This window comes from Escherichia sp. E4702, from assembly GCF_963883545.1.
In the GTDB taxonomy this organism is placed as follows: Bacteria; Pseudomonadota; Gammaproteobacteria; order Enterobacterales; family Enterobacteriaceae; genus Escherichia.
In genome coordinates this window covers 1-57,671 of the sequence record NZ_CAWORF010000028.1, presented here as the reverse complement: position 1 = coordinate 57,671, position 57,671 = coordinate 1, and the positions used below count along the sequence as shown (strand labels likewise).

Here is a 57,671-nt window from a genome sequence, read left to right as displayed (position 1 = left end):
AGCCTCCGCAATTCATAATTGTAGGCACTGCACCTTGCCAGAAGTTGATCTGATTATCGCGAATACAGGCGCCGCAGTGACCACGGCTGCGCGGCGCTACCCTGGGCAACCACGCGGCGAATCACCTTATGTTCGGCAATTAGCGGATATTGCGACAATCCCTATTCGTTATTGATTATCGACATGCTTTTGTCGTTCACTGGTGTTGCCCGGGAAGTGTAGAGAATGGCTGAGCGGGGCCTGGAGTGTGACAAAGGTTACATATCGCTGAAGACAACGCTGAAATTTTCAGCACTTAGCGAGGCTGGCACAAGCTGGCGCTTGCATGGTGGCGCGTGACAGGTATAATTCACAACGTTTTCCGCATACCTCTTCAGTGCCGAAGTGGCGAAATCGGTAGACGCAGTTGATTCAAAATCAACCGTAGAAATACGTGCCGGTTCGAGTCCGCCTTCGGCACCAAAAGTATGTAAATAGACCTCAACTGAGGTCTTTTTTTATGCCTGAAATCCGCGCTACACAAATCTTTTCCGCTGTTTTTTTCCACCTGGTTCAATCCATATTAATTCCCTTAAGAATACCGAACCAAGTATGTTTGCGCTTATCTATTAAGGATTCGGCTCTTTCAGAAAATCTAATCCATCCTCCAGGCACAATATTTATTGCGATCGTGCTCGCATCGTGGACAATGTTTAATCATAAGTAATATTTACATCAATGAAATCAATGATTTCTATTATGTCACGGAATGGAAAATGGACAGCAATACATTGGGATTCACTTCATACTGGCGCAACTCCTTAGCTGACGCCGAATCTGGTAAAGGAACGTTTTCACGTAAAGATACAGATTCATTCATTCGATGGATAAATATCACCGCAGGGCAGTTGGATGACGAGACTATTCGGGCATTTTTTGACGGTGAAGGGGAGTCGGTAAAAACCGTTGAAGTCGTGTTACGGCCCCAAGTGTGGAACCGCATAGTAAAGCATGGCAAAGAGCAAATGGCAGGTGCACCCGCAATTATCACGCCACTGGTTACCTCCGCTCTTCTGAATAGGGAAGGTTTTTTGTTTCCTGCCGCTTCAGCCACTATTCCCCGCGATCTGCTTGAACCTCTCCCTTCCGGTCATTTTTCTATTGGTGAGTTGGCGCAATATGACAAATACAAAACCACGCATAACACAGCCACCATTAATGAAGATGAACCAGAACATTACGAAGAAACTGACGAAGAGAAAGCGGAACGCCATGCCAGGTATCGTCAGCATTGGCAAAATTATCTACAACAGTCAGATAACCTTTTAAGAAACGTCGCTGGAAATTGGGTCGCTACATCTGAGCCATACGAACGGGCTGGATACGGTTATATTGTTAAAGCTAGCCAGCATGTAGGGGCCAGCGTTCATATCCTGCCTATGTATGACCATCTTCTGATGAGCCAGGTTAAGGTTCCGCTATTAACGCGTTTTGCCTCAAACGAAATGGCTCCAGTGGAGCCACTTCTCGCTAAGAATGCGATGTTCTGCGAACGTCTGGGGCATTCCGGCGATAAGTTTCCGCTGGCAGTGGCGCAGCGCGATGCCCTGAGCCATTATCTGACTCAACAGCAGGGTGATATGCTCGCTGTCAACGGTCCTCCGGGAACGGGTAAAACTACGCTGGTGCTTTCTATTATTGCCACCGAATGGACAAGAGCCGCACTTAATCAAACTGAACCTCCTGTAATTATTGCCACATCGACTAACAATCAGGCCGTCACCAATATTATTGAAGCCTTTGGAAAAGATTTCTCTACTGGTTTTGGCGTAATGTCTGGGCGTTGGTTGCCGGAGGTAATAAGCTATGGCGCTTATTTTCCGTCTAAAAGCCGTCAGGTTGAGGCAGCGAAGAAATACCAGACTGAAGATTTTTTTAACCGCGTTGAATCCCAGGAATATCTGGAAAAAGCCCGGGCCTTTTACCTTGAAAAAGCGGAGGCGGCGTTTGGAGCTGGAGAGTGCAATTCGCCAGAGCATGTAGTGACGCTTTTGCATGAACGTTTAACTTCACAGTTTATGCAACTTCAGCAAATCGAACCCGCATGGCGCAGACTCAATGATATCCGCCATGAACAGCGAGTCATCAGTGAGAATCTCGACCAGTATCTTCAGGACAAAAACACACTTCTTCTCAATATTGGCAATGAAATTTCACTTTTAGCCAGAGGTAAAAAGCAGTGGCAGCAATACCGTGCCGATGAGTCGCTTATGTATGCATTTTTGTCATGGCTCCCTGCTGTTCGTGCTAAACGCCATTACCAGATTAACCTCTTCCTGGACTCTACGTTCGGCGCAAGAATGACAGCGTTCCAGGGAAATTGTCCCGAAGATATTGATAAATTTATCGATAGTTTGATCGCTAAAGCGCAACAAGAGCAGGCGGCGTGCCAACAGAATATCAACTTTGCGCAGGACATAGCCCGAAGCGAAATGGAAGCAGCAAAACAATGGCGCGGGTTGACTTATGCTCTGGGCTACAGGGGAGACGATGAGCTGAACCTCGCCGGAGCGGACGAGCTTGCCGATACTCAGATTCGTTTTCCAGCGTTCTTGTTAGCGACTCATTATTGGGAAGGTCGCTGGCTGATGGATATGGCGGCAATTGATAACCTGCAAAAAGAAAAAGGAATTACCGGGACAACTATCGCCGAGGCTCGTTGGCTAAGAAGAATGAAACTTACTCCTTGTGTGGTAATGACCTGCTACATGTTGCCTTACCATATGAACAGGAGAAAATCTTTTGGTGGGGACAGAACATCGGATAATAATTATTTATATAACTTTGCCGATTTACTGATTGTCGATGAAGCAGGGCAGGTACTCCCGGAGGTTGCTGCGGCCTCTTTTGCATTGGCGAAGAAAGCACTGGTGATTGGCGATACGGAGCAAATAGCTCCAATCTGGAATTGTCTACCCGTTACTGATATGGGCAATATGCTTGAGGAGAATATTCTTTCTGGTGGCACTCAGGAAGAGTTAATAAATACATATTCCCATGTGTGTGGGTCTGGAAAAAGTGCAGCATCTGGTAGCGTAATGCAGGTTGCCCAGTTCAACTCCCGCTACCAGTATGATCTCAAGTTCGAGCGCGGAATGTATCTGTATGAGCATCGTCGCTGTTTCAATAACATCATCGGCTACTGTAACTCACTTTGCTATCACGGTAAGTTGCAGCCTAAAAGAGGGATGGAAAAAGGGACGATTTTTCCCGCAATGGGATATCTGCATATTGATGGCCGAGGCATGAAGCCAAATGGGGGGAGCCGTTATAACCCTCTTGAAGCTGAAACAATAGCAGCATGGCTGGCGACACATAAGGATGATATAGAGCGCCATTACGGGGAACCTCTGTACAAAGTTGTTGGTGTTGTGACGCCATTTTCGGCGCAGGTTAATGCCATCAAAACGTCATTGCGTAAGCTGGAGATTAATGACAAAGACGAAGAGGACTCACTGACAGTGGGGACTGTGCACTCCTTGCAGGGTGCGGAAAGGGCGATTGTTCTCTTTTCCCCAGTCTACTCAAAACATGAAGATGGCAGGTTTCTTGATAGCAACAGCAGTATCCTCAATGTTGCTGTCTCACGCGCTAAGGATAGTTTTCTGGTCTTTGGCGATATGGACCTTATTGAGATGCAGCCCGCATCTTCGCCGCGAGGGTTATTGGCAAAATTTCTGTTTGCTTCAGATAATAATGCGTTGCAATTTGAGTTTCAGAAACGACAGGATTTAATTTCCGCACAGACAAAAATTTCAACGTTGCATGGTGTGGAGCAGCATGATGAATTCTTGAATAATGCTCTGGCCGCAGCTCAACAGAAGATCACGATTATTTCCCCCTGGTTATCCTGGCAAAAAGTGGAGCAAACGGGGTTTCTGACGTCAATGGCTCTGGCCCGCTCCCGAGGTATTGATATTACCGTGGTAACGGATAAAAACTGCAATATTGCGCATATCGATGATGATAAGCGCCAGGAGAAACTGCATCTTCTAAATGATGCAGTCGAAAAGCTCAATAATATGGGCATTGCTACAAAATTGGTGAATCGCGTTCACAGCAAAATTGTGATTAGAGATGAGGAGTTGCTGTGCGTTGGATCTTTTAACTGGTTCAGTGCTGCGCGAGAAGATAAATATCAACGATACGATACGTCTTTGGTGTACCGTGGCGAAGGCGTAAAAAATGAAATAAAGGCGATATATAGCAGTCTGGATCAACGTCAGCTATAAGTGTGATGAACAGTTCACAACACAGGAGTGGTAAGGGATATATTTTAACAATGTGAAAGCGACTTTCAGATTTATTGCGAGTCGCCTTCCTGATTTTCAATCTTATTGTTTACTAATCATTCTCCTTTGCGTAATGCGTCTGGCATTAACGGCAGGGGCTTTTAGGAATGAAAGCGAATGCAAGTAATAACGGAAATCTAAACCGATCATAACGGTCTAATTTCTTCGCCCCGTATTAAGCATATCATGGCTGTTCATGATGCCGAATTGAATCAGATAGCGACGTTAAATCAGCAAAATAAGTATTACCTCACCCCCTAAAAACCTCTTTCCGATGCCACTCCACAAACCCCTCAAAAGGGTAATTTTTACGCACCTGTGGCAACGCAATAGTTTTCCCGTCAAAATCCCAGAATAGTTTCTCAACAATACCTCCGCCGTTTACCGCATCCGAGACAAGCACCCGCATATTTTCATCCAGGCCAATCGATCCTTTATCAAAGGCTTTATGGTGAATTGCGCAAAGCGCCAGGCCATTAGGAATTTCACAAGGACCGCCGTGCTGTTTCCATTTTATATGCGCTGCTTCCAGCGCGACGGTGGTGTCATCGTGGCGCATATTAAAGCCACATATCGCGCACTGGTAGTTATAGGCGCGTAATACATTTTTGCGAAATAACGGGTCGCGCTGTTTACGGATTTGCTGGAGATCAAAACCCAGCTCGTCAGCAATTTCTTCCTGAATACTCTCGGTGAAGTGCGCTTCGAGTATCTGTTGTGCCAGAGTATTGATGAGTTTTTTATTGCCGGTTACCAGGGCGTAGTGCTGTTCATCGAAACCGCCTGCAACGTGGTATTCGGTCAGTTCCTTCACTGGCGGTTGTCGGCTGCTCCCTGCTGTTGAGCAAAGCCCGGCATTGTGTAATTGCCAGAATCCGTCGCCTTGTAATCGCCAGAACGGCATATCAGGTCGGTACTGTGAACGCTGTGGCCCAAAACGTTCCAGTAAACTGTGCAGAGGTTCGTAGATTTCCGATCCATAATCGAAAAGGCGCGGATGTCCATTCAGGTATCCCGCTAATACGTATAGCAGTAACAATGGCTTATGAGGCGCGCGCTGTTCACCCTTGTGCCAGATTTTTATGTTGGCAATTGCCTGCTGTAGCGATTTACTGGAAGCCATTGATATCCTTGGCAGTGAAATAATTGCGATCATGCTCGCAAATTTTCTACTGTTCAAGCCTGCAAGCGAAGATATATTACATTGATCTCATTTGTTTTTTTGCTGCCCATTCATAGAACGTATAAGGACATCCCTCATGAATAAACTCCCTGACCATCTTCCGCGGCGTTATATCATCGAAGCTATTCATTTATGGGATGCAGGAGAAACGCATCAGTTCCAGCCAGCGCGGTTGTATGAGATTGAATATCATGGCCGACGTTACCCGTCGAAGGCAATTGCTGGCATCGCAGCAACGTTGATGACGGGGGCGCAATTTACGCCTGCGGATTTCACCGGCGGAATAAAATCTAAATGCGTCAAGCTACTTATAGATCAGGGATTTCATATTCATCAGGATAAAGTCGCTGCGGCTCCCATAGCCGATGTTCTGTTCCCGGATGAGTTGGCGTCGCAGGAGAGATACGTTGAAGGTGCGGCGATAAAAGTGACGGTAAACCGCTATGAACGCGATAAAAAGGCCCGCGACAAAGCAGTCGAACATCACGGATGCCAGTGCAACGTATGCGGAGTTGATCTGGTGAAGATCTATGGCGATATCGCTGAGGGCTTTATCCATATGCATCACCTTGTGCCGCTTTCAGCCATTAAAGAGGATTACCAGCTGGATCCGGTTAATGATTTGCTGCCTGTTTGCCCTAATTGCCATGCGATGCTGCACCGACGCAAACCACCGTTTACGCCGGAGGAGTTAAAAGCGTTGATGAATGCAAATAAATCAAATTAATGAACGCTCATCTTTCGCGCCAAAACTGCAAAATAGCGTCAACAAATTTGTCTACAATCATCCCCCGACTGAAATGACGGCTTCGTAGCGCCGTCGTCCAGTTCTCCAGCGTTCGGTACGCTGAACCGTAATATCCCTTGCTCAAATTATTTGGATTTTCATCAGGCGCGTTTGTCAGTTCTCTTTTAAAGTGATATGGCGGGCGCGGGATGTATCTGCGCAAACCGCGCCAGTTATTTTATTCCGGGATGAACAACATCTTTATTTTCAGGCAATGGATACCCTGAAAAGTTAGTTTTGCACAGTAACTTTATTATCTTTCACTGAGAGCAACACTGAATCCGCAACAGCTTTACCACCCGCAGTTTCACCGCCAATAATCAATAGACTATTATTCCAGGGCAATGATACTCCGTAGGCTCGACCTTGCGTCAGTTCGCCAGATTTCTCCCATTTCCCGTTATGCCAAAGATGAATATCAGCGCTATATGATTTTTTCAGGCCTTCATGCGCATAGTTCTTACCGTTCTGGTAATTTTTGCGCGAGCCTATAAATCCGGCTCCTCCGGCAAATATAAGAGAGTCATTGCTAATACCTGCAAAACCGCCAGCGACGCCATCTGGTGATGAGACGGGAGGAAACTTATTCCATTTTACGTTATTGCCGGTAAGATTAAGTTCAAATACGGCATCCGTTCGCAATCCTGGTTTAGCTTCACCATTAATAAGCCAGTTTTTATCACCTTTATTCACAACCGCCGCACCAGCCGTCCCGTACCAGGGCGATTCGCCAGCGTAACTCCATTGCTGTGTTGAGGGATCAAAAGACAACAGAAACTTATTGAAGAAATAATTTTCTGCTTTTTTGTCAAAATAGTGGCCGTTGATTTTATCTATAGTTGCTGAATCTTTTCCAGCCTCGTTGAGATCTTCAAAATAGCCATTGAAGATATTTTGGTTAACACCGCCAGTAACATAAGCCTTGCCGTTGTGTACAAAAGTCACATGACCCGCCATGCCCATCGGTGCGTGTGACATCAATTTAATCCAGGTATTAGTTGCTGGGCTATATTTGTACACATCGTTGAACACCCTGGTTAAACCTTGTTGGTTTTTGCCAATACCGCCAAATACATACAAATCACCATCAATAAATGCGGACGTTGCTTGATCTCTTGCGCCGCCGGGGAATTCAGCCAGAGCTGTCCATTTTTTATCTTTGGCTTGCGTATCCAGCTTGTACCATGCCGTACCAGCGCTACCTAAACCAATGTAGACAGTGTCGTTATCAATTGCACCAGTACCACTTTTAAATGGTACTGGAATTTCCGGTAATACAGACGCGTTCGCGGCAAATGAGGCCATCATGATAGCAAGCGCCGTTATTGTTCTCTTCATTGTGAATTACTCCTGCTCGCTGGAATTCAAATGTTGCACCATGTGCCTGTATACCTTTTATACCAAAACTAAGTAGCAATCTTTGCAACAACATCAGTTTTGTTGTGTCGGTCACAACTTATGCAATGGGGGAGTAGGTTAATCCATTGTTATGTTGGACGACACGTTATGTAAATTGGTCAACCATTATTGCGATGAATGTCACATCCCCCGATCACTAACCGCTGATCTCCCTGTGTTGTCATTTGCAGTAACCGACATGAGAGTAGATTTCTTGTGATGTGGTTAACCAATTTTAGATTTCAGGTTGACATGTATTACCAAAAGGTAGAACTTATACGCCATCTCATCCGATGCAACGCCACGGCTGCGGTCTGGTCGTTCATTCGGATACCTAAACAACTCCGGGGTTCCGCGTCTCTTCGCTGTTGAACCCACTACGTGAAAGAGGAATAAACATGGAACAGACCTGGCGCTGGTACGGCCCTAACGATCCGGTTTCTTTAGCTGATGTCCGTCAGGCGGGCGCAACTGGCGTGGTTACCGCGCTGCACCATATCCCGAACGGCGAAGTATGGTCCGTTGAAGAGATCCTCAAACGCAAGGCTATCGTTGAAGACGCAGGTCTGGTGTGGTCTGTCGTGGAAAGCGTGCCAATTCACGAAGATATCAAAACCCACACTGGCAACTATGAGCAGTGGATCGCTAACTATCAGCAGACCCTGCGCAACCTGGCGCAGTGCGGTATCCGCACCGTGTGCTATAACTTCATGCCGGTGCTCGACTGGACCCGTACTGACCTCGAATACGTGCTGCCAGACGGCTCCAAAGCTCTGCGCTTCGACCAGATCGAATTCGCTGCATTCGAAATGCACATCCTGAAACGTCCAGGCGCGGAAGCGGATTACACCGAAGAAGAAATTGCTCAGGCAGCTGAACGCTTCGCCACCATGAGCGACGAAGACAAAGCGCGTCTTACCCGTAACATCATCGCTGGTCTGCCGGGCGCGGAAGAAGGGTATACCCTCGACCAGTTCCGTAAGCACCTGGAGCTGTACAAAGATATCGATAAAGCGAAGCTGCGCGAAAACTTTGCCGTCTTCCTGAAAGCGATTATTCCAGTTGCCGAAGAAGTTGGCGTGCGTATGGCTGTTCACCCGGACGATCCGCCGCGCCCGATCCTCGGCCTGCCGCGTATCGTTTCCACCATTGAAGATATGCAGTGGATGGTTGATACCGTAAACAGCATGGCGAACGGTTTCACCATGTGCACCGGTTCCTACGGCGTGCGTGCTGACAACGATCTGGTTGATATGATCAAGCAGTTCGGTCCGCGTATTTACTTCACCCATCTGCGCTCCACCATGCGTGAAGATAACCCGAAAACCTTCCACGAAGCGGCGCACCTGCACGGCGACGTTGATATGTACGAAGTGGTGAAAGCGATTGTTGAAGAAGAGCACCGTCGTAAAGCGGAAGGCAAAGAAGACCTGATCCCGATGCGTCCGGACCACGGTCATCAGATGCTGGACGACCTGAAGAAGAAAACCAACCCTGGTTACTCCGCAATTGGTCGTCTGAAAGGCCTGGCCGAAGTTCGCGGTGTCGAACTGGCGATCCAGCGCGCTTTCTTTAGCCGTTAATATCCACCGGCATGGCTGCGCGCCGTGCCGGTTCCTTCTTCCTTGCCGTCACTCTCTGAAGACGGATTCTGGAGTTTACGATGACTACTATTGTTGACAGCAATCTGCCGGTTGCCCGCCCGTCATGGGATCATTCTCGTCTGGAATCACGCATTGTGCATCTCGGTTGCGGGGCGTTTCACCGCGCGCACCAGGCGCTGTACACCCATCATCTGCTGGAAAGTACCGACAGCGACTGGGGTATCTGCGAAGTTAACCTGATGCCAGGCAACGACCGCGTGCTGATCGAAAACCTGAAAAAACAGCAACTGCTGTACACCGTGGCGGAAAAAGGCGCGGAAAGCACCGAACTGAAAATTATCGGTTCGATGAAAGAAGCCCTGCATCCGGAAATCGACGGTTGCGAAGGTATTCTCAACGCGATGGCGCGTCCGCAGACGGCGATTGTCTCCCTGACGGTCACGGAAAAAGGCTACTGTGCCGATGCGGCAAGCGGTCAGCTGGATCTCAATAACCCGCTGATCAAGCACGATCTGGAAAATCCGACCGCGCCGAAGTCCGCAATTGGTTACATCGTAGAAGCCCTGCGCCTGCGTCGTGAAAAAGGGCTGAAAGCGTTCACGGTGATGTCCTGCGACAACGTACGTGAAAACGGTCATGTGGCGAAGGTTGCGGTTCTGGGGCTGGCTCAGGCGCGTGATCCGCAGCTGGCGGCATGGATTGAAGAGAACGTCACCTTTCCGTGCACCATGGTTGACCGCATCGTTCCGGCGGCGACGCCAGAAACCTTACAGGAAATTGCTGACCAGCTGGGCGTTTATGACCCGTGCGCCATTGCCTGCGAACCGTTCCGTCAGTGGGTAATTGAAGATAACTTTGTTAACGGTCGCCCGGACTGGGATAAAGTCGGCGCGCAGTTTGTTGCCGATGTTGTGCCGTTCGAAATGATGAAACTGCGTATGCTTAACGGCAGCCACTCTTTCCTGGCATACCTCGGTTACCTCGGCGGCTATGAAACCATTGCCGACACCATGACTAACCCGGATTATCGCAAAGCGGCCTTTGCCCTGATGATGCAGGAACAAGCACCAACGCTGTCGATGCCGGAAGGGACTGATCTGAACGCCTATGCGACGCTGCTGATCGAGCGTTTCAGCAACCCGTCTCTGCGTCACCGCACCTGGCAGATTGCGATGGACGGCAGCCAGAAGTTACCGCAGCGTCTGCTGGACCCGGTGCGTTTACACCTGCAAAACGGCGGTAGCTGGCGTCACCTGGCGCTTGGCGTAGCGGGCTGGATGCGTTACACCCAGGGCGTGGATGAGCAGGGTAATGCCATTGACGTGGTAGACCCGATGCAGGCCGAGTTCCAGAAGATCAATGCGCAGTATCAGGGCGCAGACCGCGTGAAAGCGTTGCTGGGCCTGAGCGGTATCTTTGCCGATGATCTGCCGCAAAATGCAGACTTTGTTGGCGCGGTGACTGCAGCATATCAGCAGCTGTGCGAGCGCGGCGCGCGTGAGTGTGTGGCTGCACTGTAACTGACTGATTACCCTACAGACTTACTGGTCAATCAAAATCATATTTGGTTGACCAGTTTTCGTTTTTTGCCCACCTGTACGTGCCAACTTCCAGTGCTAATGGTATAGTTTGAAATTAACGGTCAACGTAAAATTGCCCGGTAAGCAAGCCTGTCGGGCCTACGGATCAATCGCAATTTATTGAATACGCACTCTTTGTAGGCCGAATAAGGCGTTCACGCCGCATCCGGCAATAATTTGATTAATCGCATCTAACGGACACAACATCATGAAATCTGCCACCTCTGCGCAAAGACCTTACCAGGAAGTTGGGGCGATGATCCGCGATCTGATCCTTAAGACGCCGTACAATCCTGGCGAACGGCTACCGCCGGAGCGTGAAATCGCAGAAATGCTGGATGTCACCCGCACGGTGGTGCGTGAGGCACTGATCATGCTGGAGATCAAAGGGCTGGTAGAAGTACGACGTGGTGCCGGTATTTATGTTCTCGACAGTTTACCCAGCCACAATGCAGAGAGCGCAGAGGCCAACGTCTGCAATGACGCCGGTCCTTTTGAACTGTTACAGGCGCGCCAGTTGCTGGAAAGTAACATCGCCGAGTTTGCCGCTTTGCAGGCTACCCGCGAAGACATCGTTAAAATGCGTCAGGCATTGCAACTGGAAGAGCGTGAACTGGCCTCCAGTGCGCCGGGCAGTAGCGAAAGCGGCGACATGCAGTTCCACCTTGCTATTGCTGAAGCCACGCATAACAGCATGCTGGTGGAACTGTTCCGTCAGTCCTGGGAGTGGCGGGAAAATAATCCAATGTGGATCCAGTTACATAGCCATCTCGATGACAGCTTATACCGCAAAGAGTGGTTAGACGATCACAAACAGATCCTGGCTGCGTTAATCAAGAAAGATGCCCGCGCGGCAAAACTGGCGATGTGGCAGCATCTGGAGAATGTGAAGCAGCGCTTGCTGGAGTTCTCTAACGTCGATGACATCTATTTCGATGGTTATCTGTTTGATTCGTGGCCGTTGGATAAAGTGGACGCCTGATCCCTCATTTCTGGTGCAAAGTTGAACCGCTTTGCACTATGTATGTTCCCTGAATAATTAATTATGTTCTGCAGAATATATTATGCGTAATTTAATCATTACGTACGATATATTGTTTTGGAATAATTATATATCAGTTTAACGCTGAGAAATTATTCGGAATAATCAGAATATGTTAACGTATTTCCGTTATGTTTAATGACTTTTGTCAAATGATACCTTTTTAAATAAAAAGTCAGTGGATATTCTTTTCTGTACAGTGTTTTATCTTTGGCGGATCTTATAAATCCCTTATGAAAGTGCCAGGGACGCAATGAGCATAAAGGAATGATTATGGAATATGAGCATCAACCCAGTGGTGTCCAGCAGCCAGGGCAGGATACAGATGCCACTAAACGTCAGGAGTGCGCAAAATGATGCGCCAATCAGTTCAGACGGTATTACCTGAAAGTACAGGGAACAATACGTTATCGCTGCGTGATTCCGTATGCCGGGATCTCTTTCAACTTTTTAGTTCTCCCCATTCACCGCTACCAATATTACTTGTTTCAGGCATGCCTGAGTGGCAAGGGCATAATCAGAGCGACAAGCTTCTCCAGAGTTGGTATTGCCGCCAGTTACGTTCAGCGCTTTTATTTCATGAGCCACGTATTGCGGCATTGCAGGTCAATCTGAAAGCAGTCTATTGCCACGAGTTGGTCATTAGTCTGGAGATGATGCTGTACCACGATGATGAGCCGCTAACGTTTGACCTGGTCTGGCAGAAGGGGAGCTGGCATCGCACGATGCCGCAGTAAATGATGGGAAACGCGATACGCTCAAGACGTATCGCGTTAGGTCACAATTAGTGGGAGGTTCTGATTGCTGCTTTCAAGGCCGGAAGTCGGGATGGACTGGCATTGAGCTTATCAATCCCCATAGTGAGCAGTCGTGCTGTTTGCTGGGTATCTCCAGCCATTTCGCCGCACATACTGACCGGAATTTCATTATTACATCCGGCCTGACACACCATAGCAATAGTGTTAATCACCGCGTCATTACGATAATCGACCAGTTCCGCGACGGTACTATTTCCTCTGTCTGCCGCCATAATATATTGCGTCAGATCGTTGGTGCCGATGGAAAAGAAATCGACTTCACTGGCTAATTTGTCTGCAATCATGACTGCGGCAGGAACCTCAATCATAATTCCCAGCGCTGGAAGATTTTCTGCAGAAAACTTTCAGCCAGGTTCAATCTCCAGCTCGCGCAGTTCACGCCAGAAACGCTCTGCAACGGGATTCATCCGTGTGTTCATCCGGTATGCGTAGGCCTGAATCGGGATAACTAATTCGTCTCGATTCAGGACAATGAGCTGCCCGCTGCGAATTTCTTGTTGTATGGCGTACTCCGGTAGCCAGGCAATCCCACAGCCGTCGAGGGCAACCTGCTTTAATAACTCGCTCATTGAAGACACGAAAAAGGTGCTGAAACTTAACTCGCCGTGGCGCGTCAGGGTGCGGTTAATCAATCGCCCCATGTAGGAATTACGACTGTAGTTGAGTAGAGGAAAGTGCGGCTGCGCGAGGCTAAAAAGCGCTTCCCCCTGTTCGTTAACGGCGCAGACGGGGAACAGACGTGATTCAAACAACCGAATGTGGTCGAACGGCGCTTCCAGTAAGTCTTCGTCGTGAAACGAAAAAATACAATCACTTTGCCCTTCGCGCAGTTTATCGACCGCTTCATCGACATCAATAGCTTCAATCGCCCAGGTAAAGAGCGGTGGCATCTGGCTGATAATGGACGGTAACAGCCCGAGGGAAAGAGAGTGTGCAGCGGCTATTTTAATTTTGCGTTGCGCGTAATCGCTGCCACCACGGAGTTCTGCAAGGTTGCTCTCTAACTGTTGCAACAGATGACGGATCTGCGAATGGAATATTTTCCCTTGTTCCGAGAGTTGTAGCGGCGTTACCTGGCGATTAAATAACTCAACGCCAATCGCCTGTTCCAGCGCGCGTATCCGGCGGCTGAATGCCGGTTGTGATACGTTGCGACTGACTGCCGCCTGGGAAAAGTTACGGCATTTTTCCAGCGTTAAAAAATCGTAAAGCCATTTGGTTTCAATATTATGCAAGACCGAACCATTGTCATCCATTGCGTTTTACTCTGTCAGCCGCCCTTGCGGGCATTCTACGTCCATTCGGGCGGCTGACAACTGCTTATGCAGTTTCAAACGTTCCTTTCACACACGCTTTGCCGTCTTTGACCATCAGTTTGCCGCGAGCGTATACCTGCTCAATACGCAACTGCGGTGTCATCACTAACAGATCTGCGTCATTGCCCGGCAGAATTTCGCCTTTACCGGTCAGGTTGAGGAAACCAGCGACGCTGCTGGTGAGTGGACGCAGGGCATCGCTGATACTAAAGCCATAGTCTTTGACTAACACTTGCACGGTTTCCAGCAACGTCTCAAAACCCGCAACACCGAGATGCGTTAAATTCCCTTCATCGTCAAAGAACGGCTGACTGCCGTTGCCGTCGGAGCTAAGGGTAACGCGGGCCAGCGGAATACCCGCCTGAACGGCGCGGGCAATACCTTCGGCAGGGGCGACCGGTTCGTCAATGCTGCTGGTGATATCGATGGTGCCGCCTTTGCGCGCGAACTCCAGCGCCTGCTCAAACAACGGAACGTTGCGGTTAACGTGGGTCGGCAGCAACTTGCTGATGGGTACGTCGCAGTTCTCAATAAGGTCATAGATAGGCTGTAACGCCTTTTTGCTGTCGCCCATGTGGAACACGGTGACGCCAGGTTTACCGCCGAGCAAACCTCCAACGCGGGATTCCGCCGCCATATTGGCCAGGTGATAAACGTCCGGTGCGGCAGAACGGTGATCAGAGATGGCGCATTTCACGCCAATCACGCGATCGATAATCGCCACATCTTTTTCCACCGAGCCTGTAATGGTACGGGAAGGCACATGATAAGCACCGGTCAGCATCCAGGCGCTGATGCCTTCTTCATTGAGCGCACGAGTCTTGGCGAGTAAGGATTCCGGGTGGCGAGAGATAGAGTCGGTGCCGAGCAGACCAACCACTGACGTGACGCCCGCTTCTGTCAGTCGACTTAATGCCACTTCCGGCGTACGTGTGGTAGGGCCAGCTTCGCCACCGCCGCCAATTAAATGGACGTGTTGATCAATAAAACCTGGGCAGAGGATCTGCCCGCTGAGATCGACAATCGTGCAGTCCGGTACGATGTCAGAAGGGATGTTACTGGCAACGGCAATAATCTTGCCGTTAGCGACGAGGACATCGCAAATTCCCCGATCTTCGGGCGCATACAAATGCGCTCCCTGCAGCAGGGTATAAACCGGCTGCGGAATAATCAATCATGGTAACTCCTTGTTAAACAATAAGCTGCATAACCCAGATCGACAGCAATGCGTTAATCACGCAGACCGTAATGATATGCGGGTAATATTTGGCATTCACTTCGGCTGTTCCCAGGCAGCGACCAACATTTTGCACCGGGTTGCCCATTAAATACATCGCGGGAAGTAATACCGTGACATCGTGGCCGGTTAATGCGCCAGCTACAGTATCCCCTTGTTGTGCCATAACAATCCCCATTATGTATGCTTGTGGCGGCTAGGTGGAAAAATTACGCTGCGAGGAGAACCTTCCTGTAAGGATTGAGTTGCAGAAAATTCATAAACACAGTGACAATAACGGCTGGTGAGTAAAGGCGGCGAATACAAGGACGAATGCAAAATGGCAAAATACAACGACAAAGAGCTGGCAGAGACGAGCAAGTTTTTAAGTTTTGTCCTCCGACATAAACCGGAGGCGATTGGCATCGTGCTGGACCGTGAAGGATGGGCGGATATCGATAAGCTCATACTCTGTGCACAAAAAGCGGGCAAGCGGTTAACCCGCGCATTACTGGATACTGTGGTCGCAACCAGCGATAAGAAGCGCTTTAGTTATTCCAGTGATGGTACGTGCATTCGCGCCGTTCAGGGGCATTCGACTTCGCAGGTCGCTATTGCCTTCATCGAAAAAACACCGCCACAATTTCTCTACCACGGTACGGCAAGCCGTTTTCTTGAGGCGATAAAAAAACAGGGGCTGATTGCAGGGGAGCGTCATCATGTGCATCTCTCTGCTGATGAAGCAACGGCCCGCAAAGTCGGGGCAAGACACGGTTCGCCGGTTATCTTAACCGTCAAAGCACAGGAAATGGCGAAACGAGGGATCCCTTTCTGGCAAGCAGAAAACGGGGTCTGGCTGACATCAACGGTTGCGGTTGAGTTTCTTGAGTGGTAAGGGAAACAGCCCTTATGAAGCGACCACTTATCGCTTAAATAATTGCACTGTGCTGATAAGCGCAGCAATAAACAACGCCGCCGCGCCGCAGAGAGTGGCGCTGGCAAGCGCCGATGTTCCATTGCCGAGCATACTGGTCAGCGCCGGGCCGAGGATTTGCCCAATGCCGTAAATGAGCGTCACAAAGCCTAAAAGATTGAGATTTCCCGGTACGCTCAGTTGGCGGGCGATAGTCATCACCAGAGATGTCGTGCCCATAAAGGTACCGCCAAAACCGATACTACTGATGATAAGCAAGAGAGACGAGTCGCTGGCGAGGGTAAGCAGCACACAGATAGCCTGCACCAGTAAATTCGCCGTCAGGCAGGGCAAAGCCCCCCAACGTTTGGCTGCCCATAGCCAGCCAAAGCAACCAGGCACAATTGATAAGCCGACTAACGTCCAGAGATGGGCGGTTAACAATGGTGAGCCTGCATCTTTCGCCATGAGCGGCAGGTAAGTCGCGACGATGATATAACCAAATCCCGCCAGGCCGTACAGAATAGCCAGTAACCACCAGCTCATTATTTGTTGCTCCGTTTTTGCCAATGGCGTTGGTGCGATGGCGTGTTTTTTCGAGGGCATTAAAAGCGTAAGTGCAATCAGCATCATGCCAGAAAGCGCCCCGGCGCCTTGCCATAACGTTTGCGAGGAGAGGGCAAAATGCAGGCCTGCCAGAACATATTCATTGCCCAGCGCGATGCCAATGCCAACGCCAGAAAACAAAGCTGCCAGCACAAAAGGATGGCGCGTGTGCTGCATAATCAGCGTTGAACCAAAAATCAGCATTCCGGCGCTGGCGACACCCGCCAGGAAGCGAATCAATAACACCAGAATAAATGGCGGTAACCATGCCATTGCGAGGATCAACAATCCGCTCGCCAGGGCAGAAGCCAACAGAAATGGGCGCAGGCGCGACGGCTGGTGAAATGCGCCAAACGAAAATAGCAGACTGCCAGCCAGATACCCCGCGTAGTTGCCGCTGGCAATCCACGAGAGCTGGCTAAATGAAAACGCCCCTTCCGCCATCATGACGGGCAACATAGGTGTATAAAGGAAGCGACCTAATCCCATACCTAAGGTCAGAACCAGCATCCCGAAAAGCGCGGTGCTGAAAGAAAAGCGTTCTACGGGATGCGAAGACGGGGGCATGTTTCACCTTGTTTGTATTTTTTTGTAGTTAACAAGTTAATAACAAAAAGGTGAAACATGCCAGCCTGTTAATGTGATGATTTAGGGGTAAAGCGATAAAAATGATTTGGTTCGCTAACGATATAAATATTACCAGAGGCATCCATCGCAACCCCTTCGGCCTGTTTGATGTTATGCGACAAACCTCGACTGCCTTTGGTTAGTGACATTTCACCGATAACCTCGCCAGCCAGCGTTACTTCCTGGAGTGCGCGTGATTCATGAGACAGCACCAGAAGCGTATTTTTTTGTTGGTTAAATTCTGCGCCGGACACATCATCTAAAGTAAATTGCCGTTGTAGTGTCTTGTCTTTGCTGATGTGCAATTCATTGCTACTTAACAGCCCGTTAACTTTGTAGACTTCAATCGGGTTTTTCTCTTTAAAAAACCAGAAAGTGTGATCCTGACGAGAGTAGGCCAACCCTTCAAAACCGCAATTGGTTGGGGATTCTTGCAGCGGGATCTTTATTTTTTTGAGGATTTTTACTTCCGAGTTTGGGGTCAGTGAAATCACATAAATGGCATAATCGCGCTCATCGCTAATGACAAACTGATTATCGCCAATGTATTCGATCGTCTCGAGATCCTTAACAAAATCCAGAGGAATAGTGCGGATCAAATCGCCATTGGTGGTCATTTCAACAATGGCGGCAGGTTTGTTGATAGTGCTAAACAGGGTATTGCTCTGTGCCGACCAGGTCAGCGAGGAGATATTATTCGTTACGCCTGCAATTTCTTTGCCGTCAATGGTGGCGTGGTAATTCTGAAATGATGCTGCATGATTGCTTTTACGGGCGCAAGACTGCACGAAGAAAGTACACACTGCCACAATGGCAAAAAGAATCACAATAACGGAGATGCGTTTACTTAACGAAATACTTTTTGTCACGGTAATCCCTTTAAGGCAAATCAATAAGATATCGAGAAGTATACGTAGCGATCTTAATGAATCCTTAACGCCGTTCGGCTGTTGCATTACATGAACAGGTTTAAACGCCGCCATGTATTCGTACATTTTCTTTTTGCTGTCGCAGATAGCTTCACTGACCACCAGATCAGAAAAATAGAAGTAGGGGCATTATCGATTTTGCTGAAACTGTAGCTGCTTTTCTCAGTTCGCCCCTGGCATAATTTTTATCGCTTCCTAAAAATTGCTGAAGGGTAGCAAGGCCGGGATCTGCGACAACAAATACAAAATCAGACCAATACAACCGCCGACTAGCGTGCCGTTAACACGGATAAACTGGAGGTCCTTGCCAATATTTAACTCGATCTGCCGCGACATATCGCGCGCATCCCAGCTTTTTACCGTATCGCTGATGTGGCGAGTCAGGAATGCCGAAAACTCTGGCGCGACGCGGTGCGCGGCCTGTTCCAGATGACCATTTAACGAGGCGCGCAGGGCATCATCGGCAATTAACGTCTCGCCAAACCACTGTCCTGCACGAGCAATACGTTCTTTCACGCGAGAATCTTCGCTGTTGATATCCGCTTTCAACCACTCCCGCAAATCTCCCCACAATTCACCAAGATAGCGGTTAAATGCTTCATCTTCTTTCAGATAACTTTTCACGGCGTCGGCCCGCGCCGCCATTTCCGGATCGTTTTTCAGTTTCTCGATCAGCGCGAAGGTAGCGCGATCAAACGCATGGCGGATCTGATGTGCGCGATCGCGGCTGATATCATCAAGCAAAGAATTCACGGCGTCAGAAACCAACTCCGCACTGTGTTCGCCCAGCCATTCGGTAGGCAAGATTTTCGCTTTCAGCGGATGTTCGCTCTCCAGCCAACGAACAATTTGCTGGGCAATAAACTTGCGCGATTTATCGCGCTGAAGCAGGGCGATCAGTTGTGCGATCAACGTATCGAGCAGTACCTGATGACGATCGTTTTTGGTCATGCTCTCCAGCATCAACGCACTGGTGCCGGAAAGATCCACTTTATCGATCGCCTTATGCACCGCGCGCTTGAGCAGACGCTGAATACGCGCATCATCGGTCAGTTCGAGAAAACCGCTCATGATCTGCAACAGATGCTGCCCAACGCGACGGGCGTTTTCCGGTTGACTAAACCAGTTGCCAATTAACAACGCCGGTTCATGACGCCGGATTAGCGCTACCAGCGATTGAGTATCGAGAAATTTTTCCTGCACGAACTGGCCGAGATTTTCGCCAATCCGGTCTTTATTACGCGGAATAATCGCCGTATGGCGAGAAATAATCGGTATCGGCACGCGGCGAAACAGCGCCACCACCGCAAACCAGTCCGCCAGCGCGCCGACCATCGCCGCTTCGGCAATCGCCTTCACGCCGCTCACCCAAAAATTAGGCGGTAAAAACAGCGTAACGATAAAAGTCGCGGCAGCAACGAGCAGCAAAGAGAGCGCCAGCATTTTGGCGCGTCGGAGTTCAATGATTTTATTCATATCGTAAGAATAGAGCCTGACGGTAAGAAAACGCAAAAAGCGAGATATCTTCCATAAAAATGTATCGTTTGCAGAAGAATAAAAATAGCCTGGAAAGCGCCTCGGGGAACGGGAAATTGCCAGGTGAGAATGGTTTTGTTAGTCGCTAAAGTCGGGCCATCTTATCTACAGGTGACGGATCGCCATGACAAACTTCACGAGCAGCACGCCGCATGACGCATTATTTAAATCCTTTCTCACGCACCCTGACACCGCGCGGGATTTTATGGAGATCCACTTACCTAAAGATTTACGTGAGCTGTGCGATCTCGACACCTTAAAACTGGAATCCGCCAGCTTTGTCGATGAAAAATTGCGGGCGCTACATTCCGATATTCTGTGGTCGGTAAAGACCCGCGAAGGCGATGGTTATATCTATGTGGTGATTGAACATCAGAGCCGTGAGGATATCCATATGGCGTTTCGCCTGATGCGCTATTCCATGGCGGTGATGCAGCGCCATATCGAGCATGATAAACGCCAGCCGCTACCGCTGGTCATCCCGATGCTGTTTTATCACGGTAGCCGTAGTCCTTACCCCTGGTCTTTGTGCTGGCTGGACGAATTTGCCGACCCGACTACCGCACGGAAGCTTTATACCGCCGCGTTCCCGCTGGTGGATATCACTGTCGTGCCAGACGACGAGATTGTGCAGCACCGCAGAGTCGCCCTGTTGGAGTTGATCCAAAAGCATATTCGCCAGCGCGATCTAATGGGGCTTATTGATCAACTGGCAGTATTACTGGTTACAGGGTGCGCTAATGACAGCCAGATAACCGCGCTGTTAAATTACATTTTACTGGCTGGCGATGAAGCGAGTTTTAAAGAGTTTATCAGCGAACTAACCAGTCGAATGCCACAACACAGGGAGCGAATAATGACGATTGCAGAGCGAATTCATAATGATGGATGGCTGTTGGGAAGGGAGAGGGGGAGGAAAGAAGGGAAAGAAGAAGGGGAACAGAGCCTCCTCCGATTGTTGTTGCAGAATGGGGCGGATCCTGAATGGATACAACGATATACCGGACTTTCGGCAGAGCAAATGCAGGCATTAGATCAGCCCTTGCCTGAAAGCAAGCGCGATCCATGGATCGAGTACTAATCAGAGACTGATGACAAACGCAAAGCTGCCTGATGCGCTACGCTTATCAGACCTACATTATCTCTGCAATCTATTGAATTTGCGCGGTTTGTAGGCCGGGTAAGGCGTTCACGCCGCATCCGGCATGAACAAAGCGCACTTTGCCTAAGCCATGCCGGAACGTGGCGATGTCGCTATAAAGATAAAACGAGTCACACGCTATTCGTGAGAGGAAATCAGGCGCTTCGCCACTATTTCGAATTCATTCCATTGCCCGATACACGGCCTCGCCAATTTGCTTCAGTGCTTCGCGATAGGTTTCGCTGAGCGGCAAAGCGCAGTTGATGCGCAGACAATTACGGTATTTGCCGGAAGCCGAGAAAATCGAGCCTGCCGCCACCTGGATTTTCATGCGGTACAGTTGCCGCGCGACGCAGACCATATCGACCTGTTCAGGCAATTCTATCCACAGTAAAAATCCGCCTTTCGGGCGCGTAATACAGATTTCGCAGGGAAAATATTCCCGTATCCAGCAGGTATAAAGCGCCATATTGCGCTGATAGATCTGCCGCATCCGCCGGATATGGCGATGATAGTGACCTTCCAGCACAAACGTCGCCGCCGCCATTTGCGTAGACGGTACATTAAAGCTGCTGATGGCATATTTCATATGCAGCAGTTTATCGTGATAACGTCCCGGCGCGACCCAACCCACGCGCAGGCCAGGCGCAATGCTTTTACTGAACGAGCTGCACAGCAGCACTCGCCCATCGATATCCCAGGAGTGAATGGTCCGCGGGCGCGGATACTCCGTTGCCAGTTCGCCGTAGACATCATCTTCAAAAATTACAATATCATGACGCTGAGCGAGAGAGAGAACGGCCCGTTTGCGCGCGTCCGGCATAATAAATCCCAGCGGATTATTACAGTTTGGCACCAGAATGATGCCTTTAATCGGCCACTGTTCCAGCGCCAGTTCCAGCGCTTCAACGCTGATGCCTGTTTCTGGATCGGTTGGGATTTCAATCACTTTCACGCCCATACCGCGCAGCATCTGCATCGAACCGTAATAACAGGGGGATTCGACTGCGACAATATCGCCAGGTTTACACACCGCCATTAACGCCAGCGACATCGAGTTATGGCAGCCGCTGGTGATGATGATGTCATCGGCGGTGACCACCGAGCCGCTGTCGAGCATCAGGCGGGCAATCTGCTCTCGCAATACCCGCTGACCGGCTAACAAGTCATAACCGAGCACGGTTTGCAGATTATGCTGCACCACCCGGCTTAGCTCCCGCCACAGCGGTTTCAGGCTGGGCGCTTCGACATCCGGCGTGCTTTTGCTTAACGGAACAATGGAACTATCGCTATGCGCTACCAGCATATCCAGTACCTGGTCCCACTGGGTAATCTCCACTGGGCGCTGCACCGGACGCGTCATCGGCGGTACTGGCGGCTGGGCTTTACGTTGTGCGACAAAATAACCCGAACGCGGCAGCGGAGTGATGAGCTTCATCGTCTCCAGTATCTGATACGCTTGCTGCACGGTACTGATGCTGACGCCGTGCTCCTGACTTAAGCTGCGCACCGACGGCAATTTCTCCCCGTGACGATACAGCCCTTGCTCAATCCGCTCGGCAAGCAGAGTTGCCAGATGTTGATAACGCGTCATTCTGTATTCCTTATTTGGACCATACAGAGAGAAAAACCGGTACAGATGAGGCTAAAAAACCGGATGCAGATGCTGTTTTAACCTGTCTGTATGTTAAATAAAAGTAATATTTGCATCTGTATTGTGAACTGCCAGAAGGCGGATGATGAAGCCTCTGAAAGATGAGGAGGCAGCAGATGGAATTTCACGAAAACAAAGCTAAAGCGCCGTTTACTGGCCTGGTGCAACTCTGGCAGGCGGTGAGGACCTGGTGGCTGAAAAAGCAGACCCGGCGCGTGTTACAGCAGATGAGTGATGAGCGGTTGAGAGATATTGGGTTACGCAGGGAGGATGTGGAGTGAGGGGGCAGTTCGTCGCGGATAAACAGGATTTCTCTATAACCTCCACAAGGAAGTGGTTATTATTGCGAAATCATCGCTTCACGGAAAGACGTCAGAATGAAAGCAACAGAAGCCCGCTTACTCGATTTTTTAAAACGTTCGCAGCAGTTTGTTATTCCCATTTATCAACGCACTTATTCATGGACGGAACAACAATGTCGGCAACTTTGGGACGACATCATTCGTGCCGGAAAGCGTGACGATATATCAGCGCATTTTATCGGTTCGGTTGTTTATATAGAGCAGGGGTTGTATCAGGTTTCTGGTATTTCTCCGTTGCTGGTCATTGATGGTCAACAACGGCTGACGACCGCAATGTTGCTGATTGAGGCTTTATCGCGCCATCTTGGCGAAGACGAAGTTTTTGATGGCTTTTCGGCAATGAAATTGCGTAATTATTATTTACTCAATCCTTATGAGTCCGGCGAGAAAGGATTTAAATTACTGCTGACCGAGACTGATAAAGACAGTTTGCTGGCGTTAATAAAACAAAGACCAATGCCGGAAAACTATTCCCATCGAATAATGGAAAACTTTACTTTCTTTGATGAGCAAATTGCCAAACTCGGTGATGACTTGATCCCCTTATGTCGTGGGTTAGCAAAGTTATTAATTGTCGATGTGGCGCTTAATCGTGGTCAGGATAATCCGCAACTGATTTTTGAAAGTATGAACTCCACCGGTAAGGCGTTAAGTCAGGCCGATCTGGTGCGTAATTTTATTCTGATGGGCCTCGAACCAGAGCATCAAACCCGGTTGTATGAAGATCACTGGCGTCCAATGGAAGTCGCCTTTGGTCAGCAAGGTTACAGCGAATATTTTGACAGTTTTATGCGTCATTATCTGACGGTAAAAACGGGGGAGATCCCTCGGACAGATGAAGTCTATGAGGCATTTAAACTCCATGCCCGTAGCCAGCGTGTTGCTGAAAAAGGCGTAGATCGGCTGGTTGAAGATATTCACATCTACGCGGAGTATTACTGCGCAATGGCATTGGGAAAAGAAAGTGACAAATCGCTTGCTACGGCTTTTCTGGATTTGCGCGAGTTAAAAGTCGATGTGGCGTATCCTTTCTTACTGGCGCTTTATCATGACTATAAAAATGGCGTTTTGTCTCACGAAGATTTCCTGAGCATAATTCGTTTAATTGAATCTTATGTTTTCCGCCGTGCAGTATGTGCGATTCCGACAAATTCTCTTAATAAGACGTTTGCTACTTTTTATAAGGTCATTAATAAAGAAAATTATCTGGAAAGTATTCAGGTACATTTTCTGAATCTGCCTTCATATCGTCGTTTCCCCAACGATGATGAATTTAAACGGGAATTAAAAGTTCGCGATCTCTATAACTTCCGCAGCCGCAGCTACTGGTTACGACGACTGGAAAACGATAAACGCAGAGAGCGCGTGGAAGAGTTTACGATTGAGCACATTATGCCGCAGAACGAAAATCTGTCGGCTAAATGGCGTGAAGAGCTGGGAAGTGACTGGCAGCGTGTGCATAAAGAACTGTTGCATACGTTGGGGAATCTCACATTAACGCGCTATAACTCCCGCTACAGTGACAGACCTTTCGCGGAAAAACGCGATATTGAAGACGGCTTTAAACATAGCCCGCTTTATTTGAATATCGGTCTTGGACAGTGCGAAAAATGGGATGAAGCCGCCATTCGCGCCCGTGCCGATCGTCTGGCCGATCTCGCGGTTCAGGTCTGGCAAGCGCCTTCTCTTCCTGAAGAGGTTTTAGCTGTTTATCGGGGGCAACCGGAGAACAAAACCAGTTACAGCCTGAATGATTATCCTTTTCTTGCTGATGGTTCGCATAGTCGGGTGTTATTCGATCATCTTCGCGATGAAGTTATGCGCCTGGACGAAGGGATCACGCAGGAAGTCTTAAAACTGTATATTGCGTTTAAAGCTGAAACGAATTTTGTTGATGTTGTGCCGCAAAAAAGCCGACTGCGGTTGTCGCTTAATATGCAGTTTCATGAACTGGTCGATCCGAAAGGTATTGCCAAAGATGTGACAAATGTTGGGCGATGGGGCAATGGTGATGTGGAAATTGGTTTCAGTGACCTCGCACAACTTCCTTACATTATGGGATTAATTCGTCAGGCATTTGAAAAACAGATGGAAAGCGCGTTGGTATAACGCGGCGAAAAATGCCCGGTAGTACTGGCGCTACCGGGTCAAGGTATCAGGCGACTTTCTGTTTACCCGCAATCACCCCAATAAACTCCTGCACCTGCCTTTGTTTACGCGCCGACAGCTTGCACACCTGGCGCAGCGACTGCATCAGTTCGCTCTCGGCGGCGGCAGGTGGTTGGGCGGTGAGGACAATACAGCCTTCCATTACTTTGACATCTACCGCCGCGCCGGTGGCAAAACCGGCGGCTTCCAGCCACTGACCTTTCAGGGTGATGGCGGGAATACGGCTGTAATCCGGGTAGCGGCTCGCATAACTCACGGTTAATTGACGGTTATTTGCCGGGGAGACTTCTGCTTCGAACGGTTGTGCAATAGAATGCGTGTCAGTCATAACTGCTATTCTCCGATAATAGTGATTGTGATTAGCGGTGCGGGTGTGTTGGCGCACATCCGCACCGCGCTAAATACCTGGATATATCATCAGTAAATACAGGGAAAGTCCAGCTAAAAATTAATGAAAATAAGATGAAAATTAGCGTGAAATATAATTTTTGGTGATGTGAATAAAGCGGCCATTTAGCCGCTTTATTGGTTTTTGAGGGCGAGGAAATTAGTTTATCGCCGCGTCAGTCAGTACGTCTGCAAGGTGCACTTGGGTTTGCTGGGCGGATTGGATTTGAGAACTAAGCTCTTCACATATTTTCATGTATTGTTTTAATGTTTCAGTGATTTTTAATTGCTCTTTATAGCAAGGCAATGCAATAACTAACTCTGAAACTTGATTTCTGGATACATTTTTCATAGATGAACTTGTTCCTCCCGCTACGTCCTTATAATATTTTCGCGAAAACACTGAATTATTAACTAAGTTAATATAATAAGGGTTTGCAAATGAGGAAAATTCAAATCTAATGATCTTATCACTAAGCATTAGATTTATTGGTGGATTTTCAGGTACAACAACAGATCGAGCAACTAGCTCTGAAGTGTTTGCTCTGGAAATTAAAAAATCATTTTCTTTAACTTCATATTCTTGCCTTGGTAATAAATGTGCGGGTAATGCTTTATTTTCTTGTGGTCGATATTCTCCCCAAGTTACAGCACTAATTTTCAGTACGCCCCATTGATTTCCAGATCTTGGTTCATTCTCACATTGTGGACTCCAGCCTGCCTCGGACTTTAGAGCTAAATCACCTAAACGACACCACTCCCACCCTTCCGGCAGTTCAAACGGTTTTTCCTCATCGCTAATCGGGGGCAACGGTTTTTGTTTTTTTATTTTCCCTTCTTTCACCAGTTGAGCTTTTTCCTGCGCAATACGTTTGAGCAGTTCAGAGGCTGGTTCGTCATTCGGATCCTGCGGCACAAGTTTACCCATTACGGCCAGTTGCAGAATGGTCTGTTTTAACGCATCCACGCTGGCTTCGGTGGTAAATAGTGTGTCGAAATGCTCGCTAATACGCGCCCAGTTTTCAGCCAGTTCCTCTGCGTTTTGGCTGCCTGTAAGCGTTCCCAACAGTGTTTCAACCAGTTGCTGATGTGCGTCCAGACTGGTTAGGGATTGCTGTTCCAGTTGGTCACAAAGGGACATTAGTTTTTTTATTTTAGTCACAATTGCTTTCTGTTCTTTGAGGGGAGGAAGACCAATTATGTAATTCACTAATTGTTCTTGTTTAATACCCTCAACTGTTGTACCTGTGCCATTTATCTTTACAGTTCTATAGGCATTAAAGAAATATTCTGGAATTAAACTTTTCGTAAGCTTTACTGATTTTAAATCTTGATTAAAGGCCATTGGACATAAAGTAATAGCGATTTTACCTAAGCCCATTCGTGTGCAAATTAAAATATCTCCTTCATCGGCTAACCTGCTACCTGAAGAAAGTCCAACTTCTGTAATATAATCTTGAGTTTTAGATATATATTGTGATGAGCCAAGATCTTTTACACTTGCCCAAGGAATATCTCCTCCCCAAAATGCAGAGTTAATCTTGCTAGGTGTACCTCCGCTGAGGATAGAGTTGAATAAAGTACCCAATCGCACCCACTCCCATCCCTCCGGCAATTCAAACGGCTTCTCTTCCTCGCTAATTTCTGGCAGTGGTTTTTGCTTTTTAATTTTCCCCTGTTTCACCAGCTCTGCTTTTTCCGCCGCAATACGCTTCAGCAGCTCCGACGCCGGTTCATCGTTCGGATCCTGCGGCACCAGTTTACCGCGCACAGCCAGTTCCAGAATCAGCTCACGTAATTTCTTAATGCCATATAAATCAATTTTACCGGAACTGCCGCGCCCGGCGGTGGAACGGGTTTGCAACGCCGAGGTCCAGGTTTCCATATGATCAACGATCAGCTTTTCCACACTCATTAGTTAACCTCCTTGCCAGACAGCGCAGCGCCAAGAATATCGCGCAGTTGATTACGCAGCGTCTGGATCTCCGCCTGCTGTTTTGCATACTGCGCTAACAGCTCGTCCGGATCATGGCTGACGGTTTCCGCCTGATGTGGGTTTTTAATATCCAGATTGAAGTTACGCGCAATCACGTCATCAATGCTGACTTTCCACGCCTGCTCATTCTCGACGCGGCTGGCAAAACCATCGGCCTCGTTACCCCACCAGTCGATCTCCGCCTGAAACTCTTCAAACTTCATCGGCTTGGTTTTGCTGTAGTTTTTCACGCCCGCCGGATACGGATGTTCATAGAACCAAATCTCTTTGGTTGGCTGACCTTTGGTAAAGAACAACAGGTTGGTTTTAATGCCGGTATAGGGGTTAAACACACCATTCGGTAAACGCACGATGGTATGCAGGTTGCACTCTTCGGTAAGTAGCTTTTTGATTTTGGTTTTAACGCCTTCGCCAAATAGTGTGCCATCCGGCAATACCACCGCCGCACGACCGTTTTTCGCCAGTACTTCCACAATCAGTTGCAGGAACAGATCCGCCGTTTCGCGGGTTTGCATCTCTGCCGGAAAGTTCTTCTCAATACCGTCTTCTTCCGTGCCACCAAACGGCGGGTTGGTAACAATGACATCCAGTTGCTCATCCCAGGAGGAAAGCGGTTTGTTCAGGGTGTTGTCGTGACGAATTTGTACTGGTACTTCAATGCCGTGCAGCAGCATATTGGTGGTCGCCAGCAGGTGCGGAAGCTGTTTTTTCTCAACACCGTGGATCTGTTGTTGCAGCGTCTGATGATCGGCGACGCTCTTCACGTATTTGTTCTTTACATGATCGAACGCGCAGGCAAGAAAACCGCCCGTACCGCAGGCCGGGTCCATAATGGATTCTCCGAGTTTCGGATCAACGCGATCCACCATAAAGCGAGTGACGGCGCGTGGAGTATAGAATTCGCCCGCATTGCCCGCAGATTGCAGATCTTTAAGGATCTGTTCGTAAATATCACCAAACAGATGGCGTTCGCTGGCGCTGGTAAAGTCAATTTCGTTCAGCTTGTTGATCACCTGACGCAGTAGCGTACCGTTTTTCATATAGTTATAGGCATCGCTGAACGCCTGCTTTACCACGTAGCCGCGTGGGTTTTTATCGATAGGCGCAGTGAGGTTTTTCAACGCCGGGAACAGATCATCATTAACGAACTCCAGCAGGGAATCACCGGTAATGCCCTGCGCGTTGGCGGCCCAACTGCGCCACAAATAACGCTGTGGGATCGGATATTGATAGTTATCCTGCTCCAGTTCCAGCGCCTCTTCCTGGGCATCGAAGATTTTCAAAAACAGCAGCCAGGAGAGCTGACCGAGACGCTGCGCATCGCCGTCCACACCGGCATCTTTGCGCATAATATCTTGTAATGATTTGATTACTGAGCTGATAGACATGTTGTATTCCATGAAAAACAAGGCCTTCTGCAACATGATGGTTGCAGAAGGCGCAAAAGAGAGTTGTTAAGCAGAGCGGGGCGGTAATTGGTAGATTTCGTTTTCCAGCTCGCTGAGCGCCTGATTATACCCGTTACGGTCGCCAAATCCGGTTTTAATAATCTCCGGTAAGGTGCCCATGCTGTCGAATGGCTTAAGTTTCAGCACCTGAATACTTTCGATCTCCTGTACGCCCGCATCGGCGTATTTATCCAGCAGATTATCGAGCACGGCTTGCGCTGCTTCAGAGTATTTTGTGAAGTAGTTCCGCTTGCGCACGTTCTCGGCGCGCTCTTTGCGGGTTAACGGCGGCTGACCATACACTACGTGGCAAAGCATGTCGAACGGGTCAAGATCTTTACCGACTTCTTCTGCCAGTACTTCCCAGATGATCCCCTGTTGCTCCAGCTCGTGAATGATCGCTTCTTTGCGATCGGCATCCTGCCACTTGCGGGTAAAATCATCCAGCGAGGCATATTCTTTGAGCAGTGTTTTGCGGGTGTAATTTTTAAAGGATTCGGTAACCAGTTTACCGTCGGCGTCGTAATACTGAACACGCTGGGCAATAACGCCCACCGCTACACCGTTGACGTGAAACTTGCGGATTTTCTTCTCGTCTTCTTCCGGAAGTGGGCCGACATCATCGGTATCGGTAACCTGGTATGGTGGCGCAGGCGGTTCATCAACGCCTGTTACCTGCTCTTCGTCATGTTCGCTGATTTCTTCGAGTTTCTCTTCAAAATCAGATTCTGGGTCGGCGATATCCTCTGGTGTGGTATCCATGACTTTTTCGGGAATGCCATCGAAACGCTCATCGGCAAACAGTTCGGTGGCTTTTTTAAAGTCGAGGATGGTAAACCAGAGTTTGCCGTAACGTTCGTCGATGCGTGTACCACGACCGATAATTTGCTTGAATTTGGTCATCGACTGGATGTTCTGGTCCAGTACTACCAGTTTGCAGGTTTTAGCATCCACACCAGTGGTCATCAGCTCTGAAGTGGTCGCGATAACCGGGTACGGTTTTTTCGGGTTGATGAAGTTATCCAACTGAGCTTTGCCAATTTCATCATCGCCGGTGATTTTCATGACGTATTTGTCGTTCTTTTTCACCTGCTCCGGGTTGAGATTAACCAGGGCGCGGCGCATACGTTCTGCATGATCGATGTCGTTACAGAAGACGATGGTTTTATCCATCGGGTTGGTGCGCTTGAGGTAGTCGGTAATGGTTCTGGCAACCAGTTCTGTGCGTTCGTCGATTACCATCGTGCGATCGAAATCTTTCTGGTTATAGATACGATCGTCGATCACTTCGCCGTTTAAGTCAGTTTGCCCTTTGGTTGGGCGCCAGCCTTGCAGATCAACATCAATATCAACACGGACAACTTTATAAGGGGCGAGGAAGCCGTCTTCGATCCCTTCTTTTAGCGAGTAGACGTAAACCGGATCGCCGAAGTAATCCGTGCTGGAGACTTCATGCGTCTCTTTTGGCGTGGCGGTTAAGCCAATTTGGGTGGCGGAACTGAAATAATCAAGGATCTCTCGCCAGGCGCTGTCTTCGGATGCGCTGCCGCGATGGCATTCGTCGATCACGATCAGATCGAAGAAATCTGGTGCGACTTGTTTAAACGCTTTTTGGTCTTCCTCCGGGCCAGTTATAGCCTGATAGAGCGCGAGGTGAATTTCATAAGCGGGATCAATGGTGCGTCCGCTGACTTTGGTCATTGCCGTACCAAATGGCTGGAAATCATTATTTTTGGTTTGGTCGACCAGAATGTTGCGATCGGCAAGGAACAAAATGCGTTTTTTATTTTTTGATTTCCACAGGCGCCAGATGATCTGGAATGCGGTATAGGTTTTCCCTGTTCCGGTCGCCATGACCAGCAGAACGCGGTTTTGCCCGTTGGAGACGGCTTCAATGGTTTTGTTGATTGCCTGAAGCTGGTAATAACGTGGCGATTTACCGCTGCCATCGTCGTAATAGTCCTGAGTAATTACCGGAAGCTGAGCTTGTGTGTATCCTTTCCAGAGGCAGAATTTTTGCCAGAGTTCAGCGGGGGAGGGGAAGTCATCCAGCGTTATTTGCTTTTCAAGGCATTCACCTTCGGCTGCGGTGGCATCGCGGAAGATAAAGCCATCACCGTTGGTGGCAAAAACAAAAGGAACGTCCAGCAGGCGCGCATATTCAATGCCCTGTTGCATCCCTTTGCCAATTTCATGTTTGTTGGCTTTTGCTTCAATCACGGCTAAGGGAATGCCTGGCTTGTGGTACAGCACGATGTCAGCAGATTTTACCGTTCTGCGTGCCGCAACTTTACCACGTACGATGACTTTACCGTCCCGGAGTTTGACCTCCTGTCTGATTTGCGTTGTGTTGTCCCAGCCTGCATTGAGAATGGCTGGCATAACGCATTTGGTAATGATGTCTGCTTCCGTCAGGTTACTTAGGTTCAGTTCCGCCATGGGGGGTTCTCGCTTTTATCAGGACGATTCTGATTGTACATAAAATCAATAGCATGGCTATGACTTAGGGCGGTGTTTCAACGTAAAGTACGTAGCAGAGATCACATTGATATCTCTGTTATATCTTGCTTGAATTAATCTGGGCATATCAGAGACAGATAAACAGAAGTTACAGGAACCATATCAACTCTAACAAAATATATAAAAATCTTATAGTTGCGTTTCTTTCGAGCAAGAAAGATAATGTTATTGTTGATTGTTTGATTGGGTATATGAAATGGAAGCTAAAGAATGTAAGGTGCAGGATATCCTTACTGAAAACAAAAAGTTTATTATTCCTTCTTATCAGCGTCCTTACAGTTGGACGGTAGATAATGCAGAGCAACTCATTGATGACATTTATAAAAGCTCTCAATCAGAAGAGAATGAATATTTTATTGGGAGTATGATTTGTATCAATAAAGGGCAAAATCAGTATGAAGTTGTAGATGGACAACAACGTCTTACAACGTTAAGCATTATTGTCTCCGAGCTAAAAAAAATCATCCCGATTCAGGGGATAAAAGATGATTTGCAAAAAAGAGTTCTGCCTATTGATGTTTATTCTGATGAAACAGATGAACCAAGACTAATTGTTAGAAAAAAAGAGTATGATCTTTATAAATATTATATACTGCAGGATTCTAAAGATTATAAACCTGAAAAGCCATCGGATACTGAGTTAGTATTCATTAGCAACGCTGAAACAATTAGAGATTATTTGTTGCGGTTATCTGTTGATGAGTTGAAGTTGCTTGCTAAATATATTTTGCAAAATGTATATATCGTATTTGTGCAAACTGATGATTTCGCATCATCATTTAGACTCTTTAATGTATTAAATAGTCGAGGTTTACCTTTAAGTAATGCAGATCTTTTAAAAAATGCACTGTTTGAATCAGCTTCTACGCATAATAAAAAAATCAGAGCAAATAGAATCAGCATGGTCGCAAATTGAAGATATGGTTGGAGTGAGACGGCTTGATAAATTTCTTACGCTTCATAAGCTTTCCGAGAAAAAAGATCGTGATAGGGTGTTACAAAAAGGTTTTGAAGCTTTTATTGAAAATCTCCAGCAGCAATTTGATGGAGATGCTATTGCTATGTCACTGATGTTGGTTAATTCTGCAAAAAATTATACTAAGATTTTAGAGAATGATTTTGAACACCCTTCAATACGACGAAAAATAGCATCGCTAAGTAATTTAGGGGTAGATGAGTGGATTCCTCCGGTTATGGCATTCATGAATCGAATGGCTCGTACAGAAGATTTTAATTTAGATGATTTTTCTCAATTTATTACCGCCTTTGAGAAGGTATATATGCATGGGTGGTTAAAAAAACAAATTAAAAGCCAAAGAGAAATGGTTTGTTATTCAGCTCTGGTAGCAATAAATAATGATATGCCTTTTGATTCTGTGATAAATCAGATAAACCAACATGCAGATAATTCAGGTTTTATAGCTGCTCTGGATGAAGATTTATATGAGCCTCGTCCGAATCAAGTGAACTTAATAAAAGCAATTTTGCTTCGCTTAGATATGGAGCAACAAGATGAGAGCGTGATTAAAACCTATACGGGGAGAATCACAATTGAGCATATTCTTCCTCAAGCATTAGTTAATGAATACTGGATTAATAGATTCCAACCTCAAGAGCATGTCTACTGGCTGCATAAAATAGGTAATTTAACACTCATAAGTGGTTCCAAAAATTCTGAAGCACAACACTATGATTTTATCAAAAAGAAATCTATTTATGAGAAACTTAATAGTAAAAGCTCTTTTGATTTAACAAAAGATGTTTGTAATTCTTCAGAATGGGGATTGGCTGAACTGAAAATGAGACATGAAAAAATGAAAACGCAATTGAAGAAGCTTTGGTTGGTCTGACATATCTAAAGAGTTCCACTCGTAATAATGTTGCGGTGGAACTCTCGAAAAGTTTATCTTTCTTGAACTTACTTCCTCAACCCCGCAAACGCCGCCCGAATCTCATCCTCCGGCAGATGAATCCCGATAAACACCATCGTGCTATGCGGTTTTTCTTCGCCCCACGGGCGGTCCCAGTCGGCGCTGTAGAGGCGCTGGACGCCCTGGAACAGCAGGCGATTAGGTTCGCCGTCAATCCACAGCATTCCTTTGTAACGCAGCAGTTTATCTGCCGATTCCAGCAGCAGGTTTTCCATCACGCGGGAAACTTCGCTGATATCTACCGGGTAATCCAGTTCCACCACAATAGACGAAATATCGTTTTGTTTATCCGCGATAAAGTGGAAACGCGGTTTGGTGCTGACGACGTTCTCTTCCAGCATAAAACCGTTGGTGTTGAACAGCAGGCCCAGGTCGATGTTGCCGTGGGTGACGGTGTAGACCGGTGCACGGGCATTGATGCGTGCCAGACGTTCACGCAGTTTTTCTGCTTCGCCTGCGACGTCGGTTTTAGTCAGCAGAATACGGTCGGCGTAGCCAACCTGGGACTGGGCGATGGTGAACTGGTTCATCTGCTCGTCGGCATGTACCGCATCCACCAGCGCAATCACGCCGTCCAGCAGGTAGCGCTGGCATAAAATCTCATGGGAGAAAAAGGTCTGAATAATCGGGCCAGGATCGGCCATGCCGGTGCATTCAATGACCAGACGATCGAACTGAATATTGCCCTTGTCGAGATTATCCAGCAGGTCGAGTAGTGCGTCTTCCAGCTCGTTGGAGCGCGAACAGCAGATGCAGCCGTTGGTCAGCGTTTTGATCTGCGTGGCGCGGTCACCAATCAGTTGATCATCAACGGAGACTTCGCCGAATTCGTTTTCAATCACGGCAATCTTGTAGCCGTGTTGTTCGTTAAGAATATGGCGCAGCAGGGTGGTTTTGCCCGCGCCTAAAAAACCGGTGAGTAGGGTAACTGCAATCGGGTTCATGCTCTCTCCATTAACAACAGCGCATACCACCTTTACCATCGCCGCCGTAGCGCGCGTTCTGGCGTTCGCGGAAGAATTCTTCATAGCTCATGTACGGCTTGTCGGGATGGTTGGTCTTCATATGCTCGACGTAGTTGTCGTAGTCTGGAATGCCAATCAACATCTTCGCCGCCTGGCCGAGATATTTTTTTGCCTGTCCTAAGTTACCAAACATTTTGCCTTCCAGATATGCGTAAAGCCCGGAAGGTCCGGGCTGGGGATTTGCCGGATGCGGCGTAAACGCCTTATCCGGCCTACGATAGACACTTTGTAGGCCGGATACGCGCAGCGCATCCGGCAACCGGTTAGTGGTGCGAAGAGATCTTCACGCCGCCTTCCGGGATTGGAACGTACGGTGTTTCTTTGTCAGTACGTTTGTCGCTGTTACGCACCGCAAGCCAGGTTTTGAAACCGTAGAAGATGATGCTGTACACCACAATCAGGAACAGAATACTCAGGCCCGCGTTGGTGTAGTTGTTCACAACGATGTGGTTCATGTTGGCAATCTGCTGCGCCGTCAGGTCAGTACCGTTAGCAATCTTCTCTTTGTACTGGCTCGCCATGTAGAAGAAGCCTTCCATCTGCGGGTTGGTGCTGAACAGTTTCAGACCCAGCGCCCAGGTGGTGCAGATAAGCAGCCATACAGCCGGAACAACTGTTACCCAGATGTATTGGGTGCGCTTCATCTTAATCAGCACAACGGTACCCAGTACCAGCGCTACGGCTGCCAGCATCTGGTTGGAGATACCGAACAGCGGCCACAGGCTCTTAACGCCGCCCAGCGGATCGACCACGCCCTGATACAGCAGGTAGCCCCACAGACCCACACAGCCCGCAGTACCGATGATACCGGCAACCAGAGAGTCGGTTTTTTCAGGAACGGGATGAAGTTACCCAACAGATCTTGCAGCATAAAGCGGCCAGAACGGGTACCGGCATCCAGCGCGGTCAGGATGAACAGTGCTTCGAACAGAATACCGAAGTGATACCAGAAGCCCATGTCAGCCATCGGCAGCACTTTGTGGAACACGTGAGCGATACCTACCGCCAGCGTCGGCGCACCACCTGCACGGTTCAGGACAGAAGGCTCACCAATGTCTTTCGCGGTTTGCAGGATCTGCTCTGGCGAAATCACGAAGCCCCAGGAGCTGACGGTCGCCGCCGCGTGTGCGGTAACGTCTTTCAGCTGCGCCATGATGATCGGCGCGTTCTCGCCACCCATTTCATGCAGGTTAGGCATGGTGATGCCAAGGCCCGCAGGCGGGGTATTCATCGCGAAGTAAAGACCCGGTTCGATGATGGACGCAGCAACCAGCGCCATAATCGCCACGAAGGACTCCATCAGCATTGCGCCGTAGCCAATGAAACGCGCGTCGGTTTCGTTAGCCAGCAGTTTCGGCGTCGTACCGGAAGAGATCAGCGCGTGGAAGCCGGATACCGCACCACAGGCGATGGTGATGAACAGGAACGGGAACAGAGCGCCTTTCCACAGTGGGCCAGTACCGTCAATGTACTGAGTCATCGCAGGCATTTTCAGTTCCGGGTTCAGCACCACGATACCCAGCGCCAGGCCGACGATAACACCGATTTTCAGGAAGGTTGCCAGATAGTCGCGCGGTGCGAGGATCAGCCACACCGGCAGCAGTGCGGAAACAAACGCATAGCCAATCAGCGCGAAGGTAATGGTGGTGTCTTTAAAGGTCAGTGCCGGACCCCAGTACGGATCGTGAGCAATCACGCCACCGAAGTAGATAGAGGCAACCAGCAGCACGATACCAATGACAGAGACTTCACCCACACGCCCCGGACGGATAAAGCGCATGTAGATACCCATAAACAGTGCAATCGGTACGGTTGAGCAAACGGTGAAGACACCCCACGGACTTTCGGCCAGGGCTTTAACCACAATCAGCGCCAGGACGGCAAGGATGATGATCATGATTAAGAAACAGCCAAACAGCGCGATAGTCCCCGGTACTGGTCCCATCTCTTCTTTGATCATCTCACCGAGAGATGCGCCGTTACGGCGAGAGGAGATAAACAGCACCATAAAGTCCTGTACCGCACCGGCCAGCACTACCCCCGCCAGCAGCCACAGCGTGCCAGGCAGGTAGCCCATCTGCGCGGCGAGAACCGGACCAACCAGCGGACCAGCACCGGCGATAGCGGCGAAGTGGTGACCAAACAACACGTAACGGTTGGTCGGAACGTAGTTCAGACCGTCATTGTTAATAACCGCAGGCGTCGCGCGCGTGGGGTCGAGTTTCATCACCTTCTGGGCGATATACAGACTGTAGTAGCGATACGCCACCAGATACACCGACACAGAGGCGACCACGATCCACAGGGCGCTGACGTGCTCCCCCCGACGTAATGCAACTACCGCGAGGCAGAATGCACCGATGATTCCGAGAATCACCCAGGGTATGTGCTTGAATAGTTTTTTCGTATCCATAGTAAAACCTGGCATTTTACTCGTCGTCTTTTGGCTTACAGGTGCGGCAGCTGCGTTCGTTCACCTCTGTCACTTACTGTTGTAAGCTCCCGGGGATTCACTCACTTGCTGCCTTCCTGCAAACCAAAATCCATAGAGTAATTTGTTAATCATAGGCCGAAGCCGTTCTAGGTTTGCGTTGCGTTTGAGGAGGTAAATTGACCGCTATCCTGCAGTGATGTTGCCAGAGTTACGCGCGCGTAAAGTAAGGTAAATAACTGAGTGGTTATTTTAGGGATGTAAGCGGTCAGGAATGGCGGTGAGCGGTTGGGCAAGAATTATTCATTAGGTGAATATGTGATTGACATCACAATAAAAATGCCCCTTCGATAATTAACCGAAGGGGGAGTTATTAGAAGAGAGTGTCTAATTCTGCCAGTACGTTGTAGCCGTCATCAGTCAATAACAACGTTTTCCATTTGTCGAAGGTCAGGCACGGATGGGAAGTGCCAAACACCAGAATATCCCCCACCTGCACGTCGCTATTAGCTGACAGTTGCAACATACAGTGCTGATCCATAATGCCGACACTGCGAATAGCTTCAGGATTAAACGCCAGTGGCTTGCCGTTGCGATAGTGGGCGACTGGTTGCGGCAGTCCGGCGTCGAAGGCGCAATCACGCTTACCAAAATTAACCACCGCACGATCGGCCTCTGGCACCGATTGCACCATGGCGACCAGTTCCAGTGCAGATGTGAGATCGCCTGCCAGATCGCAAGCCACAGGATCGCGGGCGATCAATTGCTGTTGCGCGGTGTCGTAGATCCCTGCGTCATGGGTGATGTAGCAGCCTGGGCGAATGACGATTCGGCAGTTAGTCGGTTTTTCTGCCGCCAGCCAGATATTGCACACCACGTCATACCAGACCGTGCCTGCTCCGGTGAGAATAAACTCGCCATCAACCAGACTCGCCATATCACAAGCCAGTTGTGCGGCATCCCGCAGCAGCGCTTCTACCTGCGGTTGTGGATCGTCACCGTGTAAAACACCTTCATATAACTCAAGCCCCCGCAGACGTAATCCTGGTAATTGGGCCGCCTGCTTAGCCAGTGCCAGTGCGGCATCCGTTGAGCGGCAGCCACAGCGCCCGCCGGGAACACCCAGTTCAATCATCACGTTCAGCGTCTGTTGCTGGCTGGCAAAAAAGGCAGACAAAGCGCGGGCGTTCTCAATGCTGTCGATACAGCAGATAAAATCGACCGTCGGGTAATGCCATTGCAACTGGGCAATCAACTGCATATTCGCCTTGCCGACCAACTGATTAACCATCAGCACTCGCTGAATACCGCTCGCCATTGCCGCACCAGCCTGCCATGCGCTACCGACACCTATTGCCCAGGCACCAGCCGCCTGCTGCGCCTGAAAAATCCACGGCGTCATGGTGGTTTTACCGTGCGGTGCCAGCGAAACGCCGCGCGCGTCAGCATAGCGCTGCATCCACGCAATGTTGTTCTCCAGCGCCTGCTTTTTAATGATCGCGGCAGGTAAACAAACATCTTCGGCAAGGATATTTGCGGGCATTTGCATCAGAGCAGATTTATGGGGAACCAGAGGTTCTGAGTGGTATTTCATAACATTTACCTTTTGAGTTTTTCACCGTATCGGATGCGAGTATCATTTGTAACTAAATGAAATATAAACATTTAGTTTATTTATCTTATGATTTATGAATAAAAGTATCAGAAAATCATCTGGGTTTTGCGTAGTTTTCCACTGTTTTTCATCCTTGTAAATGGTTAACTTATCACCATTGCAGAAATGGAGTGACGAACATGCAGGTTGACTGGTTATTCAAAAATGTGACGGTTATCGACGGCAGCGGCGGCCCTGAATTTCGCGGTGACGTGGCAATAACAGGCGATCGGATTGTCGATATTGCCCCTGCGCTTAACGTTACGGCGCAGCAGGTTATTGACGGTGAAGGACGGGTGCTGGCACCAGGGTTTATCGACGTTCATACCCATGACGATATCAACGTTATTCGTATCCCGGAATATCTGCCAAAAATCAGCCAGGGGATCACCACGGTGATTGTCGGCAACTGCGGGATCAGTGCAGCGTCGGCGAAAATGAAAGGCGAAGTCCCTGACCCGATGAATCTGTTGGGGGAAGCGGAGCACTTTATTTATCCCACCGTTGAAAGCTATGCCCAGGCAGTGGAAGCAGCCAGACCGTCACTGAACGTTGGCACACTGATTGGTCATACGGCGCTGCGTAATAATCATATGGACGACCTGTTTCGCCCGGCGACGGCAGATGAAATTGCCGCTATGCGTGCCGACTTACGTCTGGCGTTGAGTCAGGGGGCGCTGGGGTTAAGTTCCGGACTGGCCTATGCCACGGCATTTCAGGCGACTACCGAAGAGGTGATGGCACTGGCGGAAGAACTGGCAGGTGAGAAGGGGGTTTATACCACTCATCTGCGTTCTGAATTCGAACCGATTCTGGATGCGCTGGATGAGGCGTTTCGTATTGGGCGTCATGGCAAAGTGCCTGTCGTTATTTCCCACCATAAATGTGCCGGGGCGAAAAACTGGGGGCGGACAAAAGAAACGTTGGCTTTTTTTGACAAAATGCGTCAACACCAGGAAATTGGCTGCGATGTCTACCCTTACTCGGCCAGCTCTTCAACGCTGGATCTCAAACAAGTCACCGACGAATTCGATATTGTGATCACCTGGTCACAAACACATCCGCAGCAGGCCGGGAAAACACTGGCACAAATCGCCATCGACTGGCAGATGAGTATGCTGGAGGCTGCAAAGCTGCTAATGCCTGCCGGGGCTATCTATTACAACATGGACGAGCGCGACGTCCGCCGAGTGTTGAGTTATCCGGTCAGTATGATTGGCTCTGACGGTCTGCCCAATGATCCCATGCCGCATCCGCGTTTATGGGGCGCTTTCCCTCGCGTGCTGGGTCACTATTGTCGTGATGAAGGCTTATTCCCGTTGACCACGGCTATCCACAAAATGACCGGGCTTTCTGCCAGCCGTTTTTGTCTACCCGAGCGTGGACTGGTGAAAGTCGGCTATTTTGCGGACCTGGTGTTGTTCGATCCGCAAACCATTCGTGATGTTGCCAGTTTTTCTGATCCCAAACGCCCGGCAGATGGCATTGAGGCGGTGATGGTGAACGGTGTTATGAGCTATGGTCGCGATAAACATATTACAGGCCGTGCGGGCCGTTTCCTGCGCCGCCAGACCTCACATTAAGGAGTGAATATGAGCATTAAACGTTACGGTACGGAAGGTGGAACAGGCACTGGTGGGCAGCATTTGCCGTTTGCCAGGGCGGTTGAGGCGGGCGGCTGGCTGTACGTCTCCGGGCAAACACCCATGAAAAATGGTGAAGTGGTAGAAGGCGGTATCGTTGAACAGTCACGACTGGCGATCCAAAACTGTGTCGACATCATGACTGAAGCCGGTTATAGCCTGGCGGATGTGGTTCACGTGAAAGTGATCCTGACCGACGCCCGCTATTTCCAGTCATTTAATAAAGTATTCAGAGAATTTTTTGGCGAGAATCCGCCTGCACGTATTTGTTGTGTGGCTGATCTGGTTGTCGATTGTAAAGTCGAAGTCGATGTGACCTGTTATAACGCGACCCGCTAATAAATTTAAGAATTAAAAAAACAGACCGCAATTGAGTGCTGAATACATTCAGCACTCCGGGAACTCTTACATTATTTTTTCTCTACTGGCAGGATGTGAATTATGAACAGTCATATCTTTTTAGTCGGCTTTATTATTTATGCCATCGCCATGATTTGGCTTGGTTGGTTTGTTTCTCGTAATCAGAAAAGCGGAGAAGATTTTCTGCTGGGCGGGCGTTCGCTGCCGCTGTTTCTGACGCTGGGCTCAACCGTTGCCACGATGGTTGGCACGGGTTCCAGTATGGGCGCAGTGGGCTTTGGCTACAGCAATGGCTGGGCCGGAATGCTTTATGGCGTCGGCGGGGCCGTAGGTATATTGCTGGTGGCGTGGCTGTTTGCACCGGTACGTAAATTACGTTTTATGACCATGAGTGAAGAACTCTCTTATTATACTGGCGGGAGTCATTTAATTAAAAATATTGTCGGTCTGATGATATTTATTGCCTCTATTGGCTGGCTGGGGGCGCATATATTAGGTGGCAGTATGTATCTTGCCTGGGCAACAGGTATTGATCTTACTGTAGCAAAATTAATTATCGCCTTAGCTTTTGCGATATACGTTATTATCGGCGGTTATTCGGCGGTAGTGTGGACAGACACCATTCAGGCCTTAATTTTGTTCTTTGGCTTTATATTGATGGCTATTCTTGCCGTTGTTCACGTTGGCGGCTGGAGTGCGATTGAACAGGCGATGGACCCAAAAGCGATGAGCCTGTTTGCGATTGATAAAATGGGCGTGCTGCCTGCGCTTTCGCTGGCGCTGGTTATTGGCGTTGGTGTACTGGCCACACCGTCTTATCGCCAGCGTATTTACTCGGGTAAAGATGTTCCCTCTGTACGCCGTTCGTTTGTTATTACTGGCGTGTTGTATCTGTTCTTCTCGATTCTGCCTGCCATTATCGGCATGGCGGCGTTCACCATGAACCCGAATCTGGAAAACAGTAACTATGCCTTCTTGTTCGCTACTAGTTTTCTGCCGCCATTGCTTGGCCTGGTGGTACTGATTGCCGGGCTTTCTGCCACCATGTCTTCTGCCAGCTCCGATGCCATCGCAGCGGTGGCGATTATGATGCGCGATGTCTACACCATGATTACCGGCAGAATGCCGCCGGAGAACAAGGCAATCACTTACTCACGCTGGATGCTGACCTTTGTTATTGGCCTCGCATTGGTCTTTGCTCTGACCTCTAACGATATCATCAGCTACATTACCAAAATGATTTCGATGCTGATGTCCGGGCTGTTTATCTGCTCGATTCTCGGTCGCTTCTGGCTACGCTTTAACTGGCAGGGCGCGTTGGCAGCGTTAGTGAGCGGTATGGTGATGTCAATTGTGGTGCTGATGAATGCCGACTGGCTGGCTTACTGGGGTAACCCGTGTATTCCGTCAGTGCTGGGAAGCCTGGTCGCTGGCGTACTGGTGACGCTGGTAACGCCAGCAAGCGAGATCAGCCGGGAAGAAGCTCTGGCTATTATCACCAATGAGCGTGAAAACCAGAATGTCGTGATCACCAAACCTGAAGAGGCATAACCAATAGTGCTAATCGCCAAGTGGCTGGCGGTTAGCGCCACCCCGGTGGCTGTCTAATGCCAGTTTTATCCGCCGCAGGCGATCTTTCGCCTGCGCTTTATTTGCCATAGCCAGCTCTGTTGCCAGCACATCGATCATCGCGAGCATGGCGTAACGGGAAGGCGTGGGCTTAAAAATGTAATCACTTTCCTGAACCAGCAACGGTAATACCAGATCCACCTGTTCTGCCAGTGGTGTTTGTGCAGGCGTAATGGCGATAACTCGCGCGCCGTACTGACGAGCGATAGCGGCGCTTTCGATGATTTCTGGCGTATAGCCGCCGAGTGAAAGAACTATCACCACATCCTGCGGCATCACGGCTGAGCACATCATTCTCATCATGAGTGAATCGTTCTGACTGACCACTGGCAATCCCAGGCGGAACAGACGGTACTGGATCTCCTGCGAGCAGATGGTAGAACCGCCGCCCGTTCCCAATGCAAGAATTTGCCGCGCCTGACTTAACCAACTGACCGCCTGACTGATGGCGTTCATATCCAGTGAGCGACGATGCGTTTCCAGCACGCTGATAATTGATTCGTAGATCCCCTGAACGCCGTCAAGATCCGGTACATCGAGAATAAACCGCTGCCCGATAGCCAGTGACTGCGCCAGTTTGACTTTCAGTTCGCGGACATCTTTGCAACCCAATGCACGGGCAAAACGCGTCACCGACGCCTGGCTGGTTTGTGTTAACCGCGCCAGCTCGGCAATTGGCAGTTCCACGGCTGCGGAGACGTCATCAAGAATAAATTGTGCGATACGCTTTTCAGTGGCGGTTAACGCCATAAACCGCTCGGTAATGCAGGAGATGATATCGATGCTATAAGCCATGGGAGTATCACTGATTCAGTAAAAACTGGTACTTTGTACCATAAAAATTGCTCCAGAGTGTGACCCTCATAAAAAATGTAAGTACGCAGCGACAAAAAAACGCTCAACACCGCTCCAGATCATAAAGTTTTCTACCACCAGGCCGACAACCTGAGTATCAGGTCTGGAGGGAAGAGAAACCATGTTTAAACGTATTAAGATCGTGACCAGCTTATTGCTGGTTTTGGCCGTTTTTGGCCTTTTACAACTGACATCAGGCGGTTTGTTCTTTAATGCCTTAAAAAATGACAAAGAAAATTTCTCCGTTTTACAAACCATTCGTCAGCAGCAATCCACGCTGAATGGCAGCTGGGTCGCGTTGTTGCAGACACGTAACACTCTCAACCGCGCGGGTATCCGCTACATGATGGATCAGAACAATATTGGCAGCGGTTCAACCGTCGCCGAGCTGATGCAGAGTGCCAGTATTTCGCTGAAGCAAGCGGAAAAAAACTGGGCGGACTACGAAGCATTGCCGCGTGACCCGCGTCAGAGCACAGCCGCAGCGGCGGACATCAAACGTAATTACGATATTTACCACAATGCGCTGGCGGAGCTGATCCAGCTGTTAGGCGCAGGCAAAATCAATGAGTTCTTTGAGCAGCCGACTCAGGGATATCAGGACGGTTTCGAGAAGCTGTATATGGCTTATATGGAGCAAAACGATCGTCTCTACGATATTGCCGTCAGCGATAATAATGCTTCCTACAACCAGGCGATGTGGGTGCTGGTGGGCGTGTTGATCGTCGTGTTAGCCGTCATTGTGGCCGTCTGGTTTGGTATTAAAGCCTCGCTGGTAGCACCAATGAATCGCCTGATCGAAAGCATCTGTCATATTGCTGGCGGGGATTTGGTAAAACCCATTGAGGTGGTTGGTTCTAACGAAGTAGGACAACTGGCTCAGAGTTTGCGCCATATGCAAAGTGAACTGATGCGTACTGTCGGAGATGTACGTAACGGTGCGAATGCCATTTATAGCGGTGTCAGCGAAATTGCCACGGGTAATAACGATCTCTCATCACGTACTGAGCAGCAAGCGGCTTCACTGGAAGAGACGGCGGCCAGCATGGAGCAACTGACTGCAACGGTGAAACAGAACGCCGAGAACGCGCGTCAGGCCAGTCATCTGGCGTTAAGTGCTTCTGAAACCGCGCAACGTGGTGGCAAGGTAGTGGATAACGTGGTACAGACGATGCGCGATATCTCCACCAGTTCGCAGAAGATTGCCGATATTATCAGCGTTATCGATGGTATTGCCTTCCAGACCAATATTCTGGCTTTGAACGCGGCGGTTGAAGCGGCGCGCGCGGGCGAGCAAGGGCGTGGTTTTGCGGTAGTTGCGGGGGAAGTGCGTAACCTGGCGCAGCGTAGCGCCCAGGCGGCCCGTGAAATTAAAAGCTTGATTGAAGACTCCGTAAGTAAAGTGGATGTCGGATCTACGCAGGTCGAAAGTGCCGGGGAAACCATGACAGAGATTGTCAGCGCCGTAACACGCGTTACTGACATTATGGGAGAAATCGCTTCAGCCTCTGATGAGCAAAGCCGTGGCATTGATCAGGTTGGTTTAGCGGTTGTCGAAATGGATAGGGTAACGCAACAGAACGCCGCGTTAGTGGAAGAGTCTGCTGCCGCTGCCGCCGCGCTGGAAGAGCAGGCCAGCCGTCTGACCGAAGCCGTAGCGGTGTTCCGTATACAGCAAACGCAACAGCGTCAGTATGAAGCTTTGCCAGTGGTAAACGCAGCGTTGCCGGTTGTGTCGCGCAAAATTGTCGTCGCTGATAGCGGGGATAACTGGGAAACGTTTTAATCGCCATGAAAAATGCCCGATAAGCAAAATGCTATCGGGCATAGGGAGATTAATCTTTACGTGGGTCGTTGATCGGCTGACGAACCAGGAAGATGTACGCCAGCGCACCAGCCGCGGTGACGCAACCGCAGATGATGAGTGCCAGATGGAATGAGTGTGTGGTATCAACAATAAAACCGGTAATAATCGGCGCGAAAGAGGCGCAGATGAAGCTGGCAAAGTTCTGGATACTGCCCACCGACGCAGTCATGCGAGAAGCGACTGCGACGTGGATCAATCCCCAGCAGGATGTTCCGGCAAAGTGAATACAGAACAGTGCCATGCCAATCAGCAGAACCGCCGTCATGGATGTTGTCGCTTGCGGTACTACCAGCGTAAAGGCGGCAGAACAGAACATCCCGGCAATAATGCAGATCTTCCGGCTCTTAATCGGAGCCATTCCCCCTTTGACCAGCCAGTCGGTAACGTAACCGTTGACCAGCATCCCGGCAGCCCCAAACAGGAAAGGGATAGCCGCCATCAACCCTGTGCTTTTTAAATCCAGGTTATAGGCTGTTTGCAGGTAACCGGGAAGCCAGGCCAGATACAGCCACGCAGTGTAGTTGATGCCACTGAATCCGAGCATCATTCCCCACATTGTGCGGTTACGGAACAGGCTGCGCCATTCGGCAGAACTGAGCGGATCTCGGCGGGCATTGACGCTACCAGCATTGAGATAAGCTTGTTCAACGGCAGTCAGTTCTACGTGCTCGCGGTTGCGATAGAGCATATACCAGCCGATGGCGAGAAAAATACCCAACACACCAATGGTAATAAACATCCCGCGCCAACCCATCACCAGCATCATCGCCGCCAGAATCGGTGGGCTTACGGCTACGCCAATGGTAGACGCTGCGTTGAAGAAGCCCATCGGGCGTCCGCGCTCTTTGATGTTGAACCAGTCGTTAATGACTTTTACACCGCATGGGTTCATCGGCGCTTCACCAATCCCCATACCGATACGAACCAACACGAACTGCGTAAAGCTGTGCACCATGCCAGACATTGCCTGGAACAGTGACCAGAAGAACATCCCAAGGCCCAGCATTAGTCGCGGGCTTTTGCGATCCAATAGTGGGCCGCAAGGGAGTTGCGCAATCCCGTAAGCGAGTGAAAACACGGAGAGCAAAGCGCCGATCTCGGTGGCACTTAACCCCAGTTCTTCACGAATCGTTAAATTTGCTACCGACAGCGAACTGCGGTCGAGATAATTGATTACCGCCGCAAAAAATAATAATAACATGGCGGTGGTTTGAATGCGTTTAATTCTGGCGCTGCGTTGAACTAATCCATCTGGTGGCACGGGAATATCTGCCAACGAAGATGCAGTAAACGAAGAATGCGGATCGAGGTTGATATTTTCTTTTTCCACGCCGGACTCCTGTATTTATAATTTTAATTGGTTTGCGTAATTATGCATTACGCAAGGTTGATATTAATGGCAGGTTAAAGTTTTAGGACTTTACTGCCGCTCACAAAACATTTTTAGTCGACTGATTGTGAGCATAGGTAAGTGGAAATTTTCCGGTATTTATCTTTTAATAAAACCGTGCACTCGCTAATAGTTTGCTGTTTTTAATCCGTACTTAATGAGCATGACGTTTGTTCTCATTAATGGAGCGAATCATTGATTGTTTAGCTGAATTCAAATGGTTACGGAGCGCAAGGGTGGCATCCAGGTCACTGCGGCAAATCAAGGCGCTGAGAATGGTCATGTGCTCATCGACGGCAATGATATTACGCTGTTTAAGATCGCTTTCGTCCCATTGATAGTGAAAATGAAAGATGATTGAGATTATCTCAATCGATTGATCAAAAAAGATATTATCGGCAGCTGAAAGCAGTAAGGAGTGAAAATCTCTGTCCAGTTGGGAAAACATACGAAAGCTATTGCCGATGTTGTCTCGTAGTAGGCGATGACGTTCGAGCATGCTTTTCGCCTGCAGCCAGTGGGGATCATGATCAGGCAGGTCAAGAAAGTGCTCAAGTGAATGTGTTTCGAGCATTTCACGCAGTTCAAACAGCTGCTCGGCGTAGGGTTGATCGAATTGCTTCATGCACCACTGACCGCGTTTTTCGCTTTGAATAAGATTATACCGACCGAATTTTAAAAGGTATTCCCTCACTACCACCGGGCTGACACCCGCGGCTCGCGCCAGTTGCAGTTCAGAAAAAGTTTCCCCAGGGCGTAACTGGCGCTGGTTTATCATAGTGAAAAAAGCCTGTTCAAACATTTTGTTTTGCTCACTCATTGAAGCGATAGTGCAGGCGAAACCGTCATCGTAGTCAGGTTTGCGCGTAATAACATGGTCATTTCCGACCTGTGTCAGGACGCCGCATTCGCGTAAGTGGCTGAGAATATGCCGCACTGTGGTGCGACTGATGTTGTACATTTCCGCCAGCGCGCTTTGCGATGGAAGTGGTGAAGGGACATGACCACGCGCCATATCATCAATGACCTGGTTAATCACATTGTGGCGTAAATTTTGCGAACGACTCATATTTTCTCCTTGTGAGTCCATTAAAACCATATTTAAAACATTTTTATGTGTGTGTTTTCACAAAATAGATTTTCTGTTTTGCTGTCATTTTTAATTTTCATTGATATCTATTGCAACAAAGAATGGAGAACAGAATCATGTCTACGATGAAATTTTTAATTTGTCAGCAGCCGAAAGAATTAATCTGGAAACAACGCGAGATACCTATTCCGGGTGACAACGAAGCATTAATTAAAATTAAAGTCGTCGGAATTTGTGGTACCGATATTCATGCCTGGAGGGGGAATCAACCATTTTTTAGTTATCCACGCGTTTTAGGCCATGAAATATGTGGGGAGATTGTTGGATTGGGAAAAAATATTGCTGATCTTATAAATGGACAGCAAGTTGCGGTAATTCCGTATATTTCTTGTCAGGAATGCCCGGCGTGTAAAAGCGGTCGCACCAATTGCTGTGAAAAAATTTCGGTCATTGGCGTGCATCAGGATGGCGGTTTTAGTGAGTATTTGAGCGTGCCGGTGGCGAACATTTTGCCTGCGGATGGTATTGATCCGCAGGCGGCAGCATTGATTGAACCTTTCGCTATTAGCGCTCATGCGGTTCGTCGCGCAGCAATTGCGCCAGGTGAGCAGGTGCTGGTGGTCGGGGCGGGACCAATTGGTCTGGGCGCGGCAGCAATCGCTAAAGCCGATGGCGCACAGGTGGTGGTGGCGGATACCAGTCCGGCGCGGCGTGAGCATGTGGCAACGCGTCTGGAGTTACCCGTGCTGGACCCGTCAGCCGAGGATTTTGACGCGCAGCTGCGAGCGCAGTTTGGTGGTTCGCTGGCGCAGAAAGTGATCGACGCAACTGGTAATCAACATGCGATGAATAACGCCGTTAATCTGATTCGTCATGGAGGCACGGTAGTATTTGTTGGCCTGTTTAAAGGCGAGTTGCAGTTTTCTGATCCGGAATTCCATAAAAAAGAAACCACGATGATGGGCAGCCGAAATGCCACGCCGGAAGATTTCGCGAAAGTCGGGCGGCTGATGGCGGAAGGGAAAATTACTGCCGATATGATGTTAACCCATCGCTATCCATTCGCCACGCTGGCAGAAATCTATGAACGCGATGTGATTAACAATCGTGAGTTGATTAAGGGCGTGATTACTTTCTGATAATGCGAGTTGCCATGCAGCGCCCGGGGAAATGTTGGGCGCTGTTTTTTCTGTTTCTCAATAATGTTTTGTAGGTCGGAGAAGGCGTGTAGGTCGCACTTTATGCGACCTACAAATCAGTCAGTGATTACCCTTCACGCGCCACCACTTTGATTTCCACCATGCCAATGCCGAGCTTACGCGGCGAGTGTCCGAGGATATTCCCTTCGTTGGTTGAGACAGGTTCTGGCGGAACAATTACCAGTGTGTCGGCATCGGTTGGGTTATCGAAATGCAGCGTGGTGGTGGTCACTTCATTGCCCAGTACGATGGTTTGTTCTTCATTGCCTACGCGTACCGGAATAGGACGGCTGGCGTTATTGCCGTATGCTTTGGCGGTAATCACCAGGTCAAATTTCTTCGGCAGCGGATGCTTGTACTCGATTTTTACTTCATCGCCCAGCTGCGCGTTGGACCAGCGGCCCCACGACTCCGGACGGGAAATCCCGCTAAACTGTTTCACTTCTTCCGGTGCACCCGCGACGTTAAAAATGAAACTGTCGGCTTTGTAGCGAATATCGTTATCGACAATCTTCAGCGTATCGACATTGCCTTTGTAGCGTTCCATATCGATGACGGTATCTTTAAATGCGGTTTTGCCCTTCCACGTCGTTTTATCAACATGTTGAACAATTTGCTGACCACCAAGCTGCCCCTGGGAAACACACCAGTCAGTGGAGAGAGCCAACTCTGGCGCCCATAGCTGCGCCATCTTGTAGCAGCGATCAACCCAGACGAAATTGTCGCGCGGAGCGAAATCGGCCAACTGGAAACGGAGTGGTGCAGAATATTCGCTTTCTGGCAGTGGTTCCACACGTTTATCCGACACGCGTAACAGTAGCGGCAGACGGAAATGGGTACCCGAGAAGGCGATCATGTTTTTATTCTGATCAATGGTGAACTCTTTCATCTCGGTGGGGAATTTCCACAGACGAATGATATCGGGCTTCCACGCCAGCACTTTCTCTTTAATGTTGAGGAACACTTCCGACATGGATTGACCAGAGAGGCTACTACGCCCAAGGCCGATAAAGTTATCGCCACCAAGAATATCCAGCACTGTAGCGCCGTTATCCATGGTGTTGCGCTTCACCGCCAGCGTCTCTTGCTGTGGCTTGTCGCCACGGATGACGAAAAACAGGTTGTTACGATCCTGTTTATTAAGGTATTTCCACGCCGTGTTGTTCATCGCTAAATGGTCAGATGAGACGACGATGACGGTATCTTTAAACCACGGTGACGCTTTGATTTTATTGATAAACGTCGCGATGTTCTCCTGGCTGCAACTTACCGCGCTGAATGACTGATTCGGCTTACCGTCAAAATCATATTTTTTGCGGTTGCAGGTGCGAGAGATAAAACCATCCGGGTGATGGGTATCGACCGTCAGAGTAAACAGTGAGAATCGCTGACCAGAGCGGGAAAGCTCTTCAAACTTTTTCCACGCTTCATCCAGCACGGTATCGTCGTAGAATCCCCAGTCGTTGCGATAATGCGGATCCGCCACCACACTTTTCAGCTCTTCTGCACCATACAAATGGTCGAAACCGTGTGATTTCAGGAACACATCTTTACCCGCAAAACGCAGGTTAGCCCCTTGCACAAAATAGTTCTGATAACCGGAGTTTTTCAGGATATCGCCAAGACAGATGTTCTGCGGGAAGAAGCTGGAAACCGAGGCAGAGGCGTTACCTTCAAACGGGGCAAACAGTGGAATCCCGCACTGAGACGCCACCATGCCCGCGATAGTGTAATCCGTTCCTGGCAGTTGTTGAGTATGACTGAAATCCAGCCCTTCATTTTTCAGTGCGCCCAGTTCGGGAGTGAGGTCAGGAAAAGCGTCGTTATCAAAATAGGTCCGCTCCAGACTCTCACCATAGATATAAACCAGGTTAAGTTTGGGGGCAGGGATGGTTTTCGACGGTTCTTTATAATAAGCCGCAAAGTCAGGATCGCCGTCGCGTGACTGGGATTTTACCAGCTCCGTTATCTGGCGAAACGCCGGGCTGGCGTCCACAGAACCCAGCGCCAGTAAGAGCGCCAGCAGGCTGTAGCCAAAATGGTGAGGATGATGACGGCGTCGGCGTAGGATCCAGCCCAGCGCGCCGAAAACTACCGCCAGTGCCAGCACGATACCAACTCCCGGCAGGATATACTTGCTGACGCCAGCACCGGTCAGGCTGTTAGTTAAGGTATAAAGCACCGCGTCGTTAATGCCGTCGCCAGTAAAATAGTCACTGGCAAACAGGGTAATGTTTAAAACGACAAATAACCCCAGTACCGTTAACGTGGCGGCAAACCACCAGGTGTTACGTCCCGCTTTCCATGCGTAGATCAGCACAGAGGCGAGAAATAGGGCGAAAGAGAATAGTTCTGACAACGGGCGATCCTCACTAAAACAGGCCGGTTAGCCGATGTTTAAGATTTTTTGAGAAACACAATGTAATGGTGCTGCCATATAGCTGCAATTCTAGTGTCAAAAAAATGCGATGTTGTTAGGAATTAGTTTATAAACAGACTTTTTTGCGCAAGAAAGTTGCCCGTGTAACAGAGGGAAAGACGTCCAGAAACAGGGAAAAGAGCGGGGAAGGGCCGCGTTAGCTTGTTAATAGCTAAAACGCGGCGTTATGCTGATCAGGAAATAAAGTTCAGACCTTGCTTTAACACCAGATCGCAGGCTTTGGTTTTTACCTTTTCAGCCAGAGGCGTCGTACCGATGTTATCCAGGTTAAGCTGCTGACCATCTTTGGTTTTTAGCAAACCCTGAATGCCATCCAGATAGTTGGTATCTTCTTTCTGCTCTTCGCTGTTCAGGCCCAGCTTCTCCAGGACCTGATTTTTGATATTTTCCGCATCGGTAACTGAAGCCAGCTTTTGCTTCGCGCAGTATTGCAAAATGCCTGCGGCATTGTTCATGTTGTCTGCGCTTAACGCCTGGTTGCCACTACTAAGCAGATTAGTTAATGAGGCGAGCGACCAACCGCCTTCCTGTGTGGTGCTGTTTTGGTTGCTTAACTCGCTGGCGGCGCTGGAAAGCGCATCTTTCCAGGACGCGGCATGCACCCCGGTGGAAATTAATGCGCTGGTGGCAATTGCACAGCACAGAAGGTGTTTAATAGTTTTCATCATCATTACTCAAGGTGGAATTGTGTCGCAGTATAGCGCCGGAAAGGAGGATTAATACTCTTTACCCGTTACCCGGCTACGATAGCTTTCCCAGTTAAAAATAACCCACAGACTGTTACCCAGTCGCATACGATCCATAACGCGTTCGCCCAGTAACTTGGTCATCTCTTCCATATTGCTGTTGGTCAGCATCCCGGTCGGGCGTTTGGAAGAAGAGCGGCGATCGACGATCTGGTTGATGATCACTTTTTCGTATTTCGATTCGGTCTGCACGCCGATCTCATCGATCACCAGCAGATCAACGTTGCTCAGATCGTTAAGCAGTTGTTCTTCGCTGGTACCGCTATTTCTGAAGGTATCTTTCATCGCCGACATAATATCGGCCACGGTGATGATCAATACGGACTTACCGCGTAGCAGCAGTTCGTTGCAGATTGCCGCCGCCAGATGGTTTTTGCCAGTTCCAGGCTTGCCAGAAAAGATAAAGCTGGCGATGTTGCCGTCGAACTCTTCGACATACTGGCGCGCTTTGCTCAACGCATTCATCTGCCCTTCGCACTCAACACGATAGTTCTCAAAGGAGCAGTTTTGATGCAGTGGACGAATGCCAGAGCGGTTAAAGGTTCGCTGCATTTTCATCGCCCGATTCTCGCGCTCAAGAGCGGCGGCGCGGAGCGCCCCTTGTTCTTTCTGCCATGCCAGAAGTTCTTCACCCGTTTTGAAAGCGGGTTTGATATGGGCTGGCATCATTTTTTGCAGACGTTGCATCAGGTCGCCAACGTTTTTCATCGTTACCCTCTGAATCCCGGTGGAATTTGGCTGTCAGGTTCACTGACTGTGTTCACATCTCGTTTCGTTAATCCGCCATTGCTGGCACGACCTATTTGCAGGCTGCGCGCCAGTTTTTGTTGCCACTGCACATGATGGAAGACTTTGCCTTCCGCCTGCCAGTAAGCAATAAATGACGCCAGTTCTTCAGCGGTCACCGACTCTTTTAGCGCCACGCCCCATAATGCCGCCTGACGGATAAAGTCGGTATCGGGTTGCCAGTCTGGGTACATGGCGAATTTGCCCATGGGTACGGCAACGGGGGCGGCTTGCGGTTCCTGATAGAGTTGATCGTCCAGGGCCACGTCACTTCCCGGACGCGTCAGTTTTTCTTCCAACGCCAGCAGTTCAGCAAGACGCGCGGGCGTAACGGCATAAAACGCCGGGGCATTGTTGGCAAATACGGCAACCATGCCGCCTTCTGCTTTTGCCAGAACGGTTTGGTGATCGTGTACCAGGGCGTCAATACCAACGACGTCCGGGGTCAAAACTCTGGAGGACATACTGTTTCTCAATATGGAACGATGAACGAGAAGGGAGATTACTTTTATAGTAACACACGGATGAGGCCAGGCAGCCTCTCATCCATGTGCTTTAAGCGAGGCAATTTTATACGCGGGGGCGCTTGCGGTACAACCACAATCCAGGAACGGAAAGACCGATGGATAACGCGCCAACAATTGATGAAGCGGTAAGAAAGTTAGTTAACAGGGTAATCATTAACGGCTCGCTGTAACCTAACTGACTGATTTTTACCGCTGAAATCATTGCAGTATACGCCGGGATGCCCGGGAACATCGGAATGACAGCCGCCACGGTAAAGACTTTCGGGTGCGCCAGATACCAGCGCGACCACTGAATACCAATGGTGCCGACCAGTAGCGAAGCCATAAACGTCGACCACTCAATATTGAGTCCGGTAGTCATTAAAATCATTCGTGAACCATGACCCATCGCGCCAAGCAGCGCACACCAGCGTAATGCCCGGATTGGCACGTTGAACACCATCGCAAAGCCGACCGCTGGGATTGCCGCGAGAATCATATCCTGCGCTAATGCTAATAGAAATTCGATTACACCCATCCGCGTAGCCCCCAAATTGTGAGTGCCATCACTACGCCAACGCAGGTTGCCAGTGTCAGCAGGCTGGCAATCGCCCAGCGTGCCAGCCCGGTATTTATATGACCTTTAAACATATCGGCTACAGCATTTATCAACGGAAAACCTGGCACCAGTAAAAGAACACTGGCCGCCATTGCCACAGTAGGCGTATGACTGAATGTCGGAAGTTGTAGAAGGAGGCCAGAAATTGTGGTGGCGGCGAAGGCAGTGATGCAAAAGTTTATTTGTGGATGGAGGTGGCGTTGTGCCAGTAGCTGGCGGATATACATGGCGATCATACTGGCGAAGAATGTAATCAACGCCCCATCCCAACCACCGTTATTCAGTTTACAGAAACAGGCGCAAGAGAGTCCCACCATCAAAGCGACCAGCCAACGCGGATAGCGCAGGGGATGTATTTGGCTAAAACGTTTCTCAACACCTTTGTAATCCAGCAGCTTATGTTCCGCCAGAATCACAATGTGTTGTACCTCAGTAACCATATGCATATTAATGCCGCGATCGTGGTTTTTGCGCGTAGATGTCAGACATTGACCATCTTTAATGGTGGTCAGTACGATAGCATTGGAAGAGATGGAGCTTTCAACGCAGTCCATCCCTAACGCCCGACCCAGTCGTGAAGAAAGCTCGTCAACCAGCGCGCTCTCCGCCCCGTGCTGTAAAAGAAATAATCCGCACTGGATACATAGCCGTGTAACGGCTCGCTGTTGCTCTGTTTGCATAACTCGCCCTTTGTCATAGACGCGTTGCGTATTTTTCAAAAAATGAGAACCCTTTTGTATCACGAAGCATGGCTGTTTTGACGTTGGTTAAGATCAAAATTGCGCTGATTAATCCTGGTTGCGGTGATGAGTTCGCGGAAGGGAAACGGTGCAAGTTTTGAGTGGAATAAATAATTCCATGAATATTATCATTAAAATGAATTTATTGTTTTGTTTTTACGCGTTTGAGTAATGGCCGGTGAAATCATTTTTTTCGGTTTCAGGTAAGAAATACACTTCAGTTTTTATTAGTTTTTTTCTTGATATTCTGGCTAAAGGCGTTTCATTTAACTTTTATTCGTTATTTTAAATGATATCTTAAACTGATTGATTTTGAGGATGTTGATTAAGTATTTCTAACAACATAATTTAGATATTTTAAATGTGTCAGAGGTATTTTTCCAGGTTATTATTTGATGCTAGTCTCCTGAAACATACAAAGGATTTTTTGTGTGGCTGGGGTAAACTGATATGAAGTGAATGCTAAGGATAAATTATTTGCTGAATCTATTAATTTATTGGAATTATTTAAAGGATGAATATTCTGAATAAACCATCATAATTTATAGACAGTGGATGTGGAGGATATATGTTGCCAGGATGCTGCAAAAATGGAATTGTTATCAGTAAAATACCCGTTATGCAGGCAGGGTTAAAAGAGGTCATGAGGACCCATCTCCCTGAATACGATATAACGAGTAGCACCTCTGCGGAGGAGCTGACCATATTACAATTACGTCGGGCTGGGTTAGTTATTGCCGATTTAGCCGGACAAACAGAAGACCCGCGTTCTGTTTGTGAACATTACTATTCATTGATCTCACAATACCGGGAAATTCATTGGGTTTTCATGGTTTCGCGAGCCTGGTACTCTCAGGCGGTGGAACTGCTTATGTGTCCAACTGCGACGTTACTGTCCGATATCGAGCCCATTGAGAATCTGGTCAAGACCGTTCGTTCCGGCAATGTCCATGCAGATCGCATCAGCGCCATGCTGACTTCGCCTGCAATGCCGGAAATTCAGGAATTTGGTTATCGCACCGTGATTCTTACCCTTTCTGAACGCAAGGTACTGCGGCTGTTAGGTAAAGGATGGGGCATCAACCAAATAGCTTCATTGCTTAAGAAAAGCAATAAAACCATCAGCGCACAAAAAAACAGTGCGATGCGCCGGCTGGCAATTCACAGTAACGCTGAGATGTATGCATGGATTAATAGCGCACAGGGGGCAAGGGAACTTAACTTGCCTTCTGTTTATGGAGATGCCGCGGAATGGAACACAACCGAATTAAGAAGAGAAATGTCGCACTCATAGAAAAGTGCGTCATGAGCAGTATCGGTATTGAGAGTTTATTCAGAAAGTTTGCGGGTAATCCTTATAAACTCTATACGTATACCAGCCAGGAGGCTTTTCAGGATGCTATGTCGCGGGTTTCATTTGCGGCGGTCATTTTTTCTTTTTCTGCCATGAGAACTGAGCGCAGGGAGGGATTATCTTGTCTGACTGAGCTGGCAATCAAATTTCCACGTACCCGGCGTTTGGTTATTGCGGATGATGATATTGAAGCGCGGTTGATTGGCTCATTATCGCCTTCTCCTTTGGATGGTGTGTTAAGTAAAGCATCAACGCTGGATGTTTTTCACCAGGAGCTGTTTCTGTCATTAAATGGCGTACGTCAGGCGACCGATCGACTGAACAACCAGTGGTATATTAATCAAAGCCGGACGCTAAGCCCGACGGAGAGGGAAATATTACGGTTTATGTCGCGTGGCTACTCAATGACGCAAATTGCTGAACAGCTTAAACGGAATATAAAAACGATCCGCGCGCATAAATTTAATGTGATGTCGAAACTGGGTGTCAGTTCTGATGCCGGATTGCTTGAGGCGGCAGATATTCTGTTATGTATGCGGATTTCAGAAACAAGTAATGTGTTGCATCCATATTAATCTACTTAATGCCGGGTTTATCCTCCCGGCAGTGTGCTTATTTCAGCGCGCAATCCCCACACTGTTGCACATCCGGTAAGCGATAACGCTGGCAACAGGTGCGGCGCACCAGCAGGCCGTCGCGCAGCACGACTGTGCGCCATAATGGATTATCTTCGCCGCTGGAGAGCGTTTTCTCAAAGAACAGGGCATGGCGGAGCGATTCAACTAACGCCTCGCCAAGCAACTGCTTCATCTCGGTCAGATACCAGTTAATCAAATAACCGGTATTACTCCAGATAAGTTTGCCGTTAATTTCACCTGTCGCTTCTAATGCCTGCACAACCGGAACCAGCGCCTGGCTGATTAACGTTTCCATTCGCTGCTGTGGCGAATGTGATGTTGCGTTTTTATCTTCACACACATCGACCCAGAAACAGGCAGCACGACCGGTTTCGTGAAACTCAACGTAGAAATGTTCCGCCGACACATCTAACGCTTTATCCTGCGTCAGCAGCGCCAGCATTAATGGCGGCACCATCAGGCCGATATACCATTGCGCCCACAGTGAGATCAGCGGTTTGTTCTCGCGGATCATCATTGGTTGATTGCGGTAGATATGATCGGAATAGACCGCCAGTAGAGAACTTAGCGCATTGGGAGAGGACCATTGCGCCAGCGTCATGGCACTAAGCGGGGCGGGTTCATCCAGACGGATAAACTCCAGCAAATGTTGACGATGTTCGGCGATCGTCGCGCGAACCGCTTGTGCAAGCGTGGGATCTTGCGGCTTGAGATGCGTTCGCCAGATAACATCTTCATAGAGCGGTGCGGAACGATAGGCCATAATCGTGATAGTAATCTAAATGATAATGATTGCTAATCCTAGCGATAGGTTTACCCGATAGCAAGGGATTTCTCTGGCTTGAAAATGATAAAAATCATCATATGATATTGGTTATCATTATCAATGAAAGAGATCAAACCATGTTGCAACGTATGCTGGGCAGTGGCTGGGGAGTGTTGCTGCCAGGATTGCTGATTGCAGGGCTGATGTATGCGGATTTATCGCCGGATCAGTGGCGGATTGTGATTCTGATGGGATTAGTATTGACGCCGGTGATGCTGTATCACAAACAATTACGGCATTACGTTTTGCTACCATCGTGCCTGGCGCTTATTTCAGGCGTCATGCTGATGATAATGAACGGGAATCAAGGATGATAAAACAGGGAAGGAAGTAAAGATAATTGGTGCGAGGGGGGGGACTTGAACCCCCACGTCCGAAG

43 protein-coding genes, 1 tRNA gene and 8 pseudogenes (1 of these 52 running past the window's edge) are annotated in these 57,671 nt (G+C 48.9%); 22 read left to right on the top strand and 30 right to left on the bottom strand.

Annotation, left to right across the window (positions count from 1 at the left end; all coding sequences use genetic code 11):
* A pseudogene (locus AACU94_RS17900) lies at positions 1-161 on the bottom strand (alcohol dehydrogenase); its annotated part reaches 14 nt to the left of the window's first position; the annotation flags it as partial.
* A gap of 217 nt (positions 162-378) precedes the next feature.
* On the opposite strand from AACU94_RS17900, the gene AACU94_RS17895 reads away from it, so the two are divergent.
* Both AACU94_RS17895 and yjhR read left to right on the top strand, forming a co-directional pair.
* A tRNA-Leu gene (locus AACU94_RS17895) sits at positions 379-462 on the top strand.
* A 293-nt stretch (positions 463-755) separates the two neighbouring features.
* On the top strand, positions 756-4,271 hold the full coding sequence (yjhR, locus tag AACU94_RS17890) for a helicase YjhR (RefSeq protein ID WP_135489956.1): 3,516 nt from the start codon (positions 756-758) through the stop codon (positions 4,269-4,271).
* Positions 4,272-4,581: 310 nt separating this feature from the next.
* Here yjhR and AACU94_RS17885 read toward each other — a convergent pair whose 3' ends face one another.
* The gene (locus tag AACU94_RS17885) at positions 4,582-5,454 is read right to left on the bottom strand and encodes a phosphorothioated DNA-binding restriction endonuclease (RefSeq protein ID WP_135489954.1); all 873 of its coding nucleotides are present in this window, start codon (positions 5,452-5,454) and stop codon (positions 4,582-4,584) included.
* A gap of 136 nt (positions 5,455-5,590) precedes the next feature.
* On the opposite strand from AACU94_RS17885, the gene AACU94_RS17880 reads away from it, so the two are divergent.
* Positions 5,591-6,241, top strand: coding sequence for an HNH endonuclease (locus tag AACU94_RS17880; RefSeq protein ID WP_135489952.1), 651 nt, complete (start codon positions 5,591-5,593; stop codon positions 6,239-6,241).
* A complete protein-coding gene (locus tag AACU94_RS24800; protein ID WP_418930469.1) occupies positions 6,241-6,318 on the top strand; it encodes a hypothetical protein in 78 nt (25 codons plus the stop codon). Before AACU94_RS17880 ends, AACU94_RS24800 begins: the two co-directional genes overlap by 1 nt.
* Positions 6,319-6,532: 214 nt before the next feature.
* Here AACU94_RS24800 and AACU94_RS17870 read toward each other — a convergent pair whose 3' ends face one another.
* Entirely contained in the window at positions 6,533-7,639 is a 1,107-nt protein-coding gene (locus tag AACU94_RS17870; protein ID WP_135489950.1) for an N-acetylneuraminate epimerase, read from the bottom strand.
* Between the two features lie 458 nt (positions 7,640-8,097).
* On the opposite strand from AACU94_RS17870, the gene uxuA reads away from it, so the two are divergent.
* The 4 genes from uxuA (at position 8,098) to iraD (ending at position 12,662) form a co-directional block, all read left to right on the top strand.
* Positions 8,098-9,282: a mannonate dehydratase gene (gene uxuA / locus AACU94_RS17865; protein WP_021564825.1), complete on the top strand. Its 1,185-nt coding sequence runs from the start codon at positions 8,098-8,100 to the stop codon at positions 9,280-9,282.
* Between the two features lie 80 nt (positions 9,283-9,362).
* Positions 9,363-10,823 carry a fructuronate reductase gene (locus AACU94_RS17860; RefSeq protein ID WP_135489949.1) on the top strand — a complete coding sequence of 487 codons (1,461 nt, stop codon included), beginning with the start codon at positions 9,363-9,365 and terminating at the stop codon, positions 10,821-10,823.
* Between the two features lie 268 nt (positions 10,824-11,091).
* Entirely contained in the window at positions 11,092-11,865 is a 774-nt protein-coding gene (gene uxuR / locus AACU94_RS17855; RefSeq protein WP_130216613.1) for a Uxu operon transcriptional regulator, read from the top strand.
* Between the two features lie 413 nt (positions 11,866-12,278).
* Positions 12,279-12,662: an anti-adapter protein IraD gene (gene iraD, locus AACU94_RS17850; protein ID WP_033555723.1), complete on the top strand. Its 384-nt coding sequence runs from the start codon at positions 12,279-12,281 to the stop codon at positions 12,660-12,662.
* 47 nt (positions 12,663-12,709) lie between these two features.
* Here iraD and AACU94_RS17845 read toward each other — a convergent pair.
* The 4 genes and pseudogenes from AACU94_RS17845 to AACU94_RS17830 all read right to left on the bottom strand — a co-directional run.
* A pseudogene (locus AACU94_RS17845) lies at positions 12,710-13,081 on the bottom strand (putative PEP-binding protein); the annotation flags it as partial.
* Positions 13,082-13,087: 6 nt separating this feature from the next.
* The gene (gene hypT / locus AACU94_RS17840; RefSeq protein WP_135486727.1) at positions 13,088-13,999 is read right to left on the bottom strand and encodes a hypochlorite stress DNA-binding transcriptional regulator HypT; all 912 of its coding nucleotides are present in this window, start codon (positions 13,997-13,999) and stop codon (positions 13,088-13,090) included.
* 64 nt (positions 14,000-14,063) lie between these two features.
* A pseudogene (gene iadA, locus AACU94_RS17835) lies at positions 14,064-15,237 on the bottom strand (beta-aspartyl-peptidase).
* Positions 15,238-15,249: 12 nt separating this feature from the next.
* Positions 15,250-15,438, bottom strand: a pseudogene (locus AACU94_RS17830) (hypothetical protein); the annotation flags it as partial.
* A 177-nt stretch (positions 15,439-15,615) separates the two neighbouring features.
* Between AACU94_RS17830 and kptA the strand changes: the two are divergent.
* Positions 15,616-16,170: an RNA 2'-phosphotransferase gene (gene kptA / locus AACU94_RS17825; protein WP_135489945.1), complete on the top strand. Its 555-nt coding sequence runs from the start codon at positions 15,616-15,618 to the stop codon at positions 16,168-16,170.
* Positions 16,171-16,197: 27 nt separating this feature from the next.
* Here the strand turns inward: kptA and AACU94_RS17820 are convergent, their stop codons facing one another.
* The 4 genes and pseudogenes from AACU94_RS17820 to AACU94_RS17805 form a co-directional block, all read right to left on the bottom strand.
* Positions 16,198-17,361 (bottom strand): MFS transporter, encoded by a 1,164-nt coding sequence (locus tag AACU94_RS17820; protein WP_135489943.1) that lies wholly within the window; start codon positions 17,359-17,361, stop codon positions 16,198-16,200.
* A gap of 68 nt (positions 17,362-17,429) precedes the next feature.
* Positions 17,430-18,290, bottom strand: coding sequence for an SdiA-regulated domain-containing protein (locus AACU94_RS17815; protein WP_130257914.1), 861 nt, complete (start codon positions 18,288-18,290; stop codon positions 17,430-17,432).
* A gap of 60 nt (positions 18,291-18,350) precedes the next feature.
* Positions 18,351-18,511 (bottom strand): annotated as a pseudogene (locus AACU94_RS17810) (2-hydroxyacyl-CoA dehydratase); the annotation flags it as partial.
* A gap of 34 nt (positions 18,512-18,545) precedes the next feature.
* The gene (locus tag AACU94_RS17805) at positions 18,546-19,826 is read right to left on the bottom strand and encodes a DUF445 domain-containing protein (RefSeq protein ID WP_130257913.1); all 1,281 of its coding nucleotides are present in this window, start codon (positions 19,824-19,826) and stop codon (positions 18,546-18,548) included.
* Between the two features lie 184 nt (positions 19,827-20,010).
* On the opposite strand from AACU94_RS17805, the gene AACU94_RS17800 reads away from it, so the two are divergent.
* Entirely contained in the window at positions 20,011-20,967 is a 957-nt protein-coding gene (locus AACU94_RS17800; RefSeq protein WP_135489941.1) for an Rpn family recombination-promoting nuclease/putative transposase, read from the top strand.
* A 241-nt stretch (positions 20,968-21,208) separates the two neighbouring features.
* Here the strand turns inward: AACU94_RS17800 and AACU94_RS17795 are convergent, their stop codons facing one another.
* Positions 21,209-22,621 (bottom strand): aminotransferase-like domain-containing protein, encoded by a 1,413-nt coding sequence (locus AACU94_RS17795; protein ID WP_135489939.1) that lies wholly within the window; start codon positions 22,619-22,621, stop codon positions 21,209-21,211.
* Between the two features lie 176 nt (positions 22,622-22,797).
* Here AACU94_RS17795 and AACU94_RS24795 point away from each other — a divergent pair, with 176 nt between their 5' ends.
* The 3 genes and pseudogenes from AACU94_RS24795 to AACU94_RS17780 all read left to right on the top strand — a co-directional run bounded on the left by AACU94_RS24795 (position 22,798) and on the right by AACU94_RS17780 (position 25,152).
* On the top strand, positions 22,798-22,962 hold the full coding sequence (locus AACU94_RS24795; RefSeq protein ID WP_135489937.1) for a DUF1127 domain-containing protein: 165 nt from the start codon (positions 22,798-22,800) through the stop codon (positions 22,960-22,962).
* Positions 22,963-23,058: 96 nt separating this feature from the next.
* Positions 23,059-23,712, top strand: a pseudogene (locus AACU94_RS17785) (DUF262 domain-containing protein); the annotation flags it as partial.
* Between the two features lie 276 nt (positions 23,713-23,988).
* On the top strand, positions 23,989-25,152 hold the full coding sequence (locus tag AACU94_RS17780) for a GmrSD restriction endonuclease domain-containing protein (RefSeq protein WP_135489935.1): 1,164 nt from the start codon (positions 23,989-23,991) through the stop codon (positions 25,150-25,152).
* Between the two features lie 46 nt (positions 25,153-25,198).
* Here AACU94_RS17780 and symE read toward each other — a convergent pair whose 3' ends face one another.
* The 4 genes from symE to hsdR all read right to left on the bottom strand — a co-directional run bounded on the left by symE (position 25,199) and on the right by hsdR (position 31,482).
* The gene (symE, locus tag AACU94_RS17775) at positions 25,199-25,540 is read right to left on the bottom strand and encodes an endoribonuclease SymE (protein WP_135489934.1); all 342 of its coding nucleotides are present in this window, start codon (positions 25,538-25,540) and stop codon (positions 25,199-25,201) included.
* A 219-nt stretch (positions 25,541-25,759) separates the two neighbouring features.
* On the bottom strand, positions 25,760-27,514 hold the full coding sequence (locus AACU94_RS17770) for a restriction endonuclease subunit S (protein ID WP_135489933.1): 1,755 nt from the start codon (positions 27,512-27,514) through the stop codon (positions 25,760-25,762).
* A complete protein-coding gene (locus AACU94_RS17765; protein ID WP_001387312.1) occupies positions 27,514-28,983 on the bottom strand; it encodes a type I restriction-modification system subunit M in 1,470 nt (489 codons plus the stop codon). The genes AACU94_RS17770 and AACU94_RS17765 overlap by 1 nt, the downstream gene beginning before the upstream one ends.
* Positions 28,984-29,049: 66 nt before the next feature.
* Entirely contained in the window at positions 29,050-31,482 is a 2,433-nt protein-coding gene (gene hsdR / locus AACU94_RS17760) for an EcoAI/FtnUII family type I restriction enzme subunit R (RefSeq protein ID WP_135489931.1), read from the bottom strand.
* Between the two features lie 277 nt (positions 31,483-31,759).
* Between hsdR and AACU94_RS24790 the strand changes: the two are divergent.
* Positions 31,760-33,413: pseudogene (locus AACU94_RS24790) on the top strand (DUF262 domain-containing protein).
* Positions 33,414-33,481: 68 nt separating this feature from the next.
* On the opposite strand, the gene yjiA reads toward AACU94_RS24790, so the two are convergent.
* From yjiA to AACU94_RS17730, 4 genes and pseudogenes are all read right to left on the bottom strand, one after another.
* A complete protein-coding gene (yjiA, locus tag AACU94_RS17745; protein ID WP_135489929.1) occupies positions 33,482-34,438 on the bottom strand; it encodes a GTPase in 957 nt (318 codons plus the stop codon).
* Positions 34,439-34,448: 10 nt separating this feature from the next.
* A complete protein-coding gene (locus AACU94_RS17740) occupies positions 34,449-34,652 on the bottom strand; it encodes a YbdD/YjiX family protein (protein WP_000467859.1) in 204 nt (67 codons plus the stop codon).
* Between the two features lie 130 nt (positions 34,653-34,782).
* Positions 34,783-36,932, bottom strand: a pseudogene (gene btsT, locus AACU94_RS17735) (pyruvate/proton symporter BtsT).
* Positions 36,933-37,323: 391 nt separating this feature from the next.
* Positions 37,324-38,544, bottom strand: coding sequence for an amino acid deaminase (locus AACU94_RS17730; protein ID WP_135489927.1), 1,221 nt, complete (start codon positions 38,542-38,544; stop codon positions 37,324-37,326).
* Between the two features lie 200 nt (positions 38,545-38,744).
* On the opposite strand from AACU94_RS17730, the gene AACU94_RS17725 reads away from it, so the two are divergent.
* The 3 genes from AACU94_RS17725 (at position 38,745) to AACU94_RS17715 (ending at position 42,158) form a co-directional block, all read left to right on the top strand.
* Positions 38,745-40,187 (top strand): N-acyl-D-amino-acid deacylase family protein, encoded by a 1,443-nt coding sequence (locus AACU94_RS17725; protein ID WP_135489925.1) that lies wholly within the window; start codon positions 38,745-38,747, stop codon positions 40,185-40,187.
* Between the two features lie 9 nt (positions 40,188-40,196).
* Entirely contained in the window at positions 40,197-40,586 is a 390-nt protein-coding gene (locus AACU94_RS17720; protein WP_000023754.1) for a RidA family protein, read from the top strand.
* Between the two features lie 102 nt (positions 40,587-40,688).
* Positions 40,689-42,158, top strand: coding sequence for a sodium:solute symporter family protein (locus AACU94_RS17715; protein WP_135489923.1), 1,470 nt, complete (start codon positions 40,689-40,691; stop codon positions 42,156-42,158).
* Positions 42,159-42,167: 9 nt separating this feature from the next.
* Here AACU94_RS17715 and AACU94_RS17710 read toward each other — a convergent pair whose 3' ends face one another.
* The gene (locus AACU94_RS17710) at positions 42,168-43,031 is read right to left on the bottom strand and encodes a MurR/RpiR family transcriptional regulator (RefSeq protein ID WP_064530245.1); all 864 of its coding nucleotides are present in this window, start codon (positions 43,029-43,031) and stop codon (positions 42,168-42,170) included.
* A gap of 181 nt (positions 43,032-43,212) precedes the next feature.
* Here AACU94_RS17710 and tsr point away from each other — a divergent pair, with 181 nt between their 5' ends.
* A complete protein-coding gene (gene tsr, locus AACU94_RS17705) occupies positions 43,213-44,877 on the top strand; it encodes a methyl-accepting chemotaxis protein (protein ID WP_135489921.1) in 1,665 nt (554 codons plus the stop codon).
* 49 nt (positions 44,878-44,926) lie between these two features.
* On the opposite strand, the gene AACU94_RS17700 is transcribed toward tsr, so the two are convergent.
* Both AACU94_RS17700 and AACU94_RS17695 read right to left on the bottom strand, forming a co-directional pair.
* Positions 44,927-46,288 (bottom strand): MFS transporter, encoded by a 1,362-nt coding sequence (locus AACU94_RS17700; protein WP_135489919.1) that lies wholly within the window; start codon positions 46,286-46,288, stop codon positions 44,927-44,929.
* A 214-nt stretch (positions 46,289-46,502) separates the two neighbouring features.
* Positions 46,503-47,417 (bottom strand): GntR family transcriptional regulator, encoded by a 915-nt coding sequence (locus AACU94_RS17695; RefSeq protein ID WP_135489917.1) that lies wholly within the window; start codon positions 47,415-47,417, stop codon positions 46,503-46,505.
* 137 nt (positions 47,418-47,554) lie between these two features.
* On the opposite strand from AACU94_RS17695, the gene lgoD reads away from it, so the two are divergent.
* A complete protein-coding gene (gene lgoD / locus AACU94_RS17690; RefSeq protein ID WP_135489915.1) occupies positions 47,555-48,577 on the top strand; it encodes an L-galactonate oxidoreductase in 1,023 nt (340 codons plus the stop codon).
* A 127-nt stretch (positions 48,578-48,704) separates the two neighbouring features.
* On the opposite strand, the gene opgB is transcribed toward lgoD, so the two are convergent.
* The 6 genes from opgB to AACU94_RS17660 all read right to left on the bottom strand — a co-directional run bounded on the left by opgB (position 48,705) and on the right by AACU94_RS17660 (position 54,414).
* Entirely contained in the window at positions 48,705-50,996 is a 2,292-nt protein-coding gene (gene opgB, locus AACU94_RS17685; RefSeq protein ID WP_135489913.1) for a phosphatidylglycerol--membrane-oligosaccharide glycerophosphotransferase, read from the bottom strand.
* A 254-nt stretch (positions 50,997-51,250) separates the two neighbouring features.
* Positions 51,251-51,745: a DUF2501 domain-containing protein YjjA gene (gene yjjA, locus AACU94_RS17680; RefSeq protein WP_130216557.1), complete on the bottom strand. Its 495-nt coding sequence runs from the start codon at positions 51,743-51,745 to the stop codon at positions 51,251-51,253.
* 48 nt (positions 51,746-51,793) lie between these two features.
* Positions 51,794-52,531, bottom strand: coding sequence for a DNA replication protein DnaC (dnaC, locus tag AACU94_RS17675; RefSeq protein WP_130216555.1), 738 nt, complete (start codon positions 52,529-52,531; stop codon positions 51,794-51,796).
* Positions 52,532-52,533: 2 nt separating this feature from the next.
* Complete coding sequence (gene dnaT, locus AACU94_RS17670; protein ID WP_130216553.1) at positions 52,534-53,073, bottom strand: primosomal protein DnaT; 540 nt, start codon at positions 53,071-53,073, stop codon at positions 52,534-52,536.
* 106 nt (positions 53,074-53,179) lie between these two features.
* Complete coding sequence (locus tag AACU94_RS17665; protein WP_130204757.1) at positions 53,180-53,653, bottom strand: threonine/serine exporter; 474 nt, start codon at positions 53,651-53,653, stop codon at positions 53,180-53,182.
* Positions 53,644-54,414, bottom strand: coding sequence for a threonine/serine exporter family protein (locus AACU94_RS17660; protein WP_130216549.1), 771 nt, complete (start codon positions 54,412-54,414; stop codon positions 53,644-53,646). The genes AACU94_RS17665 and AACU94_RS17660 overlap by 10 nt, the downstream gene beginning before the upstream one ends.
* A gap of 628 nt (positions 54,415-55,042) precedes the next feature.
* Between AACU94_RS17660 and AACU94_RS17655 the strand changes: the two genes are divergently transcribed.
* Both AACU94_RS17655 and bglJ read left to right on the top strand, forming a co-directional pair.
* Positions 55,043-55,768, top strand: a complete 726-nt coding sequence (locus AACU94_RS17655; RefSeq protein WP_130216547.1) for a helix-turn-helix domain-containing protein — start codon at positions 55,043-55,045, stop codon at positions 55,766-55,768.
* A complete protein-coding gene (gene bglJ / locus AACU94_RS17650) occupies positions 55,726-56,403 on the top strand; it encodes a DNA-binding transcriptional activator BglJ (protein WP_130204762.1) in 678 nt (225 codons plus the stop codon). Before AACU94_RS17655 ends, bglJ begins: the two co-directional genes overlap by 43 nt.
* Positions 56,404-56,440: 37 nt before the next feature.
* On the opposite strand, the gene fhuF is transcribed toward bglJ, so the two are convergent.
* Positions 56,441-57,229, bottom strand: a complete 789-nt coding sequence (gene fhuF, locus AACU94_RS17645) for a siderophore-iron reductase FhuF (RefSeq protein ID WP_135489911.1) — start codon at positions 57,227-57,229, stop codon at positions 56,441-56,443.
* 140 nt (positions 57,230-57,369) lie between these two features.
* On the opposite strand from fhuF, the gene AACU94_RS17640 reads away from it, so the two are divergent.
* Positions 57,370-57,606 carry a DUF1435 domain-containing protein gene (locus tag AACU94_RS17640; RefSeq protein WP_130259585.1) on the top strand — a complete coding sequence of 79 codons (237 nt, stop codon included), beginning with the start codon at positions 57,370-57,372 and terminating at the stop codon, positions 57,604-57,606.
* Positions 57,607-57,671: the final 65 nt, after the last annotated feature.

Bases quoted from the DNA above. Each gene is read 5' to 3' on its own strand.
- yjhR (WP_135489956.1), top strand. From the start codon at position 756: ATGGACAGCAATACATTGGGATTCACTTCATACTGGCGCAACTCCTTA.
- AACU94_RS17885 (WP_135489954.1), bottom strand. From the start codon at position 5,454: ATGGCTTCCAGTAAATCGCTACAGCAGGCAATTGCCAACATAAAAATC.
- AACU94_RS17880 (WP_135489952.1), top strand. From the start codon at position 5,591: ATGAATAAACTCCCTGACCATCTTCCGCGGCGTTATATCATCGAAGCT.
- AACU94_RS24800 (WP_418930469.1), top strand. From the start codon at position 6,241: ATGAACGCTCATCTTTCGCGCCAAAACTGCAAAATAGCGTCAACAAAT.
- AACU94_RS17870 (WP_135489950.1), bottom strand. From the start codon at position 7,639: ATGAAGAGAACAATAACGGCGCTTGCTATCATGATGGCCTCATTTGCC.
- uxuA (WP_021564825.1), top strand. From the start codon at position 8,098: ATGGAACAGACCTGGCGCTGGTACGGCCCTAACGATCCGGTTTCTTTA.
- AACU94_RS17860 (WP_135489949.1), top strand. From the start codon at position 9,363: ATGACTACTATTGTTGACAGCAATCTGCCGGTTGCCCGCCCGTCATGG.
- uxuR (WP_130216613.1), top strand. From the start codon at position 11,092: ATGAAATCTGCCACCTCTGCGCAAAGACCTTACCAGGAAGTTGGGGCG.
- iraD (WP_033555723.1), top strand. From the start codon at position 12,279: ATGATGCGCCAATCAGTTCAGACGGTATTACCTGAAAGTACAGGGAAC.
- hypT (WP_135486727.1), bottom strand. From the start codon at position 13,999: ATGGATGACAATGGTTCGGTCTTGCATAATATTGAAACCAAATGGCTT.
- kptA (WP_135489945.1), top strand. From the start codon at position 15,616: ATGGCAAAATACAACGACAAAGAGCTGGCAGAGACGAGCAAGTTTTTA.
- AACU94_RS17820 (WP_135489943.1), bottom strand. From the start codon at position 17,361: ATGCCCCCGTCTTCGCATCCCGTAGAACGCTTTTCTTTCAGCACCGCG.
- AACU94_RS17805 (WP_130257913.1), bottom strand. From the start codon at position 19,826: ATGAATAAAATCATTGAACTCCGACGCGCCAAAATGCTGGCGCTCTCT.
- AACU94_RS17800 (WP_135489941.1), top strand. From the start codon at position 20,011: ATGACAAACTTCACGAGCAGCACGCCGCATGACGCATTATTTAAATCC.
- AACU94_RS17795 (WP_135489939.1), bottom strand. From the start codon at position 22,621: ATGACGCGTTATCAACATCTGGCAACTCTGCTTGCCGAGCGGATTGAG.
- AACU94_RS24795 (WP_135489937.1), top strand. From the start codon at position 22,798: ATGGAATTTCACGAAAACAAAGCTAAAGCGCCGTTTACTGGCCTGGTG.
- AACU94_RS17780 (WP_135489935.1), top strand. From the start codon at position 23,989: ATGGCATTGGGAAAAGAAAGTGACAAATCGCTTGCTACGGCTTTTCTG.
- symE (WP_135489934.1), bottom strand. From the start codon at position 25,540: ATGACTGACACGCATTCTATTGCACAACCGTTCGAAGCAGAAGTCTCC.
- AACU94_RS17770 (WP_135489933.1), bottom strand. From the start codon at position 27,514: ATGAGTGTGGAAAAGCTGATCGTTGATCATATGGAAACCTGGACCTCG.
- AACU94_RS17765 (WP_001387312.1), bottom strand. From the start codon at position 28,983: ATGTCTATCAGCTCAGTAATCAAATCATTACAAGATATTATGCGCAAA.
- hsdR (WP_135489931.1), bottom strand. From the start codon at position 31,482: ATGGCGGAACTGAACCTAAGTAACCTGACGGAAGCAGACATCATTACC.
- yjiA (WP_135489929.1), bottom strand. From the start codon at position 34,438: ATGAACCCGATTGCAGTTACCCTACTCACCGGTTTTTTAGGCGCGGGC.
- AACU94_RS17740 (WP_000467859.1), bottom strand. From the start codon at position 34,652: ATGTTTGGTAACTTAGGACAGGCAAAAAAATATCTCGGCCAGGCGGCG.
- AACU94_RS17730 (WP_135489927.1), bottom strand. From the start codon at position 38,544: ATGAAATACCACTCAGAACCTCTGGTTCCCCATAAATCTGCTCTGATG.
- AACU94_RS17725 (WP_135489925.1), top strand. From the start codon at position 38,745: ATGCAGGTTGACTGGTTATTCAAAAATGTGACGGTTATCGACGGCAGC.
- AACU94_RS17720 (WP_000023754.1), top strand. From the start codon at position 40,197: ATGAGCATTAAACGTTACGGTACGGAAGGTGGAACAGGCACTGGTGGG.
- AACU94_RS17715 (WP_135489923.1), top strand. From the start codon at position 40,689: ATGAACAGTCATATCTTTTTAGTCGGCTTTATTATTTATGCCATCGCC.
- AACU94_RS17710 (WP_064530245.1), bottom strand. From the start codon at position 43,031: ATGGCTTATAGCATCGATATCATCTCCTGCATTACCGAGCGGTTTATG.
- tsr (WP_135489921.1), top strand. From the start codon at position 43,213: ATGTTTAAACGTATTAAGATCGTGACCAGCTTATTGCTGGTTTTGGCC.
- AACU94_RS17695 (WP_135489917.1), bottom strand. From the start codon at position 47,417: ATGAGTCGTTCGCAAAATTTACGCCACAATGTGATTAACCAGGTCATT.
- lgoD (WP_135489915.1), top strand. From the start codon at position 47,555: ATGTCTACGATGAAATTTTTAATTTGTCAGCAGCCGAAAGAATTAATC.
- yjjA (WP_130216557.1), bottom strand. From the start codon at position 51,745: ATGATGAAAACTATTAAACACCTTCTGTGCTGTGCAATTGCCACCAGC.
- dnaC (WP_130216555.1), bottom strand. From the start codon at position 52,531: ATGAAAAACGTTGGCGACCTGATGCAACGTCTGCAAAAAATGATGCCA.
- dnaT (WP_130216553.1), bottom strand. From the start codon at position 53,073: ATGTCCTCCAGAGTTTTGACCCCGGACGTCGTTGGTATTGACGCCCTG.
- AACU94_RS17665 (WP_130204757.1), bottom strand. From the start codon at position 53,653: ATGGGTGTAATCGAATTTCTATTAGCATTAGCGCAGGATATGATTCTC.
- AACU94_RS17660 (WP_130216549.1), bottom strand. From the start codon at position 54,414: ATGCAAACAGAGCAACAGCGAGCCGTTACACGGCTATGTATCCAGTGC.
- AACU94_RS17655 (WP_130216547.1), top strand. From the start codon at position 55,043: ATGTTGCCAGGATGCTGCAAAAATGGAATTGTTATCAGTAAAATACCC.
- bglJ (WP_130204762.1), top strand. From the start codon at position 55,726: ATGGAACACAACCGAATTAAGAAGAGAAATGTCGCACTCATAGAAAAG.
- fhuF (WP_135489911.1), bottom strand. From the start codon at position 57,229: ATGGCCTATCGTTCCGCACCGCTCTATGAAGATGTTATCTGGCGAACG.
- AACU94_RS17640 (WP_130259585.1), top strand. From the start codon at position 57,370: ATGTTGCAACGTATGCTGGGCAGTGGCTGGGGAGTGTTGCTGCCAGGA.